This window comes from Achromobacter insuavis (genome assembly GCF_902859645.1).
GTDB lineage: Bacteria > Pseudomonadota > Gammaproteobacteria > Burkholderiales > Burkholderiaceae_B > Achromobacter > Achromobacter insuavis.
This window is the reverse complement of record NZ_CADIJR010000004.1, coordinates 1-54,539: the sequence shown is the minus strand read 5'-3', so window position 1 is coordinate 54,539 and position 54,539 is coordinate 1. Positions and strand designations below refer to the sequence as shown.

Sequence of the window (54,539 nt, the reverse complement as noted above, 5' to 3'; positions counted from 1 at the left end):
ATGAAGCCCTGCCAGAACGCGTCGCGCGCCTCGCCGGGCCGCGCGGTCAGGGACACGTCGGCGTCGCGGGCGCAGCGCAGGATGGCCTTGATGCCCAGGTAGCCCAGATACAGGCCGCCGGCCGCCTTGATCGCCAGGAACAGCGTCGGAAACGCCTGCAGCACCGAGGCCAGCCCCAGCACCACGGCCGGCACCTGGATGAAACCCGCCGCCACATTGCCCAGCACGCTGTGGAACGCCGGCCGGAAGCCCTGCGTCATGCCTCGCGACAGCGTCAGCGCCATGTCCGGGCCGGGGGTGAGTTTCAACGCCGCGTCGGCGGCCAGGAAGAGCAGGAAAAGCTGGAGTGACGGCATGGGAATCGGGCTGCGCCTGGCCGCGAGGGCGACCAGAGGGTTCCCAGTGTAAGCAAGGCGCCTGATTAATTCCTGCAGCCAGCGGTGCGCAAATGAAGTTTCCCGTCGAATTTGGGGGCAGGTCGTTTTGCGCGCCCGTTTAGAATCCGTCTACAGGCCCGCACGGCCTGGACCGCCGCGGCGCCGAGACCCCATGGAACTAGACGATTTCGACCTTCAGATCCTGCAGAGCCTGCAGGAAGACAACCAGCGCACCAGCCAGGAGGTGGCCGAGCGCGTGAACCTGTCGCCGGTATCGTGCCTGCGCCGCATGAAGCGGTTGCGCGAATCCGGAGTGGTGCTGGGTGATGTGTCGGTGGTGGAGCCGGCGGCGGTGGGGCGCGACATCATGATGGTGGTGCTGGTGTCGCTCGAAAGCGAGCGCGCCGACAAGCTGGACACCTTCAAGCGCGCGATGCGCGGCGCGCCGGAGATCATGCAGTGCCTGGCGGTGACGGGGGAGGTGGACTTCGTCGTCACCATGACCGTGCGCGACATGGCGGAGTACGACGCCTTCGCGCAGCGCCACTTCTGGGGCGATCCCAACGTGAAGCGCTTTTCGACGCTGGTGGTGATGAACCGCGTCAAATACGGACTGGCGGTGCCGACGACGCAGCCCGGCGAGGCGTAGCGGGCTCGCCGCCGATTGCGTGGGCCGAGCCGGCGGCGCTAGACTGGCCGCCTCCTCCTCTTTCCGTGTCTCACCGCCATGGCATTGCACAGCTGGCTCATCTACCTGGTTGCCGTGATCGGCCTGTCGATCACGCCCGGCCCCAACACCTTGCTGGCGCTGACCCACGGCGCGCTGCACGGGCATCGCAAGGCGCTGTGCACCATCGCTGGCGGCGCGGTCGGCTTCATTGCGCTGATCGCCCTGTCGATGCTGGGTATCAGCGCGCTGCTCAAGGCCTGGGGGCCGGCGCTGACGGTGCTGAAGTGGGCCGGCGGCGCCTATCTGATCTGGCTCGGCATCCAGCTGTGGCGCTCGCCCGGCGTGCAGCTGCGCCCGGCGCCCGACATGCCGCGGCTGCGCGGCACCCGCATGTTCAGCCAGGGTTTCCTGTCGGCGATCGCCAATCCCAAGGCGCTGCTGTTCTACGGCGCCTTCCTGCCGCAGTTCATCGATCCGGCCCGCAGCCTGTTTACGCAATTCCTGATCATGGCCGCGACCTTCGTGGCGATCGAGTTCGTGGTGGAGTACGTGCTGGCGCGCCTGGCGCACCGCGTGCGGCCGTGGCTCGAACGCGCCGGCCGGCGCTTCAACAAGGTGTGCGGGGGATTGTTCGCGGCGATGGGGGTGGCGCTGCCGGGGTCTTGAGCCCCGGGTTTTGATCCGCGCGTTTTGATCCGCGGCCTTTGATCTCCGGGCTTTGATCCCGGCGCCACAATGCAAAAGCCCGACTCCAAGGAGCCGGGCTTTTTAATTCTGGTGGCCTGGGGCGGAATCGAACCACCGACACAAGGATTTTCAATCCTCTGCTCTACCGACTGAGCTACCAGGCCAACGAAGTCCGCAACTATACACAATTTTTTGGACTTGTGCCAGCCGCCTCGAAAAAAGTTTGAAGAATTTTCGCGGCGCCTTCCCGCATGGCGAGGGGCAAGGGGCGCATACTACCGCAAGCGGCCATTGCATGGGGTGCGACCAAGCGTCGCGTGGGGGTGCGACCCAGCGTCGCGGCCTGGGCCCCGAATGGCATGGGGATAACCCGCGGGAGTATAATCATGGCCGGTCCGCTGTTACATGCACGCTGCACCGCATGGGCTTTGCGGGGACCACAGCTCTAATACTCACGGCCTTGTCCTTTACATGTCGGTAGCTGTCCTAGCCTTCGGTCTGAATCACACGTCCGCGCCGGTGTCGGTTCGCGAACGCGTGTCCATGCCCGTCGATCTGGTCAAGCCGGCGCTGGAAGGCCTGCGTTCCGCGTTCGGCGGGTCGGTGCGCGAAGCCGCCATCCTGTCGACCTGCAACCGCACCGAAATCTATTGCGCCGCCGACGGCCACGTGGCCGACCAGCTGCCCGCGTGGCTGGCCGAGCACAACCGCCTGGACGCCGGCACGCTGCGCCCGCATCTGTACCGCCACCAGCAGGACGACGCCGTGCGCCACGCCTTCCGCGTGGCCAGCGGACTCGATTCCATGGTGCTGGGCGAAACCCAGATCGTCGGCCAGATGAAGGACGCGGTGCGCGCCGCCGGCGAGGCCGGTTCGCTCGGCACCTTGCTGCACCAGATGTTCCAGCGCACCTTTTCGGTCGCCAAGGAAGTCCGCTCGCAGACCGCCATCGGCGCGCAGTCGGTGTCCATGGCCGCCGCCGCGGTGCGCCTGGCCGAACGCGTGTTCGGCAACCTGGACCAGGCCCGCACGCTGTTCATCGGCGCGGGCGAAATGATCGAGCTGTGCGCCACCCACTTCGCCGCGCAGCGTCCGCGCAGCATGGTGGTGGCCAATCGCACGGCCGAACGCGCCGAGCTGCTGGCCAACCGGTTCTCGGCCAGCACCATGAAGCTGTCGGACCTGACCGACCGCCTTTCCGAATTCGACGTGGTCGTCTCCTGTACGGCCAGCTCCCTGCCCATCCTCGGGCTGGGGATGGTGGAACGGGCCACGCGCCTGCGCCGCCACCGCCCCATGGTCATGATCGACTTGGCCGTGCCGCGCGACATCGAACCCGAGGTCGGCCGCCTGGACGACGTCTACCTGTATTCCGTCGATGACCTGGGCCGTCTGGTCCAGACCGGCACCGACGCGCGCCGCGCCGCCGTGGTGCAGGCCGAGGCCATCATCGAAACCCGCGTCCAGGGCTTCATGCACTGGATGCAATCGCGCGAAGTGGTGCCCGTCATCCGCGACCTGCACCAGGCCGCCGAAGACGTCAGCGCCGCCGAACTCGAGCGCGCCCGCCGCCTGCTGGCGCGTGGCGAATCGCCGGAAGCCGTGCTCGAGCAGCTGGCCCACGGCCTGACCCAGAAATACCTGCATGGCCCGCTGGCGGCGTTGAACCGCAGCGAAGGCGAGGACCGCAAGCAGCTGCTTGCCTGGATGCCGCGCCTGTTCCCCGGCCGCGACTCGCGCCGTTAGCGGCGCTGTTCCCGCCCCGCCTTGCGGCGGGCGCTCGTCACGGGCGCCCGCCATTCCCGTTTTCCTTTGCTGAATCCCCATCATGAAATCTTCCATGCGCAGCCGGCTGGAGCATCTGTGTCACCGCCTGATCGAGGTGGACGCGCTGCTCGCCGAACCGGAAACCGCGGCCGACATGGACCGCTTCCGCAAGCTCTCGCGCGAGCGTTCCGAGCTGGAGCCGGTGGTCGAGGCGTTCACCGCTTTCGTGCGCGGCGAGGAAGACCTGGCGACCGCGCAGGAGATGCTGTCCGATCCCGAGCTGAAGGCGATGGCCGAGGACGAGATCAAGAGCGGCCGCGTCAAGCTGGAATCGCTGGAAGCGGCGCTGCAATTGCTGCTGCTGCCGCGCGACCCCAATGACGGCCGCAGCGTGTTCCTGGAAATCCGCGCCGGCACCGGCGGCGACGAAAGCGCGCTGTTCTCGGGCGACCTGCTGCGCATGTACACGCGCTACGCCGAACAGCGCGGCTGGCGCGTCGAGCTGATGTCGGAAAGCGCGTCGGAGCTGGGCGGCTACAAGGAAGTGATCGCGCGCATCGAGGGCGACGGCGCCTATGGCCGCCTGAAATTCGAATCCGGCGCGCACCGCGTGCAGCGCGTGCCCGCCACCGAGGCGCAGGGCCGCATCCATACCTCGGCCTGCACGGTGGCCATCATGGCCGAAGCCGATGCCATGTCGGAGATCGTCATCAACCCGAGCGACCTGCGCATCGACACGTTCCGCGCCAGCGGCGCCGGCGGCCAGCACATCAACAAGACCGACTCGGCCGTGCGCATCACGCACTTGCCGACCGGGCTGGTGGTGGAGTGCCAGGACGACCGTTCGCAGCACCGCAACAAGGACAAGGCCATGCAGGTGCTGGCCGCGCGCCTGAAGGACCGGGAAGTCCGCGAGCGCCAGAGCAAGGAAGCGGCCGAACGCAAGAGCCTGATCGGCTCCGGCGACCGCTCCGAGCGCATCCGCACCTATAACTTCCCGCAGGGCCGCGTCACCGACCATCGCATCAACCTGACGCTGTACAAGCTGCAGCAGATCATGGAAGGCGATCTGGAAGAGCTGACCGGCGCCCTGATCGCCGAGCACCAGGCCGAGCAGTTGGCGGCGCTGGGCGACGATATCTGAGGCCGCCGCCCCGCCCACGCCGTTGAGATTGCCACGCCGATGACCGCCCAGATCAAGAGCCTGCTGCTGGACACGCGCCTGCCCCGGCTCGAAGTGCGCATGCTGCTCGAGCACGTGCTGGCCAAGCCGCGCGCCTGGCTGCTGGCGCATGACACCGACCCGCTGGCGCCGGACGTGGCCGCGGCCTACGAGGCGCTGGCGCAGCGCCGCCTGGCCGGCGAGCCGATGGCCTATCTGCTGGGGCAGCGAGAATTCATGGGGCACGCGTTCCGCGTGACGCCCGACGTGCTGATCCCGCGCCCGGACACCGAGGTGCTGGTGGAAACCGCGCTGGAATGCGTGGCCGGGCAGTCCGCGCCCGCCGTGCTGGACCTGGGCACGGGCAGCGGCGCCATCGCCATCTCGATCGCCCTGGCGCGCCGCGATGCCCGCGTGATGGCGAGCGACGTGAGCGCCGCCGCGCTGGCCGTGGCCGCGGGCAATGCCTGGGAGCTGACCGCCTCGGTGCGCTTCGTCGAAGGCAGCTGGTACGACGCGGTGCCCGCCGGCGAGGGCTTCGACCTGATCGTGTCCAATCCGCCGTATGTCGCCAGCGACGATCCGCACCTGGGACAGGGCGACGTGCGCTTCGAGCCGCGCGGCGCGCTGACCGATGGCGCCGACGGCCTGGAAGACCTGCGCCGCATCGTGGCCGGCGCCCATCGCCACCTGAAGCCGGGCGCGGCATTGTGGATGGAGCACGGCTGGGACCAGGCCGAGGCGGTGCGCGGCCTGCTGGCCGCCGCGGGCTTCGCCGACGTCCACAGCCGGCGCGACCTGGCCGGCATCGAACGCATTTCCGGCGGACGCTGGCCCGGGCGGGGCTGACGCCGGGCCGGCGATTTGTAACCGGCTGCCGCGCCGCAACCGGCCGATTCCCGGGGGCCGCCCCGGGGAATCCGGGACGAAATCCCGCCTGTACCTATAATTGGCGTATTCCGTTATGCCTCCTGTCCAAGAGACCACCATGAGCGACGTTCAAGAATTCATCCGCGAAACCGTGACCCAGCACCCCGTCGTGCTGTTCATGAAGGGCACCGCCCAGTTCCCGCAATGCGGCTTTTCCGGCAAGGCCATCCAGATCCTCAAGGGCTGTGGCGTCAAGAAGCTGGTCACCGTGAATGTGCTGGAGGACGACGAAGTCCGCCAGGGCATCAAGGAGTTCTCGAACTGGCCGACGATTCCGCAGCTGTACGTGGCCGGCGAGTTCATCGGCGGTTCGGACATCATGAACGAGATGAACGAATCGGGCGAACTGAAGACCCTGCTGGAGCAATCCGGCGCCACGGCCTGATTCCGTGCGGCGACTGGTCATCGGCATCACGGGCGCCACTGGCGCCCTCTACGCGGTGCGCATGCTGCAGGCGCTGCGCGGCGTGGACGATGTCGAGACGCACCTGGTGGTGTCGGCCTCGGGCGTGCTGAACATCAAGCACGAACTCGATGTCAGCCGCCATGATGTCTACGCGCTGGCCGACCACGTGCACAGCGTGCGCGATGTCGGCGCCACGCTGGCCAGCGGCGCGTTCCAGACCGCCGGCATGGTCATCGTGCCGTGCTCGATGCGCACGCTGGCGGCCGTGGCCCACGGCCTGTCCGACAACCTCATCACGCGCGCGGCCGACGTCACGCTCAAGGAGCGTCGCCGCCTGGTGATGATGGTGCGCGAAACGCCGTTCAACCTGGCGCACTTGCGCAACATGACCGCCGTCACCGAGATGGGCGGCATCGTGTTCCCGCCGTTGCCGGCGTTCTACCATCGCCCGGCCAGCATTGAGGAAATGGTGGATCACACCGTGGCCCGCGTGCTGGAGCTGTTCGACATCCATGTGCCCGGTCCGCACTGGGAAGGCATGAAATAAGCGCCGTCGCGGCCCACGGGCCGTGAAGGTCAAACGCCCCGGGGATTCCTCGGGGCGTTTTCGTTTTGTCTTGCGCGTGGTTGCCGTGGTTCAGCGCGCCGCGATCACTCCACCAGCCCCAGGCCGTTCAGGGCCGCCAGGTTTTCCGGCCAGCGGCGCGCGCGGGCGTTCTGCAGTTCGATGCGGGCCCAGGCCATCCAGCCGGCCCACTCGATGCGCTTGTCCCACGCGGTGCCCCAGGCCTGCAGCGCGGCCAGGCCGGCGGCGGCATGGCCTTCGGCGGCCTCGAAGTCGCCCGCCGTCAGCGCCAGTTGCGCCAGCAGCAGGCGCGGCTCGGCGACCCACGGGTTGTGCGCCACCGCGGCTTCCAGCATGTGGCGCGCCGTGTCCATTTCGGTCTGCGGATGCATGCGGGTGACGACCTGCCAGTACAGCGCGCTGGCGGCGGCCTCGTCGCGCGGGCTGAGCGTGGCGCGGCAATGGTCGAAGGCGGGCGGCAGCGGGATGCCGGTATCGGCCGGCAGCGCCGACAGCGGCGCCAGCAGGTGCGACAGCATCGACAGGATGTTCGACGGCGGCTTCAGCGGGCCGGGCCACAGCGAGGCGGCCCAGTGCGATTTGAGGTCGCGGCGCTGCTGCTGCGGATAGCCGGCGAAGATCTCGTCCTGCCAGCTGTGCCATTGTTCGCCGATGTCGGCGGCCGATACCACGATGAAGGCGGCGACCTGGCGCGGCGTGAAGGTGAAGACCTGGCCGTCGGCGCCTTCCAGCGTCAGGCCCTCGGGGCCCTGGCCCTGGCCTTGCAGGATGGCCTGCACGAAGCGGGTGCGCGGCATGGCGCAGAACAGGCTGACCCATTCCTCGGCCTCGGCGCCCAGCACCTCGCGCAGCGTGTTGCGTTCGCGCTCGCGGTCGAACAGCGTCAGGTCGACGTACTCATTGCCATACACGCTGTGGAACAGGCCCAGCAGCCGCACCTCGCGCGGCTGGTTCCACAGCGTCAGAGTGCGGTAGACGCCCAGCAGGTGGTGCTTGAAGGTGCCGGCCTTGTGCCAGTCTTCGCCGGCGCTGCGGGCAAACAGCAGGTCGAGCAGGACGGGCAGGTCGGCATCGACGGCGGCATAGTGGTCGGCCAGCAGGGCGCGCGCGTGCGGATGCAGTTCGTTGGGGGTGGACATGGCAATGACGGCAAGGGGTTGGGAATCCAGCCGCTATTGTGTCGCGCGCGGCCGCGCTTGTCATGGCGGCGGGCCTTATACGGAAATGCGCATATCAATATGAAAATTCATCGCTTCCGGTTTTGAAGGGCGCTCACTAGAATCCGGGGCTTCCCTTCCCTGTTCGATTGCCGAGATTCCCATGCGTCTACGCCACACCCTGGCCGCCGTTGCCACCCTCATCGGATTTGCCGCCGCCGCGCCGGCGATGGCGCAGGACGCCGAACTGAAAGTCGGCGTGACCGTCGGCCCGCACGCCCAGATCGGCGAAGTGGTGCAGCAGGTCGCGGCCAGGCAGGGCTTGAAGGTCAAGCTGGTCGAGTTCAGCGACTTCATCCAGCCCAACGCCGCGCTGGACGCCAAGGAGCTGGACCTGAACATCTACCAGCACAAGCCCTTCCTGGAATCGCAGAACAAGGCGCGCGGCTACAAGCTGGTGCCGGTGGCCACGGCCGTGGTGCAGCAGATGGGCATCTATTCCAAGCGCGTGAAGTCGCTGGACGATCTGCAGCCGGGCGCCAAGGTGGCGATCCCCAACGACCCGACCAACGGCGCCCGCGCGCTGCTGGTGCTGCAGGCCGCCAAGCTCATCAAGCTCAAGGACGGCGTGACCGTGACGGCCTCGCTGTTCGACGTGGTCGACAACCCGAAGAAGCTCAAGTTCGTCGAGATCGAGGCCGCGCAGCTGCCGCACTCGCTGGCCGACGTCGATGCCGCCGCCGTGAACTCGGCCTACGCCATCCCGGCCGGCCTGTCGCCCGCCAAGGACGCGCTGGCGCTGGAAAGCAAGGATGCGCCGTTCGCCGCCGTGGTCATCGCCGCGCGCGAGGACAACAAGAACGATCCGCGCATCGCGCGCTTCATCAAGGCCTACCAGTCCGACGAGGTGAAGGCCTTCGTGGCGCAGAAATTCCCCGGCGCGTACACCACCTCCTGGTAAGCCATGTCGACGCTGACGATCTATCCGCAGGACGACCCGGCCGCCGGCCGGCGGCTGGATGACGCCGGCGAGATCCGGCGCGAGCTGGCCGCCATCGGCGTGACCTTCGAGCGCTGGCGGGCGCAGGCGCCGGTGGCGCCCGGCGCGCCGCAGGCCGAGGTGCTGGCGGCGTATCGTTCCGAGATCGAGCGGCTGGTGGCCGAGCGCGGCTATCGCAGCGTCGATGTGGTCAGCCTGGATCCGGCGTATCCGGACCGCGAGGCGCTGCGCCGCAAGTTCCTGGCCGAGCACACGCACGCCGATGACGAGGTGCGTTTCTTCGTCGCCGGCAGCGGCCTGTTCACGCTGCATGCGGCCGGCCGCGTCTACGCGGTGCTGTGCGAGCAGGACGACCTGATTTCGGTGCCGGCCGGCGTGCCGCACTGGTTCGACATGGGCTCGGCGCCCGCCTTCACCTGTATCCGGCTGTTCAATGACCCGGCCGGCTGGGTGGCGCAGTTCACGGGCGATGACATCGCCGCGCGCTTTCCGGTATTGCCCTGAAGGCGAGGGCAGGCGCGGCATGAGGACGCGGCCTGATCGCGGCCGCCGCGTCACGCGATCCGGACATGCTGCTGGACCGCGCCGCCGCTTTCTTCCCCGCGTTTCGCCTCACGCGTATTTGCCCGTCAGGCCCCCGTCCACCAGCAATTCCGTGCCGGTGATGTACGACGCTTCATCCGACGCCAGGAACGCCACCGCGTTCGCCACTTCCCACGGCGTGCCCATGCGGCCCATCGGCACCTGCCGGTCGCGCGCCGCGCGCGCGGCTGCCAGATCGTCCTTGGCGAACATGCCGGCTACGTTCTTCGCGACGCGCGGCGTATCGATCAGGCCCGGAATCACCGTGTTGACGCGGATGCCGTCGGCCGCATACTGCTGCGCCGCCATGCGCGCGAAATGGATCACCGCGGCCTTGCTGACGCTGTAGGCCAGGTGGGGATAACCGGTGTAGCGGATGCCGGCGATCGACGACACGGTGACGATGGCGCCGCCGCCCTGCGCGCGCATCACGGGCGCCAGCAGGCGCGTGGCGATCAGCAGGCTGGTGACGTTGACGCGCTGGATGCGGTCCCAGTCGGCCAGGTCGATGTCTTCCGGGCCGCCGATCTTGCCGATGCCGGCGTTGGCCTGCAGCACGTCGATGCGGCCGTAGTGGCCGAGCGCCGCGTCCACGGCGGCCCGCATGGCGTCCGCGTCGGCCACGTCGGCTTGCAGGGGCAGCGCCTGGCCGCCGGCGCGTTCGACTTCATGCGCCGCGTCCTCGGCCGCCGCCCGGTCGGCGTCCAGCGCGATGATGGCCGCGCCCTGGCGCGCCAGGGTCACGCAGCTGGCCTTGCCGATGCTCCAGCCGGCGGCCGACGAACCCGCCCCGGCCACCAGCGCGACCTTGCCCGCCAGCCGCGCGCCGGGCGCGGGCGGGATCACGACGGTTCTCCGTCGCGCTGGTGCGACTTGCCCTTGCCGACGTAGGGAATGGCGTGGTCGATGGTTTCCCAGATGTAGCGGCCGGACGGGCTCTGCTGCTCCTCGGCCACGTGCGACACCAGGCCGGCGGCGCGCGAGATGACCGCAAAGCCGCGCATCAGCGCGGTGGGCACGCCGATCTCGCTGAGCAGTGCGGCGACCGCGCCGGTGGCGTTGATGGTGATGTGCTTGCCGTAGGTCTCGTCGATCGCCGCCGCCAGCAGCCGCAGCGCCTTGAGCGAATCGCCGGACAGGTCCGGCTCGGCTTCGGCCAGCGCCAGCAACTTGATCGAACGCGGGTCGTCGGGCTTGTGCAGGTGATGGCCGAAGCCCGGCAGCGGCTGGCGGCTGGCGCGGAATTCGCGCGCGATCGCCAGCGCCTCGGCGCGGCCGTCGGCGGCCTGGCGGATGCGGTCCAGCAGGCGCGAGCAGTTCTCCATGGTGCCGACGAACTGGCTGCCGACCGCCATCAGGCCGGATGCCACCGCGCCCTGCAGGTTCTCGGGCGCGCTCATGTAGATCAGGCGGGTGGCGATGGCGCTGGGCGTGAGGCCGTGCTCCATCAGGGTCACCAGCACCGCGTCGACGATGCGCATGTCCACCGGCCGCGCCTCGCGGCCCAGGATCTGCATGATCATGACTTCGGTGAAGGTCTTCTTGCCGATCAGGTCTTCCACCAGGTCGACGTCGCGGTACGACATGCCGGTGAGGTGATGGGCGCAGAGGCGGGTTTCGGGCGTGTTCATGAAGACTCCTTGAGGGCCGCGTCGCGTACGGCGTTCTTGAGCACCTTGCCGACGGGCGAGCGCGGCAGGCTGTCATGGATGTGGATCTGCTTGGGCGTGGCGACCGGGCCGAGCAGGCCGCGCACGTGCGCCTTGAGCGCATCGGCATCGGCGGGCGCGCCGGGATGCAGCTGCACCGCGGCGTGGACGGCTTCGCCCCACTTGTCGTCGGGCAGGCCGAACACCGAGCATTCGTATACGGCGGGGTGGGCCGACAGCGCGTTCTCGACGTCGACGGGATAGATGTTGAAGCCGCCGGTGATGATGACGTCGCGCAGCCGGTCCTTCAGGAACAGGTAGCCGCGCGCGTCGATCAGGCCGGTGTCGCCGGTGTGCAGCCAGCCATCGACGATGGTCTCGGCGGTCTTCTCGGGCAGGCGCCAGTAGCCCGACATCACCAGGTCGCCGCGCACCACCACTTCGCCGATCTCGCCGCGCGGCAGCAGCGCGCCGGCCGGGTCCATGATGGCGACGTCCGACAGCCAGGTGACGCGGCCGACCGAGGCGCGGTTGTCGGGCGATTCGAGGTCGGCGGGGCGCAGCACCGTGACGATCTGCGGCGCCTCGGTCTGGCCGTAGGTGGTGCCCAGCACCGGGCCGAAGAAGGCGCGGGCGCGTTCGATCTTCTCGGGCGGCATCGGCGCGCCGCCGTAGATCAGGTTGCGCAGCGCCGGAAAGTCGGCGCGCGACACGCCCGGCTGCGCCATGATCATGTAGATCAGCGTCGGCGGCATGAAGCTGAGGGTGCCGCCGCGTTCGCGGAAGGCGGTGGTGATCGAGGCCGGCGTGGCGCTGTCGAGCAGCACGTGGGCGCCGCCGCGCGCCAGCACCGGCAAGAGGTAGGTGCCGGTGCCGTGCGTGACGGGCGCGGCGACCACGTAGCGGTCCTCGTGCGTCAGGCCCCAGCTGTGGATCTGGTTGATGATGGCGGCGTTCCAGGCGTGATAGGGCTGCATCACGCCCTTGGGCAGGCCGGTGGTGCCGCCGGTGAATTTGATTGCCTGGGTGGCGTCGCGCGGCAGCGCGTGGCGCAGCGGTTCGCGCCCGACGCCGCGTTGCAGCAGGGTGTCGACATCCAGGCCGGCGGCGTCCGCCGACAGGCTGACGCGGTGCGGCGCGCCCGCCGCGACCAGGGCGTCGCCGGCGCCGTCCACCATGACGATGGACGGTTCGGTGGCATCCAGGATGCGCCCGATCTCGCGCGCCGTGCTGCGGGTGTTGAGCGGCACCCAGACCTTGCCGCTGGCCAGCACCGCCAGCAGCGCCAGGATGTGGCGACCGGTGTTGCCGGCGCAGAGGGCGACGCGGGTCTGCGGCGCCGGGTCCAGGTCCTGCAGCGCGGCCGCCAGCGCGCGCACCTGCGCGGCCAGCTGCTCGTACGTCACCTGGCCCTCGGGCGCGTCCAGCGCCACGCGCTCCGGGTATTGCTCGGCGGCGCGGAAAAAGAAATCGATCGGGTACACCCTGGTGCTCCTCAGTTGGCTTTGATGTCGGCGCGCTTGACCACGGCGCTCCATTTGTCGATTTCGCTGGCGATCTTCTTGCCGAAGGTCTCGGGCGTGTTGGGCGGCTGCGGCGCGTAGAAGCCCGATTGCTGGAACGAGGCCAGCAGCGCCGGATTGGCCAGCGCCTTGTTCATGGCCTGGTTCAGGCGCTCGATGACCGCTGGCGGGGTGCCGGCGGGCGCCATCAGGCCGAACCACGATTCGACGTCGAAGCCGGGCAGGCCGGACTCGGCCAGCGTCGGCACGTCGGGCACGGCCGGCAGGCGCTGCGGCGAGGTGACGCCGATGGCGCGCAGCTTGCCGGCCTGCACGTGCGGCAGCGACGAGGGCAGGTTGTCGAACATCGAGTCGACCTGGCCGCCCAGCAGGTCGGCCACCGCCGGGCCGCTGCCGCGATAGGGCACGTGCAGGATGTCGGTGCCGGTCTGCATCTTGAACAGCTCGCACGACAGGTGGATCGACGAGCCGCTGCCCGACGAGGCGCAGGTCAGCTTGCCGGGATGGGCCTTGGCGTAGGCCAGGTATTCGGGCACGGTCTTGACCGGCAGCTTGGGGTTGACCACCAGGATGTTGGGGATGGTCGCCAGCAGGCCGATCGGCTTGAAGTCCTTGATGAAGTCGTAGTTGAGCTTGCTGTAGAGCGTGCGGTTGATGGTGTTGGCGATCGAGCCGACGTACAGCGTGTAGCCGTCGGGCGCGGCGCGCGAGACGATTTCGGCGCCGATGTTGCTGTTGGCGCCGGTCTTGTTCTCCACCACGATGGTCTGGCCCAGTTCCTCGTTCAGGGCCTTGGCCACCAGGCGCGCGACGATGTCGGTGGCGCCGCCGGCGGCATAGCCGACCACCAGGGTCACCGGGCGTTCGGGATAGGGCTTGGCGGCCTGGCTGGCGGTCGCGAATGCCAGGGCGCCCGCCAGGGCCGCGGCGCTGGCGGCCAGCCGCCTGCTGAATGTCTGCATGGTTGTCTCCGTCTCGTTTGTCTAATATCTGGACAGATCTTTGCCTGCCCGATTTCATATTGGGCTTTGATAAGCGCCTCAGCAACGCAAGGTGTCCAGAAAATGAACAAGACGGAAAGCGATGACGGCGGGCCGCGGGTGCTGCGGCGCGGGCTGCGGGTGCTGGGCGTGTTGCGCCAGGCGGGGGCCGCCGGCATGCACGTGACCGACATCGCGCGCGCCGCCGGCATGCAGCGCTCCACCGTGTACCGCTATCTGGACGTGCTGGCGCAGGAGGGTTACGCGCTGCGCGAGCCGGATGCGCCGCACTGGCGCGTGGCGGAGCTGGGCGTGATGATGGCCGGCGATCCGCACGCCGAAGCGGTGCGCGGCCTGCGGCCGGTGCTGCGGCAGATCAGCGATGTCAGCGGCGATTCGGCGTTCCTGATCTGCCGTGCCGGCGGCGATTCGCTATGCCTGCATCGCGAGGTCGGCAACTACCCGGTGCAGGTGCTGGCGGTGACGATCGGCCATCGCCAGCCGCTGGGCGTGGGCGCGGCTGGCCTGGCGCTGCTGGGCGCCCTGCCGCCGGCCGAGGCCGACGAGGTGATCGCGCAGAATGAACAGGCCCTGCGCGCCTATGGCGGCATGACGGTGGCGCAGATGCGGCGGCTGGCCGAGAACGCCCGCGACCGCGGTTGGGCGGTGGTGGGCAATGCCGCCGTGCCGGGCGTGCTGGGCGTGGGGGTGGCGCTGTGCGACGCCAGCGGCTATCCGCGGCTGGCGGTCAGCGTGTCGAGCCTGATCGACCGGATGCAGGCGCCGCGCCAGCGCGCGATTGCGGAATTGATCCGCGCCCAGCTGGGGCGTCAGGCCTGGGCGGGCGCCGGCGCGCGGTAGGTCTTCTGGTAATGCACCGTGAAGGTCTTGAACGCATCCAGCGCCTTGCGCGGGTCATGGCCCGGCTTGACCAGGAAGCTGTCGAAGCCGACGCGCGCCTGGTAGTGGATGGTGTCGATCATCACGTCGCCCACCGCCCGCAGCTCGCCGGTCCACTGATAGCGGGTGCGCAGCAGTTGTGCCAGCGAGTAGCCGCGGCCATCGGTGTAGACGGGGAAGTCCACCGCGATGAAGGCGATGCCCGCCGGGTCGAGCGTGCCGTCGGCTTCCAGCAGGTCGCGCAGGTCGGCGTCCGGCCCCAGCAGGACCGCGACCGGATGGCGATGGCGGCGCAGCGTGGCGTGCGAGGCTTTCCAGGTGGCCAGCGGCACGATCCAGCCGGGCTCGTCGGTCGGCACCTGGCCGTCGGCCGCCACCTCGGGGTCGGGCACGAAGGGGCGGGCGCTGTCGGCTTCCAGCCGGCCGTTGCGGATCAGGTGCGGGCCGGGCGCGTCGTGGGCATAGAGCTCAGACATGGGCGGCCTCCTGCGCGGGCTTGGCAAAGGCGGGGTCCGAATAGACGTCCTGCTTGAAGGGATCAATGCCGACCCGGTCCACCACGTCGATGAAGCGTTCTTCTTCGCTGTCGCGCAGCCCCAGGTAGGTCTGGATCAGGCGGTCGACCACGCCCGGCACCTGGTCGCGGGCGAACGACGGGCCGATGATGCGGCCGATGGCGGCGCCGCCGCCCTTCGTCGATTCGATGTCGGGCAGCGGCTTGGCGGCGCCGTTCTGGCGGCCGCCGATGGTGACCTGGTACCACTCTTCGCCGGCCTTATCGACGCCCAGGATGCCGATGTGGCCGACGTGGTGGTGGCCGCAGGAGTTGATGCAGCCGGAGATGTTCAGGTCAAGTTCGCCGATCTCGAACAGGTAGTCGAGGTTGTCGAACTGGCGCTGGATGGCCTCGGCCACGGGGATCGACACGGCGTTGGCGAGCGCGCAGAAATCCCCGCCCGGACAGGCGATGATGTTGGTCAGCAGGCCGACGTTGGGCGTGGCCAGGTTCAGCGCCTCCAGCTTGCCCCACAGTTCGTGCAGGCGGGCGCGGCGCACATCGGCCAGGATCAGGTTCTGCTCGTGCGACACGCGCAGTTCGCCGAAGCCGTATTCATCGGCCAGCGCGGCCACCGCGTCCATCTGGTCGGCGGTGATGTCGCCCGGCGGCACGCCGGTGGCCTTGAGCGAGACGGTGACGGCGGCGTAGCCCGGCGTCTTGTGGGCGTGCACGTTGGTGCGGACCCAGCGCGCGAAGCGCGGATCGGCGGCGGCCAGCGCCGCGGTGTTGTCGGTGTCGTTGGCCGCGGCCGCGTCGTATTGCGGCCAGATGAAGCGCGCGGCGATGGTGTCGACGAATTCCTGCGTGATGGTGTCGGGGCCGCCCTTGATCAGCTGCCACTGTTCGTCCACCTGCTGCGCATAGACTTCCGGCGTCAGGTCCTTCACCAGGATCTTGATGCGCGCCTTGTACTTGTTGTCGCGGCGGCCATGCAGGTTGTAGACCCGCAGCGCGGCCTGCATGTAGGTCAGCAGGTCCTGCCATTCGACGAAGGGGTTGATCAGCTTGCCGACGATCGGCGTGCGGCCCATGCCGCCGCCGACCCAGACGCGGAAACCGAGCTTGCCATCGCGCTCGACCGCCTGCAGGCCGATGTCGTGCACGCCGACCGCCGCGCGGTCCTGCACGGCGCCGCTGACGGCGATCTTGAACTTGCGCGGCAGGAACGCGAATTCGGGATGCAGCGTGGACCACTGGCGGATGATCTCGCACCACACCAGCGGGTCGATCAGCTCGTCCGGCGCGACGCCGGCGAAGTGGTCGGTGGTGGTGTTGCGGATACAGTTGCCGCTGGTCTGGATGGCGTGCATCTGCACCGTGGCCAGTTCGGCCAGGATGTCCGGCACGTCTTCCAGCTTGGGCCAGTTGAACTGGATGTTCTGGCGCGTGCTGAAGTGGCCGTAGCCGCGGTCCCACTTGCGCGCGATGTGCGCCAGGGTGCGCAGCTGGCGCGAGGCCAGGATGCCGTAGGGGATGGCCACCCGCAGCATCGGCGCGTGGCGCTGGATATACAGGCCGTTCTGCAGGCGCAGGACGCGGAAATCATCTTCGGTGAGCTGGCCGTCGAGGAAGCGGCGCGTCTGGTCGGCGAACTGCGCCACACGCTCTTCGACAAGCTGCTGGTCGACGGGGTCATACACGTACATGTCTACTGCCCTTGAGGTCTTCTCGGTCTGGTCCCCGCAAGCGTGGCCCGCCGTGGGCGGGGACTGGGGGATTCATAACCGTAACAGGCAGCCGCTTCGAGCGTCTAAGTCATTCTGGTAATAAGCGTATGCCCTCCACGCCCGGGGGGATTCCCCAACGGTGGGGCCTACAGCGCGGCGTTGACCGCCCAGCGCGCCACCAGCACCAGGATCACGACCAGGCAGGCCGCCATCAACAGGCCGGTGAGGATCAGCGGGGCGGGTTTGTTGTGGGCGATGTCGGCGTCGTAACCGCGGCCGCGGCGCACGCCGAAAAAGCCCCACAGGACGGATTTGACCGTGCGCAGGAAGCTGAGCATCGGGATGGTCTCCTGAAAGGGGATGCGCCCACTGTAGCCGCCCCGGCGCGGGCGGGGCAGATGCAGATTCGCCCCAGGCGACCGTATCAGATGGCGCCGGCGGCGGGCGTGCCGATGCCGCGCACGATGTGGTCCAGCAGTTCGCGCGCGGCTGGCGAGATGTGGCGGCCGGCGCGGCTGAGCACGTGCAGGCTGCCCTGGTTGAGGATGGGGTTGGCCAGCGGCAGGCTGGCCAGGCGCATCGCGGCCATGTCGGCGGTGACCGCGATGGGCGGCGTCAGGGCGTAGCCGATGCCGGTGGCGGCGAACTGCCACAGCGCCTTGAACGACGAGGTGGTCAGCACGTTGCGCAGCCGCACCTGTTCGCTGATCTCGGCGGCCTGGATGTGCTGGCGCACGCCGAAGCCTTCCTGCATCGAGGCGCCGGGGTACTCGACCAGGTCGGTCAGCAGCAGCGGCCGTTGCAGGCGCGTCAGCGGATGTTCCTGGCGCACGATGGCGCGGATCGGCTCGGGCCGCGAGTAGTGCGTGCGCAGCCGGGCGTCGTTGGGCGGCTGGAACACCAGCCCGATATAGGCCAGGTCGTCGACGATGCGCTGCACGATCTCGGAGGTGCGGGCCACGTCGATGTCCAGCGTCACCTCGGGATGGCTGCGCCAGTAGCCGGGCAGCACCCGGTCGAACATCAGCTCGACGAAGCCTTCGCCCAGCACCAGGTCGATGTGGCCGCGCTCCGCCTTGCGCAGGCTGTCGATTTCCGAGAAGAAGCTTTCCTGGATGTTCTGCTGGCGCTTCACGTAGCGCGCCAGGATGTGGCCGGCGTCGGTCGGCACCACGCCGCGGCCGCGCCGCTCGAACAGGGCCATGCCGCAGTCGCGCTCCAGCGCCGCGATGGCGCGGCTGACGGCGGACGGGTCCATGTTCAGCACTTCGGCGGCGCCGCGCACCGAACCCCGGCTCATGACCTGCATGAAGTAATGGGTGCGGCGGGCGTCGAGTTTTTCGTCCATGGCGGTGCTCCGTGGCGCAAAGACATCGGTTCGGTCTGCAATATATTGAGGGTTTACCCTTATGTATTGCTGGTTCTTGCAAAAAATTCCCTGTCTAGGGGCATCCGTTGCATTTTACGCAACACATTAGCCCTGGCGGTGTCATGGTTGGCGCGCCGGCCCCCGGGCGAAAATCGCCGCTGCCGCCCGCTCGCCCCGCGAGCCGCCCCGTACCGGCCCTCCAGCCCGGGGGCGACCGCCGTGGAGGCGCCGATCGGGCCGCTCCAATACCTACTCACGTACTCAGGGGAATCCGATGTCTCATGCCGGCGCCAGCCTGGCCATGCCCGCCATGCCGCTATCCAGCCGCATCCGCATGCTTGTCGCCATCTTGCTGGTGGTGCTCGTGTCCGAAGCGATCGGCAGCGCCACCTTCGCGGTGGGTCCGGGCAAGATCGTTCTGCAGCCCATGCTCTGGGCCATCTTCATCGGCGCGGTGGTGGCCGCCGTCGGCCAGCGCCTGCCGTCCGGCGTCGGCATCGACACCGCCATGCAGACCCGCATCAGCGGCTACCTGCAGTACGCGCTGCTGCCGTTCCTGGCCAAGCTGGGCCTGATGGTCGGCGGCTCGCTGCCGCAAGTGCGCGAGGCCGGCTGGGCCCTGGTGTTCCAGGAGTTCGGCCACTTCTTCGGCACCATGGCCATCGGCCTGCCGCTGGCGCTGCTGCTGGGCATCAAGCGCGAAGCCATCGGCGCGACGTTCTCGGTGGGCCGCGAGCCCAGCCTGGCGATCATCGGCGAGCGCTACGGCATGAATTCGCCCGAAGGCCGCGGCGTGATGGCCGAGTACATCACCGGCACCGTGATCGGCGCGCTGTTCGTGGCGCTGATGGCCGGCTTCATCACCAGCCTGAACATCTTCGATCCGCGTTCGCTCGCCATGGGCGCCGGCGTGGGCTCGGGCAGCATGATGGCCGCGGGCGTGGGCGCCATCGCCTCGCAGCAGACGCCGGAAGTGGCGCACCAGGTGGCCGCGCTGGCCGCCGCCGCCAACCTGCTGACCACGGTGGTGGGCGTCTACTTCACGCTGTTCATTTCGCTGCCGACGACCATCTTCCTGTACGGCAAGCTGGAGCCGGTGCTGGGCCGCTTCTCGCGCGCCAAGGCCGAAACCGCCGCCGACACCCCGGCCGCCACCGAGGCGCCGTCGCATGCCGTGAAGATGGGCTTCGGCGACCGCCTCACGGCCTACGCCGTGTGCGGCCTGTTCGCGCTGGTCGGCAACCAGTTCGGCTACAAGGTGCCGATCCTGGACGCGCTGCCCGGCATGCTGATCATCATCCTGCTGGTCGTGATCGCCGACCTGCTGCTGCGCGTGGTGCCCAAGCTGCCCGCCGTGGCGGTGCTGTCGCTGATCGCGATGACCGTGGGCTGCCCCGGCGCGGTGCCGTATTCGGACCAGATCATCGCCGCGGTCAACAAGGTCAACTTTCTGCCGTTCACGACGGTGATCCTGGCCATGGCCGGCCTGTCGATCCTGAAGGACCTGCCGGCCTTCCGCAAGCTGGGCTGGAAGATCGTGGTGGTGTCGCTGGCGGCCAACGCCGGCACCTTCCTGGGCGCGACGATGATCGCCGAGTTCTTCCACTGATCGGGCGTCGCCGTCCGGCAAGTGAAAAGCCGCCCTGTGGGCGGCTTTTTTTTACGCTCAGGTGCGGGCGTTGGGCCGGTAGCGCGCGTTGTCGGTGACGTTCTCGGTCGGGCCGATGTTCTCGACCTTGGGGATGCCGAGACCGGCGGCCTTCATGGCCACGGCGGTCTGCAGTTCCTGCACCTGCGGATTGCCCATGGCCACGCGGTAGGGCTGCAGCGGCGTCAGGCCCTCGATGGTGCCGAGGTCGTTGGCGGTGTCGGCGCGCAGCGCCACCGGGTCGGGGCGCGCCGAGAATTCGTCGATGGCGCGGCGCAGGCGCGCGTCGGCGTACAGGTCGCGCAACTGGTCGACGTTGACGGCGGCGGGCGCGGCGGCCGCGGCGGCAACCGCCGTGGATGGCGTGTTTGTGACGGCGCGGCTGGCATCGGCGTCGTCGGCGCGCGGCGCGGGGGCAGTGCGGGCGATGCGCTGGGCCTGCCAGGCGGCCTGCGCCTGCGCGCTGCGTTGCGCCTGGCGCGTGGCGGCGTTGCGGGCGGCCCATTCGGCTTCCCAGACGGGGCGGGTGTCGTCCAGCAGCGGGATGCGCGCGGCATACGGCGGGGCGACGCGGGCGATGGGGGAGACGGCGGTCACGTTCATGCGTGGGCTCCCTGTTCTGTGGGGTCTACCAATTGGTCCGGCGGGGACCTTGGAAGTTCAATATAGACGGCCGTCGGCGCAGCGGTATGTCGATCTGTAAGAAAAAAAAGCCCCTGGCAAGCGCCAGGGGCGAGCGGCGGGCCCAAGAGGGCGCGCCGTACCGGGCGGCCGTTGCGCCTGGAGCCCGGCGGGTTCTCCAGGCCTGGCGGCCACCCAAACCGGAGCGGGTCAGGCGTGCGGCAGCGTCGCCTGCATCGACGGGCGCTGGTTGAACGCCTTGAACCACGCGGCGACGGCGGGGTGGCCGGCGCGCCAGTCGAAATCGGGATAGCGGAAGTCCAGGTAGCCCAGGGCGCAGCCGACGGTGATGGTGCCGATGTCCAGGCGGCCTTCCAGGCGGGCGGCGGTCTTTTCGAGCAGCGCCAGGCCGTCGCGCACCTTGCCCATCTGGCCTTCGTACCAGCCGTCCCAGCGCAGCGGCTCGGGACGCAGCACGGTCTCGTAGCGCGCCAGCAGCGCCGCGCCCAGCATGCCGTCGCCCAGCGATTGCTCGGCCAGCGCGGCCCAGCGCGCGGCGCCGGCCGGGAACAGCGCGCCCCGGCCCAGGTCGTTGAGGTATTCGCAGATGACGCGGCTGTCGAACAGGCGCTGGCCGTCGTCGGTGATCAGGGTCGGCACCTGGCCCAGCGGGTTGTCGGGGATGATGTTCTGGTCGCGGGCTACGGGGCCGGCGGCGCTGGGCAGCTTTTCGATGCGGTCGGCCAGGCCCAGTTCGTGGGCGATGACCATGCATTTGCGCACGAAGGGCGAGGCGGGCGAGAAGTAGATCTTCATGGGTGTCCTTGTCGGTGGGGGAGCGTCAGTGTTGGCCACGGGCCAGGTGTTGTCCAGCGACCCAGCCGAAAGTCAGCGCGGGCCCCAGCGTGATGCCGGGCGCGGGATAGGCGCCGCCCATGACCGAGTGCATGTCGTTGCCGGCCACGTAGAGGCCGGGGATGGCCCGGCCGCTGGCATCCACGGCCTGGGCATTGCCGTTGGCCGCGATGCCGCAGGCGGTGCCGATGTCGCCGGCATAGACCTTGACCGCGTAGTAGGGGCCGGCGCCGAGCGGGGCCAGGCAGGGATTGGGTTGGTGTTCGGGGTCGCCCAGGTAGCGGTTGTAGGCGGTGCCGCCCTTGCCGAAGTCGGGGTCCAGGCCCTGCGCCGCGTGTTCGTTGTAGCGCGCCACGGTGGCGTGCAGCGCGTCCGGCGGCACGCCCAGCTTTTGCGCCAGCGCTTCCAGCGTCGGCGCCTGCAGCAGGTAGCCGGCGTCGATCAGGTGCTGGCGCGGGCGGCCGCCGGGCAGCGCCAGGCCCAGGCCCCAGGTGTCGATGAAGCGCTGATCGCACAGCAGGAAGGCGGGCATGGTCGGCGCCTGTTCGTGGCTGCGGTACATGGCCTGCACGAAGGCGTGGTACGAGGTCGATTCGTTGACGAAGCGGCGGCCGGCGCCGTTGACGGCGATCAGGCCCGGCTTGGCGCGGTCCCACACCAGGTGCGGATAGTGCAGCCGTTTGCCGCCGGGTTGTTCCAGGATCGAGACCGGGGCCCAGAAGGCGGGGCTGGAATGGCCCTGGCCCAGCGCCGCGCCGGCGTCCTCGGCCAGGCGGATGCCGTCGCCGGTATTGTCGCGCGGCGACATCGACCAGTCGTCGGTGGGGTGGGGATAGGTCTGGCGGCGGCGCGTCGAATCCCACGGAAAGCCGCCCGTGGCCATGACCACGCCACGGCGGGCGCGGATGTTGATGCGCCGGCCCTCGTGTTCGACGGTGGCGCCCAGCACCGCGCCGTCGGCGTCGCGCAGCAGCGCCAGCGCCGGCGTGTTGAGCCAGTACGGCACCTTGCGCGCCAGCATGGCGTGGAACAGTTGCGCGGCCAGCGCGTTGCCCAGCAGCAGGCGGGTGCCGCGGTGGTAGCCGCGCAGGCGGTCCGCGCCATAGCGCAGCACCAGCTTCATGGCGTGGCGCCACGAGGCGAACGCGCGGGTGGCGCGCAGCAGGTGGCGCACGTCGGTGATGGTGACCATCATGCCGCCCAGCACCGTGAATTCCTTGAGCGGATCGCGCAGCGTCTTGAAGTGGCGGCCCAGCTTGCGGCCGTCGAATTCCACCGGATCGAGCGAGCGGCCGCCCATGGCGGCGCCGGGCAGGTCGGGGTAGTAGTCGGGCGAGGCGGTGCGCGCGGCCACCTGCAGGAAGCCGCGCGCGACCAGGTCATCCATCATGCGCGGGCCGGCGTCGAGATAGGCGCGCTTCATCTCGTCGGAGGCCGCGGCGCCGACGGTTTCCTGCAGATAGGTCCAGACCTTGTCGAAGCTGTCCGGATGGCCGGCGGCCTCGGTCTGCGCGTTCAGCGGTATCCATAGCGCGCCGCCGGAAATGGCGGTCGAGCCGCCGATGCGGTCGGTCTTCTCGATGAGCAATACGTCCAGGCCCGCCACGCTGGCGGTCAGCGCGGCGCTCATGCCGCCCGCGCCCGAGCCGACCACGAGCGCGTCGACTTCCTTGTCCCACTTGATGCTGTCCATGCTGCCTATGCTCCCGACCCGCCCAGCGACTTGCCGCCGTCCACGAAAATCACCTGGCCGGTGATGAAGTCCATTTGCGGCGAGGCCAGGAACGACACCGCGTTGGCCACGTCTTGCGGCTGGCCGGCGCGGCCCGTGGGCTGCAATGCCAGCTGGGCCGCCAGGCGCTCGGCGCTCAGGTTGCGCAGCAGCGGCGTGTCGATCAGCCCGGGGGCGATGGCGTTGACCAGGATGCCGCGCGGCGCCAGCTCCATGGCCGAGGCGCGGGTGTAGCCCACCAGCGCGGCCTTCGAGGCCACGTAGTGCGGATGGTTGCGCGCGCCCAGGTAGGCGCGCGAGGCGATGTTGACGATCTTGCCGCCGGCGGCCATGTCGCGCGCGGCTTCCTGCGTCAGGGTGGCGACGGCCAGCAGGTTGACGTCGAACATGCGGCGGTAGTCGTCGCTGGAGACGTCGAAGAACTTGCGCTCGTCGAACAGGCCGGCGTTGTTGACCAGCGCCGCCAGCGGCGCCAGTTCGCGCACCAGGGCGCGGGTGGCGTGTTCGTCGGCCAGGTCGACCACGCGGTAGTCCACGTCCAGGCCCCGCGCGCGCAGCGCCTGGGTTTCCTGGCCGGCCAGGGCCGCGTTGCGGTCGGCCATGACGACCCGAAAGCCGTCGCGCGCCAGCCGTTCGACGATCGCCAGGCCCATGCCGCTGGCGCCGCCGGTCACCAGCGCGGTGCCACGAGAATTGAGGGGTTCCATATCGATTCCTATACGGCCAGGTAGCCGCCGTCCACCGGCAGCACCACGCCATTGACGTAGCTGGCCATGGCCGAGGCCAGGAACAGCACGGGGCCGACGATCTCGTCGGCGCGTCCGGCCCGCGCCATGGGCGCGCGCCGCATGTACCAGTCGGTGCCGTGGGCCTGGGCGCGCTGGCCGGCGGTCATCTCGGTTTCCATCAGGCCGGGGGCGACGGCGTTGACTCGCACGCCGTGCGGCGCCAGGTCGCGCGCCAGCACTTCGGTGAAGGAGCGCACGCCGCCCTTGGAGACCACGTAGCCGGCGGTCGAGATGCCGCAGCCGTAGGCCACGATCGAGCACAGGTTGACGATGGCGCCGCGGCTGGCCTTGAGCTGTTCGACGAAGGCGTGGGTGACGTTGAAGGTGCCTTGCAGGTTCACGTTCATCACGCGCTCCCAGATCTGCGGCGTCTGCGGATCGTCGAACGGCGCCCGCGCCGAGATGCCGGCGTTGTTGACCAGCACGTCGATGGCGCCATGGCGCGCCTCGCACTCGTCGGCGAAGGCGCGCACCGCGGCGGCGTCGGTCACGTCCAGCGCGGCATCGATGGCGCGGCCGCCGGCGGCCGCGATGGCCTGGGCGCTGGCGCGGGCCAGGGCGGGATCGAGGTCGGCCACGATCACGGTGGCGCCTTCGCGGGCGAAGCCCTGCGCGATGGTGGCGCCCAGGCCGCGTCCGGCGCCGGTGACGAGGACTCGCTTGTCTTGCATCATCAGGGTCATGGTGTGTTGGCTCCTAGCCACCCAGGTAGGCGCGCTGCACGCCTTCGTCGCTGGCCAGCGCGGCCGATTCGCCTTCCAGCGCGATCTCGCCGTTTTCCAGGATGTAGGCATAGCTGGACACCGACAGCGCCAGCTTCACGTTCTGTTCCACCAGCAGGATGGTGATGCCCTGCTCGCGGTTCAGGCGCAGCACGATGTCGAAGATCTGTTCCACCACCAGCGGCGACAGGCCCATGGACGGCTCGTCCAGCAGGATCATGCGCGGGCGGGCCATCATGGCGCGGCCGGTGGCCAGCATCTGCTGTTCGCCGCCCGACAGCGTGGCGGCCTTCTGCTCGAAGCGCTCGCGCAGCCGCGGGAAGGTGTCGCAGACCATGTCCAGGTCGGCCTTGACCGCCAGGCGGTCCTGGCGCAGGTAGGCGCCCATTTCCAGGTTTTCGCGCACGCTCATCTCGCGGAAGATCTCGCGGCCTTCCGGCACCTGCACGATGCCGCGGCCGACGATGGCGTCGGCCGGCTGGCGGTGTATCGGTTCGCCGGCAAAGCGCACGCTGCCCGCGGTGGGCGTCACCAGCCGCGAGATCACGTTGAGCGTGGTGGACTTGCCGGCGCCGTTGGCGCCCAGCAGCGCGACGATGGCGCCTTGCGGCACCTTCAGCGACACGTCCTGCAGGGCGCGGATATTGCCGTAGGCGGCGCTGACCGATTCGACTTCAAGCAGGTTCTCAGCCACCGGCGGCTCCCTTGCCCAGATAGGCTTCGATGACGCGGGGGTTGCTGCGCACCTCCGCGGGCGTGCCTTCGGCGATCTTCTCGCCGAACGACATGACGGTGATGCGATCGGAGATCGACATCACCAGCTGCATCACGTGCTCGACCAGCAGCACCGTGATACCGTCGCGTTCGCACAGTTCGGTGAGGATGTGGTCGAGTGTCTCGATCTCGCGGTTGCGCAGGCCGGCGGCGGGCTCGTCCAGCAACAGCAGCTTGGGCGAGATGGCCAGCGCGCGCGCCAGTTCCAGCATCTTCTGGCGGCCGAAGTCCAGGCTGCACGCGGGCGTGTCGAGGAAATCGGCCAGGCCGACGCGTTCCAGCAGGTGCTCGACGCGTTCGCGCGCCTCGGCATTGGCCGGGCGCAGCAGGCGCGAGGCCGTGTTGGCGCCGTGCGCATAGGTGCCCAGCAGCGCGTTCTCGCGCACCGTCAGCGCGCTGAACAGTTCCAGGTTCTGGAAGGTGCGGGCCACGCCCAGCGCGGCCATCTCGTGCGGCTTCTTCTTCGTGATGTCGACGCCGTCGAAGACGATGCGCCCCTGCGTCGGCCGGTAGTAGCGCGAGACGCAGTTGAAGGTGGTGGACTTGCCGGCGCCGTTGGGGCCGATCAGCGCGTGAATGCGGCCGCGCTCGACCTGCATCGACAGGCCGTTGATGGCGGTGAGGCCGCCGAACTTCACCGTCAGGCCCTGGACGTCGAGGTAGGGTTGGGCGCTCATGCCGCGCTCCTTTGCGAGGGTTTGGCGGCGCCGCCATGGGCGTCCCGGCGCGCGGGCAGCGGGGCGGCCGGCGGCGGCGCGCGGCGGCGCGCCTCGCGGCTGGCGAACAGGCCCTTGGGCGCGAACATCATGAAGCCCATCAGGATCACGCCGTAGATGATTTCCTGGAACGACAGCGCCTGGCGCAGCAGCTCCGAGATCAGGCCGAAGCCGATCGCGCCGGCGATGGCGCCGCGCACCGAGCCGATGCCGCCCACCACTACCATGGTCAGGATCAGGATGGTGGTCTGGAAGCCCAGGCTTTCCGGGTGGATGAACGAGGCGAAGGTGGTGTACATGCCGCCGGCGATGCCGGCGTAGGCGGCCGACAGCGTGAAGGCGGTGCGCTTGATGGCGTTGACGTTCACGCCCATGGCCTGCGCCGCCACGTCGCTCTCGCGCACGGCGCGAAAGGCCGAGCCCAGCTGCGAGCGCGACAGCGCCACGGTGATCCACAGCAGCAGCGCGGCGATCGCGACCACGAACGGATAGGCCTTGATGTCGGACACCAGTTCATAGCCGAACAGCGTGGCCGGCGAAATGCGGAAGCCGTTCGAACCATTGGTCACCGACTGCCAGTTCAGGAACACCCACTGCATGGCCTCGCCGAAGGCGAAGGTCGACAGCGCCAGGTAGATGTCGCGCATGCGCAGCGCCAGGGCGCCGATGACGTAGCCCAGCAGCGCGGCCAGCAGCCCACCGGCCACGATCGACACGAAGAAGGGCGGATGCCACAGGTTGTTGATCAGCCCCGCCGTATAGATGCCGACGCCGTAGAACGCGGCGTGCGACAGCGCGAACTGCCCGGTCTCGCCGATGACGATGTGCAGGCCCAGGGCCAGCACCACGAACACCATCAGCAGGTTGACGACATAGATCACATAGCCGCTGGCGACGAACGGCAGGGCCGCCAGCGCCACGGCCATCAGCGCCAGCAGGGCGCGGTCGGTCTTGGATTTCATACTTTTTTCACCTGCAGTTTGCCGCCCAGCAGGCCTTGCGGACGCAGCAGCAGCACCACCATGATGGCCACGAAGGGCGCCACCACGATCGCGTTGGTCGAAATGAACAGGCCCACCAGGTTCTCGGCCACGCCGATCACGAAGCCGCCGACCACCGCGCCGGGCAGGCTGGTGATGCCGCCGACGATGGCGGCCGCGTAGGCCAGGATGGCGATGTGGCCGATGTCCGGCGTGATCAGGATCTTGGGCGTGATGAGCAGCGCGGCCACGGCCGAGATCAGCCCGGACAGCGCCCACACCATCATGCGGATGCGCGTCAGGTTCACGCCCACCAGGCGCGCGGCCTTGGGGTTCATGCCGATGGCGCGCATGGCCTTGCCCACGCGGGTGTAGGTGAACATCCCGTACAGCAGCAGCATCACGCCCACGGCCACCGCGAAGATCACCAGGTCCAGCTGCGTCAGCACGGCGTCGCCGATGATGATGGCGTCGGTCGGCGCCAGCGGCGGCAGCGAGCGCGGCGTGTCGCCCAGGCCGGTCTGGCGCACCAGCCCCTTCAGGGCATACGCCAGGCCCAGCGTGGCGATCACCATCTGCACCCCCACGCCCCTGGAGGCGATGACGCGCTCCATGACGACGCGCTGGAACAGGCCGGAGACCGCCGCCACCACCAGCAGCGTGACCGGAATGACGACCAGGTAGGGCCAGCCCATCACCAGGGTCAGGAACAGGGCGATGTAGCCCCCGACCATGAAGATCTCGCCCTGGGCGAAGTTGGGCACGTCGGTGGTCTTGAAGATAATGACGACGGCGACCGCCAGCAGCGCGTAGACGCTGCCCGTCACCAGTCCCGACAGCACCCCCTGCTGCAGGAACAACCAGATATCGGCAAAGCTCATGATGGTCTCCGGCGGTCCGCGCGGCGCTGCGCCGCGGCGCGGACCTGGCCTGTGGCGGCGGTTACGGCTGGTACTGCCAGACGCTCTTGAAGGCGCCCGGCACGAGCGACATGTTGGTGCCGTCGAACTTGATGTAGATGGCCGATTCCTGCGCGGCGCGGTCGTTCGGGCCGAACTCGATCGGGCCGGCCATGACGCCGGAATCGAACTTCATGGTCTCCAGCGCGGCCAGCACCTTCTCGCGGGTGGGCTGCGGGCCGGCGGCCTTGAGGGCGTTGACCACCGCCATCGCCGGCGGCAGGCCGTAGGGCATGTAGGTCTGCGGGTGGCCAGGCTTGGCGGCCAGGTCCGGATAGGCCTGCTTGTACATGTCGTAGACCCAGGTCAGCTTCGAGCCGCCGGGCACGTCGGCCAGCACTTCCTGGATGTAGACGTTCTTGAAGGCGTCCTTGTTGCCGACGTTCTCGACCAGCTGCTTCAGGTCGGCGGTGCCGTTGACGGCCAGCACGATGGGCTTGTTCCAGCCCAGTTCCTGCGCTTTCTTGATGATCAGCGCGGCGGGGCGGGCATAGGTCGTCAGCAACAGCACGTCCGGGTTGCCGGCACGGATCTTGAGCATCGGCGCGGTGACGTCGGTGATATTGGGATTGACCGATTGCACCTGCAGGTTCACGTTGCCCAGCTGCTTGGCCTGGGCCTGCGCGGCTTCCAGGTTCCAGCCGCCGTAGGCGTCGTCGTGGTTGATGTAGCCGATCTTGGCGGCCTTCAGGTGCTCATTGGCGAACTGCACCATCGAGCCGCCCACGGCGTGCTGCGAGATCGAGAACGCGCCGTAGATGTACTTGGACGGCGGATACAGCGCGCCGTCGCCGGAGGCGTTGAGCATGACCAGCGGCACCTTCTCGCGCTCGACGTATTCGCGCGCGGCCACCACGGCGGCCGAGCACGAACCGCCATTGAGCAGGAACACCTTGTCCTGCTCGGTCAGCTTCTTGACGGCCGCCACCAGGTCATTGGCGTTGCAGCGGTCGTCCTCGATCACCAGTTCGATCTGGCGGCCGTTGATGCCGCCTTCCCTGTTGACCTTGGCGTACCACATCTTGGCGGCGTTCAGCACGTCGAAACCGTAGGCCATGCCGCTGCCCGAGAGGGGCGCGAACAGGCCGATGCGGATGGTCTTGTCGGTGATGCCGGGTTCCTGCTGGGCCTGGGCGGAGGCGCCCAGGGCAAGGGCGCATAGCGCGGCGGCCGCGTGGCGGCGAAGGTGCTTCATGGTTTGTCTCCCGTTTTTTGAGTGCGCGCCTTTATCCATGGCGCGTTGCTGCGTGGCGGCGATGCCGCCGGATTGGGTTCACTGCATGCGGTAGCCACCGTTCACGTCGATGACGCTGCCGGTGATGTAGCCCGCTTCTTCCGAGGCCAGGAAACGCACGGCCGCGGCGACGTCGTCCACCGTGCCGATGCGGCCCAGCGGAATCGCCTGCGCCGCGGCCGCCAGCGCGCCGCTGCTGGTGACGGTGCTGCGCAGCATGTCGGTGTCGATCAGCCCCGGCGCGATGCCGTTGACGGTGACGCCCAGGTGCGCCGATTCGCGCGCCATGGCCTTGGTCAGGCCCAGCACGGCGGACTTGGCGGCGATGTACGAGGCGCTGGAGCGATAGCCGCCCAGCTGCGCGGCGACCGAGGTGAAGGTGACGATGCGGCCGTGCTGGAGCGGCGCGGCTTCGCGCCGCCGCAGGTAGGCGCGGCCGCACAGGAACACGCCGCGCGCGTTGACGGCGAAGCTGCGTTCCCAGATGTCGAGCGTGGTGTCCTTGATCAGCGGGCGTTCGCCGTTGGCCTGGAACAGCAGCAGGCCGGCGGCGCTGACCAGCACGGCGATGGGGCCGTGGGCCTGTTCGATCTGGTCGAACGCCGTCTCGACGGCGTTTTCGTCGCTGACGTCGAAGGCATGGGCGCTGTGCGGCGCGCCGAGTTCATCGGCCACGCGGCCGGCGCGCTGGGCATCCACGTCCGACACCACCACGCGGTAGCCGGCGCGGGCCAGCTCCTGGCAGATGGTGGCGCCGATGCCGCCGCCGCCGCCGGTGACAAGCGCGAGCCGCGGGGCCGGGCCCGCGGCCGGCGTGGATACATTGGACATGCTGTCTCCTGTTGCGCGGATTCGCCTGCCTTGGAAGGGGCGTCCGCTGATCTGAATTTTTGGCGATTATGTATACATGGAGGGATGGCAGGTATAGGGGATTTCCCGTAGTTGAGCGGTGGCCTTGATCGTTCTCATTGGGGAAAGCCCTAGCGCAGTGGTAAGGGGCGGTGTCGCATGTATTCTTCATGTATACAATGCGGGCATGGATACGCTATCTCAACACGTGACCGATACGCTGCGGGACTGGGTGCTGCATGGCAAGTTCAGCCCCGGGGCCCGTCTGGAGGAAATCCCGCTGGCCGAGAAGCTGGGGGTGTCGCGCACGCCGGTGCGTGCGGCCCTGGCGACGCTGGGCAACGAGGGGTTGCTGGAGCATCTGCCCAAGCGCGGCTATACGGTGCGGGCCTATGACATCGCCGAGATCGTGGCGGCCTACGAGGTGCGCGCGGCGCTCGAGGGCCTGGCCTGTCGGCAGGCGGCGCTGCGCGGCCTGTCGAATGACGCGGTGGCGGTGCTGAAGAACTGCCTGGACGAAGGCGACCGCATTCTCGGCAAGGGCGTGCTGCTGGCGGAGGACCATCTGCCGTATCAGCAGGTCAACATCACCTTGCACAACGGGATCCTGGAGGCGGCGGGCAATCCGTGGGTGAAGCGGTTCGCGACGCAGGCGCAGGCGATTCCGTATGCGTCGGATCGGATCATCCTGTGGGAGGACCACGGGATCATTCTGCGGTCGCATGATGATCATCATCGGATCGTCAATGCCATTATTGCGCGGGATGGAGCGCGGGCTGAGGATCTGATGCGGGAGCATGTCTATTATGCGGGGATCATTCTTAAGAATAATTATGAGAGGTTGGCGCAGGCCTATCGGGTTTGAGGGGATTGTTGGCGGTTGGGTTCTTTAGGCGCGGGTGACGGGGCAGGCGGGGGATGGCGGGGCTACGATTGCGGTCCGGAGCGTTCGCTCCGGACTTCCCCGTCGTCAACCTCGTCCGCCTTCGGCTCCCTACGGTTTCCCTCGGGCGCATCTACACGCCCCGCCATCCCCCGCCTGCCCCGTCACCCGCTCGCGATGAGACTTAACGGCCGTCGTTGGGGCGGGCTGGTTGCTTGGCGTTCTTGCCAACAATCGGGGGTGGGGGAGGGGCTTGCGGGGTCGCCAAAAGGCGGCCGCGCGGGCGGCCTTTTTTGGCGTTTGGGTGTCTGGCGTCGGAGGGATGACGCTGCGCGTTGGGGGTGAGGGGCGCGGGTGATGGTTCTGCGCTGGCGGCGGCGTTGCGGTGGCAATGACGTTGCGCCGGCGATCATGCGGTGCGCTTGGCGTGTGGCAGTGCACGCGGCGGCGGGGCCGCCGCGTTCGCGGAGCGATCAGTTGGGGAGGCCGGTTTCCAGGCAGGGGCTGAATTCGCCGGTGGCGGCGTCGCGCAGGAACAGGACGCCGGTGGCGACGCCGAAGTAGGTGCCGTGCAGTTCCAGTTCGCCGCTTTCGACGCGGCGGCGGATGGACGGGAAGGTCATCAGGTTCTTGAGGCTGTGGCCGATGACGGCGAGTTCGAGGCGCTTGAGGTTGGCGGCGCGGTCGTCGCCGCCGGGGCCGAGTTCGTCGGCGACGGGCGCGATCTGGGACATCCACTTGCCGATGAAGTCGCCCTTGGTCAGGGGCTTGGCGTCGTCGAAGAAGGCGCGGATGCCGCCGCAGGAGGCGTGGCCGAGGACGACGATGTGCTTGACGTTCAGGCCGTTGACCGCGAATTCGATGGCGGCGCTGGTGCCGTGGTACGAGGATTCGGAGTCGGGGTCACAGGGCGGGACCAGGTTGGCGACGTTGCGCACTACGAACATCTCGCCGGGGCCGGCGTCGAAGATGGCTTCGGGCGAGACGCGCGAGTCGCAGCAGCCGATGATCAGGATTTCCGGGCTTTGCCCAGTTTCGGCCAGTTTTTCGTAGCGGCTGCGTTCGGAGTGGAAGCGGCCGGCGAGAAAGGACTGATAGCCTTCGGTGAGTCTTTTGGGAAACATGATCTATTCACTTCCTTGGTAACGAGGCCGGGCATGCCGGCGTGCCGGCAGACGCAACAAGGGGCTTCGTGTGGAAGCCCCTTTTGTCGAGTCGGCTGTGGAATTTTCCCACAATTGGGCTGACGCCGGCTTGACTAAACCCTATCCAGATAAGGGTTTTTCGCCTACCGAGCGCGTATGTCCAGGGCGGTGACCTTGGCGAATTGCAGCGGCGTGATGGCGCGGATCATCTTGATCTGGCCCGGCGCCAGCGGGCCGATGTCGTCGTCGCGCACGCGGCCGATCTCGCGGCCCTGGTCGTCGTAGAGAACGAAAGTCAGCATGACGTAGTTGACGGCGCGCGCCGACTGGTTGGCGAGCGAACCGGTGATGGTGGAGACGTTTTCGTTGGTGTCGCGGATGGCCTGGATGTTGCCCAGCGTGACGCCGTACAGGCTTTGCGCCTGCGCGCCACCGGTCAGGCCGGCCAGCAATGCGAGGAAGGCAAGGGCGGTTTTCATGACGGTCTCCTGTGGGGCCCGGCTACCGGGTTGCCTTCGCCGCGGTCTCTGGCGTCGCGTGTCGGGGGCATGCGTCTATCTCACACCTTTCCCGACCCGGGCACAACGGCCCAAAGGGATGAATGGGTAACAGGTTGCAGGGGATAGCCGCAGATTCCTCTGCGGATGCCACAAGTGCATCGGAATGTCTCCAACTTGCGGGCGTTTCAGGCGGTTTAGGCGGGATTTAGGCGCGGTGGCGCGGGGGGACGGCGTGCGGTTTTCGCGGGAAAAATGGCGGCCGCCGGAGCACCTTTCTATAAGCTGAATGATCGCGGCGGCGTTAGCATTTGTTGTCCTTTCGGCGCTTGCGAAGCGTGCGGCTTTGTCCGATGATGACCACGCCGGCAACTTGGCCGGCGGATCTTGCGGCCCGGGCGTGCGCCAGATTGGCGCCGACGGGCGATCAAGGGAGGAACTCATGCTTTCCCGTACTAGCCAATTGGCTTCGGCCATCGTGTTGTCCGCCAGCTGCTTCGGCGCCGTCTACGCCCAGACGCCCGCCGCCACGCCCGCACCCGCCAAGACCCCCGCGCCCGCCGCCACGCCTGCCGCCAAGACGCCAACCCCGCAGCAGCAGCGCATGGCCGACTGCAACAAGTCGGCCGAGGGCAAGAAGGGCGATGATCGCAAGACGTACATGAGCGCCTGCCTGAAGGGCGAGGCGCCGCCGCCCGCCAAGCAGTTGACGCCGCAGCAGCAGAAGATGAAGGACTGCAACGCCAAGGCCGGCGAGCAGAAGCTGACCGGCGACAAGCGCAAGACCTTCATGAGCACCTGCCTGAAGGGCTGAACACAGCGTTGAATCCGCGCAATGGAAAAGCGCCGGCCGTTGAACGGACCGGCGCTTTTTTCTGCGCGTTCCCCGCGGGGCGCGCCTACACCGTGGCGATCGGCGTGACCGGCGAACCGATCGCGTGCGGCAGTCGCAGCGGCGGCGCCGTCAGCATGAAGCGGTGGCGGCCGTTGGCCCGCAGCCACTCGGCCAGGTCCTTCAGGTACCACAGCTCGGCCAGAGGCAGGCCCAGCTTGAACAGGCAGTGGTGGTGCAGCGGCAGCATGGCGCGCGGGCCGGTCTTCTCGCGCGCGGGATAGGCTTCGACGGCGTAGTTGTCGGCGCAGATGGCGGCGATGCCGCTGTCGGTGATCCACTGCAGCAGCGCGGCGTCGGTGCCGTCGAGCGCGGCGCCGTAGGTGTGCAGCACCTCGGCGTCGGGCTTGCCGGCCATGGCGACCACGGCTTCGGCGTAGCCGGTGCGCAGCACCAGCATGTCGCCGGGCTCGATCTCGATGCCGTCCGTCTTCAGCACATGCTGGATCTCGGCGTGGCCGATCAGGGTGCGGCCGGGGCCGTAGTCGCGCGCCAGGTCCAGCAGCACGCCGCGGCCCTGCATGCCTTTCTGCGCCAGGTTCTCGACGCCGAGCTTCAGCGCGGCCGAGGGGCCGCCGCTGTTGCAGCCGCAGCCGGTGTGGTCGCCGTCGGCTGGGCCGATGACGTCGACGCCGGCCTGGTAGCCGTTGTAGTAGCGCAGCTCGGGCTTGCCGTCGCCGTCGGCGTCGAACAGCGCGCCGACGTGCGCCAGCGCGTCCCATTGCGTCGAGTACTGCATCGACAGCAGCACCTGGTCGTCGCTCAGCACGTCGACCGCGTCCGGGTTGACGTTGCGCAGCGGAAAGTTCAGGTAGGGCGTGTCGGCCAGCCGGGTCGGGCTCAACTGCGGCGGATGGCGCCGCGGGTTGAGCACGTTGCCGCCGGGCAGGTCCAGCGGCAGCGACAGGCAGAAGGTCTTGCCGGCGCGGATTTCACGCGCGCCTTTCAGGACCTGCTCTTCGGTGATGAGATTGAGGCGGCCGAGTTGGTCGTCGGGTCCGAAGTCGCCCCAGTTGGAGCCTTCGGGCCGATGGGTCCAGCGCTGCATGGCTTACTCCGCGAGGAAGTCGACCACCGCGCGGGTGAAGGCTTCCGGTTGTTCCCAGTTGGAGATGTGGGAGGTGTTCAGTTCGAGGTAGCGCGCGCCGTTGATGGCGCCGGCCAGTTCCTGGCCCTGCGCGGGCGTGGCGGCCAGGTCGTGGGTGCTGCTGATGACCAGCGTCGGCGCCTTGATGGCCGACACCTGTTCGCGGAAATCGGCGTCGCGCAGCGCGGCGCAGTTGCCCGAGTAGCCGGCGTCGGAGGTGCGGCGCAGCATGTCGACCAGCACCTGCGACAGGCCCGGCTCGGCGGCGCGGTAGCCGTCGGTGAGCCAGCGCTCGACCAGGGTCGGGGCCATCTTTTCCAGCGTCTGTTCGGCCACGGCGGCGATGCGGGCGCTCCAGCCTTCGGCCGAGCCGATGCGCGCGGCGGTGTTGCACAGGATCAGCTTGCCGATCAGCTCGGGCCGGTTCAGCGCCAGCCACAGGCCGGTGGGGCCGCCCATCGACAGGCCGCAGAAGTGGGCGCGTTCGATGCCCAGGTGCGCCAGCAGTTCGGCGACGTCGTTGCCCAGCTGCGCGAAGCTGTATTCGCCGTCGGGGATCGAGGATTTGCCGTGGCCGCGGGTGTCGTAGCGCAGCACGCGGAAGTGCTTGCTCAGCGCGGGAACCTGGCGCGCCCACATGTCGGCGTTGGTGCCCAGCGAATTGGAGAGCACCAGCACCGGCGCGTCGGCGGGGCCATCGATGACGTAGAACAGCCGTGCCTGGCTGAGATCGGCGTAAGACATGCGGAAAATCCTCGGGGAATGAAAGCGCGGCCACCCGGAGGCGGCCGCGTGGCGATTACAGGTGGCAGGTGCCGTCGATGTAGGCCTTGCGCCAGCGCGTGATGGTCACGCGCTGGAACAGCTGCGCCTGGGCGAAGGGATCGGCGTCGATGAACTGCTGCGCGGCCTCGCGCGTGTCCAGGTCGACGATGTACAGGCCGCCGCCCAGGTCCTTGCCGTCATCCTGCAGCTTGGCGCCGCAGGCCAGCAGCAGGTGCTTGTTGGCGTCCAGGTATTCCAGATGCGCGGCGCGATGCTGCTGGCGCATGGCCTGGTGGTCGGGCTTGTCGAAGGTTTCGATGATGTAGGGCATGGGCGGCTCCGTTCAGATCGCCGAGGGATGGCGCGCCAGCGCCGTCACCTGGATGTCCATGTAGGGGAACAGCGGCAGCGACGACAGCAGCGTGTGCAGCTCGTCGTTGTCCTGCACGTCGAAGATGCTGACGTTGGCGTAGCGGCCGACGACGCGCCACAGGCTCTTCCACTTGCCGTCGCGTTGCAGCTGCTGCGCCAGGGCCTTTTCGTCGGCCTTGAGCTTGTCGGCTTGAGCCGCCGGCATGTCGACGGGCAGATTGACCTGCATTTGAACCATGAACAACATGATGGGTGTCTCCAGGAAATCGGCCCCGGCGTTGCCGGGGCGCGGGGGAAGGATCAGTTGGAAAACTTCAGCGGCAGGCCGGTCAGGCGCAGCAGCTCGTCGGCGGTGGTTTCGCCGAACATGTCGATCACCGTGACGCCGTCGGCGCGGATGTCGAACACGGCCACGTCGGTGTACACGCGCGACACGCAGCGCACGCCGGTCAGCGGATAGGTGCAGACGTCGACCAGCTTGCTCTGGCCTTCACGGGTCTGCAGCTCCATCATGACGAAGACGTCCTTGGCGCCGATGGCCAGGTCCATCGCGCCGCCCACGGCGGGGATGGCGTCGGGCGCGCCGGTGTGCCAGTTGGCCAGGTCGCCGTGCCGCGACACCTGGAAGGCGCCCAGCACGCAGATGTCCAGGTGGCCGCCGCGCATCATCGCGAACGAGTCGGCGTGATGGAAGAACGAGCAGCCGGGCAGTTCGGTGACGGGCTGCTTGCCGGCGTTGATGAGGTCGTAGTCTTCCTCGCCCTTGGCCGGCGCCGGGCCCATGCCCAGCATGCCGTTCTCGGTGTGCAGGATGACTTCGCGGTCGGCCGGCAGGTGGTTGGCCACCAGCGTCGGCAGGCCGATGCCGAGGTTGACGTAGGCGCCTTCAGGAATGTCCTGGGCGACGCGGGCGGCGATCTGGTCGCGGGTCAGTTTGGTGCTCATTGCTGCTCCTTGGCGGCCTGGGCGGCGTCGATCTGCACGACGCGCTGCACGAAGATGCCGGGGGTGACGACGGTTTCCGGATCGAGGGCGCCCAGTTCGACGACTTCACGCACCTGCGCCACGGCCACGCGCGCGGCGCTGGCCATGATGGGGCCGAAGTTGCGCGCGGTCTTGCGGTACACCAGGTTGCCCCAGCGGTCGCCGCGCTCGGCCTTGATGAGCGCGTAGTCGGCGTGCAACGGATATTCCAGCACGTACTGGCGGCCGTTGATCTCGCGGGTTTCCTTGCCGTCGGCCAGCGGGGTGCCGTAGCCGGTGGGCGAGAAGAACGCGCCGATGCCGGCGCCGGCGGCGCGGATGCGCTCGGCCAGGTTGCCCTGGGGCACCAGTTCGAGCTCGATCTTGCCGCTGCGGTACAGGCCGTCGAAGATCTGCGAGTCCACCTGGCGCGGGAACGAGCAGATGATCTTGCGCACGCGGTTGGCGCCCAGCAGGGCGGCCAGGCCGGTGGTGCCGTTGCCGGCGTTGTTGTTGATGATGACTAGATCCTTGGCGCCTTGCTCGAGCAGGGCGTCGATCAGTTCCATGGGCTGGCCGGCGGTGCCGAAGCCGCCGATCATGACGGTGGCGCCGTCCGGGACGTCGGCGAGGGCGGCCGCCGCGCTTGCAACAAGCTTAGAAATCATGGTGTTCGCTCATAGGTGGCGTGTCATAATTTGTTCTTAATTAGAACTTTCGTTCTTCTGAAGAACATCGTTTCATGGGGATAGTCGACCGTCAAGGCAAGCCGGCGCGGTGCGATCCTCCCCGTTTCAGGGTTGCCGGCAGCGGCAACGTTTTTTCTCGCGGTAGACGGATGGCCGAGCAAGCAACCCAGCAACCCAGCGACAGCTACGTTCAATCTTTTGCGCGCGGCCTGTCCGTGATCCGGGCGTTCGGCCCGGATCGTTCCCAGATGACGCTGTCCGAGGTCGCGGCCGTGACCGGCCTGACCCGCGCCGGCGCGCGCCGCATCCTGCTGACGCTGGAGCACCTGGGCTACGTCACGGTCGAGGACCGCAAGTTCGCGCTGACCCCGCGCATCCTCGAACTGGGCTACGCCTACCTGTCGGGCACGCCGCTGTGGAACCTGGCGCTGCCCTACATGGAAGAAGTGGCCGAGCTGACGCGCGAGTCGTGCTCGGTGTCGGTGCTGGAAGGCGCCGACATCGTCTACATCCTGCGGCTGTCGACGCACAAGGTCATGACCATCAACCTGGCTGTGGGCAGCCGCCTGCCGGCCTGGGTGACGTCGATGGGCCGCGTGCTGCTGGCGGGCCTGCCCGCGGCCGAACTGGACCGGGTGCTGGCGATGAGCCAGATCCAGGCCTACACCAAGGACACCGTGACCGACATCGGCGCGCTCAAGGCCATCCTGGCCGGCGTGCGCGCCGACGGCTACGCCTGCGTGGCGCAGGAACTGGAGCCGGGCCTGCAGTCCGTGGCGGTGCCGATCGTCGACCGCAGCGGCCGGGTGATCGCCGCGATGAACGTCAGCGGCCATGCCAACCGCTTCTCGCGCGAGGAGATGCTGGCGACCTTCCTGCCGCCGCTGCGCCGCGCCGCCGACCAGATCAACCACGCGCTGCTGCGCCGCTAGGCGGCGCCGAAGGGCGTGGGCTGAAAAATGGTCGGCCATCGCGGCGGGCCTCAGATGGGGGCGACGCCCAGCGTCGTGCCGCCGCACACATACAGCATCTGGCCGGTGACGAAGCCGTTGTCGGGCGACAGGAAGAACATGGCGGCGCGCGCCACGTCCTCGGGCGTGCCCAGGCGCTTGACCACGATGCTGTTGATGATGCGCTCGGTCTGCGGCGCGCCGGCCGGATTGCTCTTGGTGAACAGGTCGGTGGCGATGGGGCCCGGGCCGATGGCGTTGACGGTGATGCCGTCGCCGCCCAGTTCCATGGCCAGCGTGCGCGTCAGCCCGACCAGGCCGGCCTTGGTGGCCGAATAGACCACGCGGTCCGGCTTGCCCAGCGCGGCGCGCGACGACATGTTGACGATGCGGCCGAAGCCGGCCGCGCGCATCGCCGGCAACGCGGCCTGCACCAGGATCAGCGCGGTGCGCAGATGCAGGTTGACCACGTAGTCCAGGTCGGCCAGCGTGGCCGTGTCGGCGGTGCCGGGACGCGTGGCGCCGGCGTTGTTGACCAGGCCGACGATGTCGTAGGCCGCGGTCACTTCCGCGGCCACTGCCTTGGTGCGCGCCTCGTCGGTCAGGTCGGCCTGGTACGACACCAGCCCCGCCGGCGGATGCTCGGGCAGGCGGTAGTCGATGTTGACGACTTTGTGCCCGGCATCCAGCAGCATGCGGATGATGGCGGCGCCGATCCCGGCGCTGCCGCCGGTCACCAGGTACGCGGTAGGTTTGCTCATCTCAGCTCCCAATTCAGTTCTCAATCGCGACGTCCTCAAGAACACCGCCTCTCAACATTCCATCTGCCTCCCCATCGAGGACACCGCCAGATCCGGCTCTGCCGGTCTGCAGGTGTCGCCCCCTGGGGGGCGCGCGCAAGCGCGTACGGGGGGGCTTAATGCGTCAGATAGCCCCACGCCAGGACGGCGGTGATGTGGATCACGCCGACCCACAGCATCATGATGACCGTGTAGCCCATCACGTCGCGCAGCTTGAGCTTGGACAGCGCCAGCGCCGGCAGGATCCAGAAGGGCTGCACCAGGTCGTTCCAGGCGTTGCCCAGCATCACGGCCATGGTGGTCTGGTTGAGCGCGCTGCCGATTTCGCGGGCGGCGTCGATCATGAACGGGCCCTGGATGACCCAGTGGCCGCCGGCCGAGGGCGCGAAGAAGTTGATGACGAACGAGCTGATCAGGCCCCAGAACGGCAGCGTGGCCGGCGTGGCGACGTCGACGAAGACCTTGGAGATGGTGGTCACCAGGCCCGAGGCGGCCATGATGGCCATGATGCCGGCGTAGAACGGATATTGCAGGATGATCCCGGAGATCGTCTTGATGCCTTCGGTCAGCTTGGCCACGTAGGAGGCCGGCGTGCCCAGCAGGATGATGCCCAGGAACAGGATGATGAAGTTGATCAGGTTCAGGTCGAGCGAGCCGCCGTCCATGAAGTGGAAGACGACGTAGGCCACGCCCAGCGCGCCGATCAGCAGGCTCAGCAGGCGGCTGTTGTTCAGCTTGGAGGCCAGCGTGCCCTTTTCGAGCAGGTCCTCGGCGGCGCCGGCGGCGGTGGTGTCGCGGTCGATGGCCGGGTCCACTTCGACGATCTTTTCGCCTTTCTTCGGATGCAGCCAGGCGTTCAGCAGCGGCAGCGTCACGATGATCACCAGGCTGGTGATCAGCATCGGCACCGAGAAGATGGTTTCCGTCAGCGGAATGGTGCCCATCTGCTTGGCGGTGGGGTGGCCAGGCGTGGCCACCAGCACCGGGATGCTGGCCGACAGGCCCAGGCCGTACATGGTGAAGCCGCTGTAGGCCGCGGCGATGATCAGCGGGTAGTGCACGCCCTTGACCTTGAGCGCCAGCTTCTTGGCGACGATGCCGCCGATGACCAGGCCGAAGCCCCAGTTCAGGTAGCTGCCGATGCCGCCGACCAGCGTGGCGACGATGATGGCGGTGTGCGGCTTGTGCACGTGGCTGACGATGCGGTTGAGCAGGCGGTCGGTCAGCGGCGCGGTGGCCAGCACGTAGCCCATGGCCAGGATCACGGCCATCTGGGTGGTGAAGGCCAGCAGGCTCCAGAAGCCCTTGCCCCAGGCGCGGGTCACGTCGCCGATGCCCTGGCCTTCGATGCCCATGGCCAGCAGTACGGTGAGCAAGGTCAGCGCGATCGCGAAGACAAAGGGATCGGGCAGATACTTGCGCATCAGCTCAGTGAAAAAAGATGCCAATTTATTCATGGTGCCTCCTACGAACTCCGGTAAGGCGTATTGCTCTTGTGTCTTGCGCCGCCGTGCGCCGGATAAGGGCGCGAAGCGGATGGGACGGTCGGTTTCTTTGCGTGGTTGGGCTCGTGGCCCGCTGGCGCGTCGGACGGATCGCCGCGCGCCTTATGGTGTAGGGTTTCGGTGTTGCGGCGGCGTCAGGAATCGCCGGCCTTGGCGTTGAGCCACGCGGCCAGCTCGCCCAGCGCCGCGCTCTTCTCGCGCAGCACCTGTTCGCGGCGCTCGGGGCTCCAGGTATAGAACCCCTGGCCGCTCTTGGCGCCGAGCTGGCCGTTCTCGACCTTGCTCTTGAGCAGGTCGGACGGCTCGGTGCGGTTTTCCAGGTCTTTGTAGAGATAGCTGGCGATGGCGTAGTGGACGTCAATGCCGTTCATGTCGCGCTGTTCCAGCGGACCGGACAGCGCCAGGCGGATGCCCAGGCTCCACTTGACCACTTCGTCGATGTCTTCGGCGCTGGCCACGCCCTTTTCCAGCAGCGAGATGGCCTCGCGCGCCAGGGCGTGCTGGATGCGGTTGGCGATGAAGCCGGGGATGTCCTGGCGCACCAGCACCGGGCGCTTGCCGCCCAGGCGCAGCGTCGCCATGACGCGCGCCACGGTGTCTTCCGAGGTGGCGTCGTTGCGCACCACTTCGACCAGCGGGATGACGTCGGCGGGGGTGAAGAAGTGCGTGCCGACGAAGCGGTCGCGGCGCGCGACAGCACTGGCGATGGCGTTGATCGACAGGCCCGAGGTGTTGGTGGCGAAGATCGCTTCGGGCTTGCACAGCGCGTCGAGCTGGGCGAACAGGCCGCGCTTGAGTTCCAGGTTCTCGGGCACCGCCTCGATGACGAGGTCACAGGCCGCCGCCGCGTCCAGGCCGGGCGCCATGCGGATGCGTTGCATCACGGCGTCGACCTGGCCGGGGGCGTAGACGTTCAATTGGCGTTCGATGACGGCGCGGGCGCGATCCAGGGCGCCGTCCATCGGATCAACCAGGACCACGTCCAATCCCTTCGAGGCGAAGAGCGCGGCGATGCCGCTGCCCATGGCGCCGGCGCCGATGACGGCCAGATTCTGCAGGGGAGTATCCATGAGGGTTCGCTTGCCTTACGGGGCGCGCGCGGCGGGCGGCACAGGCGGAACCAGGGAACTGCGATCTGTCTCTTCCGTCGGTGTCTTCCTGTGCGCGGGCCAGAAAAATCGTTGTGTTCTATATACGAACATTTGTGCGTATATAGAATTTCTGACGAAGATAGTACTAAAAGTTGCCGGGGGTGGACAAATGGCCGTTTTGGGGCGTTCGTCAGGTGGACAGTGTGGAACGCGCGCAAGGCCGCCTGCCGAGGCCGCGTCGCGTTCTGCATGGAGGGTCGAATCGATGGAATGGGGCAAAGCGCGCGCCGGAGCGCGAGGCCCCGGCGCGGCGTTACCCTTTTGCCTTACCCCGAATTGCGCAACCCGGCGGCGATGCCGTTGATGGTCAGGTGGATCGCGCGTTGCACGCGTTCATCGGCCTCGGCGGCGGGCGACTTCTGCGCCGCGCGGTGGCGGCGGATCAGGTCGACCTGCAGGTAGTTGAGCGGGTCGATGTAGGCGAAGCGCTCGCGCAGCGAAGCCTGCAGCGACGGGTTGTCGGCCAGCAGCTCGCGCCGCGTCAGCAGCTTGAGCATGGCCAGGGTGCGGCCATGCTCGGCGCTGATCATGCCGAAGATCTTCTCGCGCAGCGCGCGTTGCGGCACCAGTTGCGCGTAGCGCGCGGCGATGGCCAGGTCGGACTTGGCCAGCACCATCTCCATGTTGGACAGCAGCGTGCGGAAGGCCGGCCAGTCCTGGGCCATCTCGCGCAGCTGGGCCAGGCGGCCGCGCTGCGAGCGCGGCGCCCCCGGCGCGCCAGTCTCCAGGTAGGCCTCGATGGCCGACCCCATGCCGTACCAGCCGGTCAGCATCAGGCGGCACTGGGCCCAGGAGAAACCCCACGGAATGGCGCGCAGGTCTTCGATGCGCTGGCCCTTCTTGCGCGAGGCCGGGCGCGAGCCGATGTTCAGGCCGGCGATCTCGGCGATCGGGGTGGCGGCGAAGAAGTATTCGGCGAAGCGCGGCGTGTCGTAGACCAGGCCGCGGTAGCTGCGCTGCGCGGTCTCGGACATGAACGACATGGCCGGGCCATGATGCGCCATGTGCGCGTCTTCCGCGCTGGTGGCCTCGGCGCGCGGCGCCAGGCTGGATTCGAGCGTGGCGGCGACCAGCAGCTCCAGGTGCCAGCGGCCGACCTCGGCATCCTTGTACTTGCTCTGGATGACCTCGCCCTGTTCGGTCAGGCGGATCTGGCCGGCCACGGTGCCGGGCGGCTGTGCCAGGATGGCGTCGAAGCTGGAACCGCCGCCGCGGCCGACCGAGCCGCCGCGGCCATGGAACAGGCGCAGCCGCACGTGGCGGCTGGAGAACACGTCGACCAGCGCGCGTTCGGCCTGGTAGAGCGACCAGTTGGAGGTCAGGAAGCCGCCATCCTTGTTGCTGTCGGAATAGCCCAGCATGACTTCCTGGGCGCCGTTCTGCGCCCGCTTCACGCGTTCGCGGATCTCGGGCAGATCGAGCCAGGCGGCCATGATGTCGGCGCCGCGCTGCAGGTCGGGGATGGTCTCGAACAGCGGCACCACCATCAGGCCGTCTTCCGGCGCGATCTCCTGGCCGGCGGGCGCGATCAGGCCCGCTTCCTTCTGCAGCACCATCACTTCCAGCAGGTCGCTCAGGGTCTCGGTGTGCGAGACGATGGTCTGGCGCACGGCCTGCTTGCCGTAGCGCATGCGGCCGGCGGCGGCGGCGCGCAGCACCGCCAGTTCGCGCGTGGTGTCCTCGCTGTAGGCGATCCAGGGCGAGGCCAGCGGCCGCGCCTGCGCCAGTTCGGCGCGCAACAGGGCCACGCGCGCGTCCTCGTCCAGCGCCAGGTAGTCCAGCGGCTGGCCCTCGTGGGTGGCGCCGGCGCGGCTGAACAGTTCGGCCAGCGCGCGCTCGTGCACGTCGGAACTCTGGCGCAGGTCGACCGTGGCGAGGTGAAAGCCGAACACTTCGACCGCCTGCTGCAGGCCGGCCAGGCGCAGCTTGCCGATCGGCGCGCCATGGTGCGCGGCCAGCGACGCGGCGATGACGGCCAGGTCGGCCGACAATTCCTGCGGCGTGTCGTAGGGCTGGGCCGCGACGGTGCTGCGGCGGGCCAGGTTCTGGCCGGTCAGGCGCAGCGCGGTGGCGGCCAGGCGCGCATAGACGCCGACCAGCGCGCGCCGGTAGGGCTCGTCGCTGCGATGCGGCGAGTCGTCGCCGCTGTGTTCGGCCAGCGCCAGCAGCGCCGGGTCGACCGCGATCAGCAGCGTGGTGATGGACAGCTCGGCGCCGAGCGCATGCACTTCCTGCAGGTAGTGCTCGAACAGCACGGTGGCCTGGCGCAGCAGGGCGCGCTCCAGCGTGCCTGCGTCGACGTTCGGGTTGCCGTCGCGGTCGCCGCCGATCCAGCTGCCCATGCGCAGGAACGGCTCGAGCGGCGGGGGCGGGGCAACGAAGGGCTTGGCGTCGCGATTGAGCAGCTTGGACAGGTCGCCGTAGACGCGCGGGATGACCTGCAGGAAGGTGCTGCGGTAGTACGACAGCGCGTTCTCGATCTCGTCGGCCACCGTCAGGCGGGTGTAGCGCAGCATGCGCGTCTGCCACAGCGTGGCCACGCGGCCGAGCAGCGCGGCATCGAGTTCGGTCAGTTCCTCCGGCGTCAGCGGCTGGTCGCGCTGGGCCAGCGCGGCGGCGATCTCGCGATGCACGTCCAGCGTGCTCTTGCGCTGCACTTCGGTGGGGTGGGCGGTCAGCACCGGCATGACGCAGGCGTCGGCCAGCAGGCGGCGGATGCGCGCCGGCGTCACGCCATGGCGGCCCAGGGCCTGCACCGCGTCGCGCAGGCTGCCGCGCGCGGGCGCATCGCCGGCCAGGGCGCGGGCGCGCTGGCTGCGGTTCTGGTCGCGGTCCTCGGCGATGTTCGACAGGTGCAGGAAGTAGCTGAAGGCGCGCGCCACCGAGTTGGGGTCGCTGCCCTGCAGGTGCTTGACGCGCTGCTCCAGCAGCTTGCCGTCGGCGGCGTTGCCTTCGCGGCGGAACTTGACGGCGGTGCGGCGCAGGGTCTCGATGGTGTCGAAGACGCGTTTGCCTTCGCATTCGGCGATGACTTCGCCCAGCATTCGGCCTAACAGCCGGATATCGTGACGCAAGGGTTCTGCGGAGTCGGACTGCGGGCGGCTGGCATTCATCGGGCGGGGGATCCGTCGGGCTGCTGGGAAAGGGAGGGTGGGGTGATGCGCGCTGCTGGTAAACCGTGAACGAGAACGTCACCGATTTTACGCAGGCTTCCTTACGGCGCAGCCGGCCGGCTGCGGTAAAGTCTGGCTCTATCCCTTAGTCTTTGCAGAAACCCCCTTTTATGCTGAATCACCAACGTCGCGCGCTCGTGCTGTTTTCGGGCGGCCAGGATTCCACCACCTGCCTGGCCTGGGCGCTGGACCGCTATGCCCATGTGGAAACCGTGGCGTTCGACTATGGTCAGCGCCACCGCATCGAGCTGGATGCGCGCCTGAACGTGCTGCGCGACATCCGCGCGCGTTTCCCGCAGTGGGCGCCGCGCCTGGGCGAAGACCATCTGCTGGACCTGAAGGTGCTGGGCCAGGTGGGCGACACCGCCATGACCAGCGACCGCGCCATCGAGATGCAGGCCAACGGCCTGCCCAACACCTTCGTTCCGGGCCGCAACCTGCTGTTCCTGACGCTGGCGGCGGCGCTGGGCTACCGGCGCCAGCTGGACGTGCTGGTGGGCGGCATGTGCGAAACCGATTTCTCGGGCTACCCCGACTGCCGCGACGACACCATCAAGGCGCAGCAGGTGGCGCTGGGCCTGGGCCTGGGCAGCCGCGTCACCATCGAGACGCCGCTGATGTGGATCGACAAGTCCGAGACCTGGGCGCTGGCCCAGCAACTGGGCGGCGACGCGCTGGTCGAGACCATCGTCGAGGAAAGCCACACCTGTTACCTGGGCGAACGCGGCGCGCGCCACGGCTGGGGCTACGGCTGCGGCGAATGCCCGGCCTGCAAGCTGCGCCGGGCCGGCTGGGAGAAGTGGACGGCCGCCACCGGCGGCTGACGTTTCCGGCCGCCGGGACTTGCGGCGGCCGAGCGCCGATCAGGGACGCTGCGGCGGCGTGGCGTCACCCTCGCCCAGCGCGCGCTGCATCAGCACGGTGTCGCGCCATTCCCCATGCTTGTGGCCCACCGAGCGCAGCGTGCCCACCGGGTGAAAGCCCTGGCGCGCATGCACCGCCAGCGAGGCGGCGTTGCGGCTGTCGCCGACCACCGCCAGCATCTGGCGCCAGCCGGCCGCGGTGCAGCGTTCGATCAGGGCGGCCAGCAGCTTGCCGCCGATGCCCTGGCCGGCGCGGCCCGCCTTGACGTAGACCGAGTCCTCGACCGTGTGGCGATAGGCCGGGCGGGGGCGGTAGGGCGTGACGTAGGCATAGCCCACCACTTCGCCGTCGATCTCCGCCACCAGATAGGGCATGTCCTTTTCCAGCACGCCGGCGCGCCGCTGGCGCATCTCCTGGATGGAGGGCGGCTCCAGCTCGAACGACGCGGTGCCGTGCTGGACGTGGTGCGCGTAGAGGGCCTTGATGGCGGGCAGGTCGGCATCCGCGCTATCGCGGATCAGGAGGGGGGCGGCAGGTTGCGGCATGGGGAAGCGGAGAAAGGCGCGCCGGCGCGGCGCGAAAACGAGTCGCCAGTGTCGCGCAAGGCCATGCATAAATAAAGCTTTGGTCTATTATCGTTTTCATAAGTAAAACTTTGACCAAGGCGGCGGCCGCACGGCGCCGGATGGACCCATGCGCGGACTCAATCTGGACGCCCTGCGCACCTTCGCGCAGGTGATCGAACTGGGCAGTTTCTCGGCCGCGGCCGAACGGGGCGGCATCACCCAGCCCGCCGTCAGCCTGCAGGTGCGCCAGCTCGAACGCCGCTTCGGCCTGAAGCTGGTCGAGCGGGTGGGCCGGCGAGCGGGGCCGACCGCCGCCGGGCTGGAACTGCTGACCCACATCCGCGCGATCGACACGGCGCTGGCGCAGGCCGAGCAGGCCATGACGGCGCACGCCGCGCAGGTGACGGGGCGGGTGCGGCTGGGCACCGGCGCCACCGCCTGCACCTATCTGCTGCCGCCACTGCTGGCGAGCCTGCGGCGGCGCTTTCCGGCGCTGGACGTGGTGGCCAGCACCGGCAATACCGCCGACATGCTGCGCGGGCTGGAGAACAACACGCTGGACATCGGCCTGGTGACGCTGCCGGCGCCGGGCCGCATGTTCGAGGTCACCCCGGTGCTGGAAGACGAGTTCGTGGCCATCTTTCCGGCGCGCGGCCCCATCGCCATGCCGGATGCCGTCACGCCGCAGGCGTTGGCGGCGTTGCCGCTGGTGCTGTTCGAGCCGGGCGCGCGCACCCGGCGGCTGGTGGATGACTGGTTCGAGGAAGCCGGGATGGCGCCCAAGCCGGTCATGGAACTGGGCAGCACCGAGGCCATGAAGGAAATCGTGGCCGCCGGCCTGGCCTGCGCCGTGCTGCCCAGGCTGGCGGTGAGCGGCGCCGGCCACCGCGACAGCCTGGCCGTGCGCTCGCTGGCGCCGCGCCTGGCGCGCACCCTGGCCATCGTGGTGCGCCGGGACAAGCCGCTCAGCCGTGGACTGCGGCACCTGCAGGAAGCGTTGCTGGCGCTGCGGGCATGAACGCATAGGGGTGGAACACGTCCACCGGCAGCTGGTTGCACGCCTCGACGCAGTCGCGCACGGCGGCCATGCCGGTGAAGTCCAGGCCGCTGGCGATGCCCTGGCGATCCAGGTTCAGCGCCAGCGTCACCAGGTCGACGTTGCCGGTGCGTTCGCCATTGCCGAACAGGCAGCCCTCGACCCGGTCGGCGCCGGCCAGCAGCGCCAGTTCGGCCGAGGCCACGGCGGTGCCGCGGTCGTTGTGCGGATGCACGCTCAGCACGATGCTGTCGCGCCGCGCCAGGCGGCGGTGCATCCATTCGATCTGGTCGGCATAGACGTTGGCGGTCGTGCATTCCACCGTCGACGGCAGGTTGATGATCATCTTGCGCGCCGGCGTCGGACGCCAGATGGCGCTGACCGCATCGCAGACCTCCAGCGCGAAATCCAGTTCGGCCAGGCTGAAGGTCTCGGGCGAATACTGGTAGATCCATTCGGTGTCCGGATGCGCGTCGGCCAGGGCGCGGATCTGGCGCGTGCCGGCCAGCGCGATCTCCTTGATCTCGGCGCGGCTCATGCCGAACACGATGCGGCGCCATTGCGGCGCGATCGGGTTGTACAGGTGCACGATGGCGCGCGGCGCGCCGCGCAGCGATTCGAAGGTGCGCGCGATCAGGTCGGGCCGCGACTGGGTCAGGACCTCGATGGTGACGTCGGCGGGAATGCGGTTCTCCTCGATCAGCTTGCGCACGAAATTGAAGTCGGTGTCGGAAGCCGACGGGAACGCGACTTCGATCTCCTTCAGTCCCACCGCCACCAGCTGTTCGAAAAAGCGCAGCTTGCGGGCTGCGTCCATGGGGTCGATCAGCGCCTGGTTGCCGTCGCGCAGATCGGTGCTCATCCAGATGGGCGGCGCGCTCGGGCGGCGGGCCGGCCATTGGCGCTCGGCGTAGTCGCGGGCAAAGGGCTGGACGGGGCGGTACTTGTGTTGGGGATGGTCGAGCATGGAAACCTCCGGCCGCGCGGCGCGCGGCGTCTGGGGCCGCCGGTCTGCGGCGGCGGTCGGGCAAGGGAGGTGGCGGACGGACCCGTCAGAGGGCCCGGGGCTGCCGGGCGGCCACGGGGCGCAAGGCCCGGCAACCGCGCGCTAGTCGTAGCGTCGGCGGGACGGCGCGCGCAAGTGCGAAGGCGTCTGATTTCCCGGCCAGGCGCGCGCGCCGGCCGCGCAAGGCGGCGCGGGTGGCGGGGGAGCGGGGACGAAGACGCATGATCGGAACGCGGACGGCAGGGAAATCAACGGCAATGCGGGCAGGATAGGTACACTGGAAAAGACCGTCTACCGCCAGCTGGGCATGAATCGTCGAGAAATGGACAAATCCAAAGCACCGCCGCGCCCCTCCGGATCGCGCAAGCCCGCCGACCTGGACCTGTTTCCGTACGAATCGTCGCAGCGGCCGGTGGCCGCGCTGGCGGTGGATTACGAGGACGGGCACCGCGTGCGGCGCCATCGCCACCGCCGTTCGCAGCTGCTGTACGCGATCTCGGGCGTGATGGTGGTCGATACCGATGCGGGCATCTGGGTGGTGCCGCCCACGCGCGGCGTGTGGGTGCCGGCCTGGGTCTCGCACGCCATCCGCATGAGCGGCGAACCGCGCATGCGCACGGTGTTCGTCGAGCCGGGCGCGGCCTCGCACCTGCCCACCGAATGCTGCGTGCTGTCGATCTCGCCGCTCTTGCGCGAGCTGATGGTGGCGGCAGCCGAAGTGCCGCTGGATTGGCAGCCGGGCACCCGCGACGGCCGCCTGATGATGCTGCTGCTGGACGAACTGAAACAGGAGCCGGTGCTGCCGCTGCACCTGCCGCAGCCGTCCGAGCCGCGCCTGGCGCGCATCTGCCGCGCCATCGTGCGTCACCCCGAGCGCCAGGCGGGCGCGGCCGACTGGGCGCGGGAATTGGGGGTGGATCCCAAGACGGTGCATCGCCTGTTCCTGCGGCACACCGGCATGACCTTCGGCCGCTGGCGCCAGCAGGCGCGGCTGCTGGCGGCGATGGAGCGGCTGGCGCGCGGCGAGCGGGTGCTGGATGTGGCCCTGGATCTGGGCTACGAGAGCCCCAGCGCCTTCGCGGCCATGTTCCGCAAGGCGCTGGGCGAGCCGCCCAGCGCGTTTGCGGCGCGCGGCGCGGCGTCCGCCTGATGGCCACGGCGCGGCCTCGGGGCGGCCTGCGGCCGCTGCCGGCCGGAACCAGCGTATTATTTACCGTTTTGCCGCCCACGCTAATAGCCTGAGACAAGATCATGCCGCACTACCGTTCCCGCACCTCGACCCACGGCCGCAACATGGCCGGCGCCCGCGCCCTGTGGCGCGCCACCGGCATGAAGGACGGAGACTTCGGCAAGCCGATCATCGCGGTGGTCAACTCGTTCACGCAGTTCGTGCCGGGCCACGTGCACCTGCGCGACCTGGGCGCGCTGGTCGCCAAGGAGATCGAGGCCGCCGGCGGCGTCGCCAAGGAATTCAACACGATCGCCGTCGATGACGGCATCGCCATGGGCCACGGCGGCATGCTGTATTCGCTGCCGTCGCGCGAACTGATCGCCGACTCGGTCGAATACATGGTCAACGCGCACTGTGCCGACGCCATGGTCTGCATCTCGAACTGTGACAAGATCACCCCGGGGATGCTGATGGCCGCGATGCGCCTGAACATTCCCGTGGTGTTCGTGTCCGGCGGCCCGATGGAAGCCGGCAAGGTCAAGTCGCCGACCGACGGCAAGGTGATCGCCAAGATCGACCTGATCGACGCCATGATCAAGGCCGCCGACCCGAAAGTGTCGGACGCCGAAGTGGCCGAAGTCGAACGCAGCGCGTGTCCGACCTGCGGCTCCTGTTCCGGCATGTTCACCGCCAACTCGATGAACTGCCTGACCGAGGCCATCGGCCTGGCGCTGCCGGGCAACGGCACCATCGTCGCCACGCACGCCTGGCGCAAGGGCCTGTTCGAGCAGGCCGGCCGCCTGGTGGTGGACCTGTGCCGCCGCTACTACGTCGAGGAAGACGAATCGGTCCTGCCGCGCAGCATCGCCACCAAGAGCGCGTTCCAGAACGCCATGGCGCTGGACGTGGCCATGGGCGGCTCGACCAACACCGTGCTGCACCTGCTGGCCGCGGCGCAGGAAGCCGGCGTCGACTTCACCATGGCCGACATCGACCGCATCTCGCGCAAGGTGCCGTGCCTGTGCAAGGCCGCGCCCGCCACCGACAAGTACCACATCGAAGACGTGCACCGCGCCGGCGGCATCCTCGGCATCCTGGGCGAACTGGCGCGCGCCGACCTGCTCGACCTGTCCTGCGGCAACGTGCACAGCGGCACGCTGGGCAACGCCATCGCGCAATGGGACGTGGCCGGCGGCGCCGGCGAAGCGGCGCAGAAGTTCTACCGCGCGGCGCCCGGCGGCATCCCCACCACCGTGGCCTTCAGCCAGGACGCCACCTTCCTGACGCTGGACACCGACCGCCAGACCGGCTGCATCCGCAGCAAGGAAAACGCCTACTCCAAGGACGGCGGCCTGGCCGTGCTGTACGGCAACCTGGCCGAGAAGGGCTGCATCGTCAAGACCGCGGGCGTGGATGAATCGCAGTGGGTCTTCACCGGCCGCGCGCGCGTGTTCGAAAGCCAGGACGATGCCGTCGAAGGCATCCTGGGCGACAAGGTCGTGGCGGGCGACGTGGTGGTGATCCGCTACGAAGGCCCCAAGGGCGGCCCCGGCATGCAGGAAATGCTGTATCCCACGTCCTACCTGAAGTCCAAGGGCCTGGGCAAGACCTGCGCGCTGTTCACCGATGGCCGCTTCTCGGGCGGCTCGTCGGGTCTGGTGATCGGCCACGCCTCGCCCGAAGCGGCCGAGGGCGGCACCATCGGCCTGGTGCAAGAGGGCGACACCATCGAGATCGACATCCCCAACCGCAAGATGCACCTGGCGGTGTCCGACGAGGAACTGGCCCGCCGCCGCGCCGCGATGAACGCGCGCGAGGATGGCGGCTGGCTGCCGGTGGGCCGCGAGCGCGTGGTGTCGCAGGCCCTGCAGGCCTACGCGGCGCTGGCCACCTCGGCCGACCGCGGCGCGGTGCGCGACCTGTCGCAGCTCAAGCAGAAGCGTTGATCGGCCGCGGGTCGATGCAGTGAAAAAAGCGGCGCCGCGTGCGCCGCTTTTCTTTTGCGGCCGCGCTGCCGGATAACCCCGCCGTCGGCCAGGACACCGCGCAATTGCGGCGGCGGCGCGCTATAAAATCCGGATACTTGTGATCCGGAGTCAAAAATGGCGCTCAATTCAGAGGCCCTGCGGCTGTTCCTGGGCGTGGTCGACGCCGGTTCGATGAGCGCGGCCGCCGAAATGCTGGGCCAGACCGCGTCCGGCGTCAGCCGCGGCCTGTCGCGCCTGGAGGAAGACCTGGGCGTGACGCTGCTGACCCGCACCACGCGGCGCATGGAGCTGACCGCCGAGGGCGCGCACTTCCTGCAGAAGGCGCGCCAGATCGTGCAGTCGCTGGAAGAGGCCGAGGAGTGCATGCGCATCGTCAACCAGCAGCCGGCCGGCCGCCTGCGCGTCGACGCCTCGGTGCCGGTGATGCTGCATTGCGTGGTGCCGCACGTGGCCGACTTCCGTCGCGAGTATCCGGCGATCTCGCTGGAGCTGACCAGCAACGACCGCATCGTCGACCTGATCGAGCATCGCACCGACGTGGCCCTGCGCATGGGGCCGCTGAACGATTCCACGCTGCACGCGCGGCCGATGCGTCCGCGTCCGCGCTGGCTGATGGCCAGCCCGGAGTACCTGGCGCGGCGCGGGGTGCCGCGCACGGTCGAGGACCTTGCCCGGCACGAACTGCTGGGTTTCACCCAACCCGAAAGCCTGAACGTCTGGCCGCTGCGCCACGCGGGCGGCTCGACCTATCTGGCCACGCCCACGCTGGCCACCTCCAGCGGCGAGACGCAGCGCCACCTGGCGCTGCGCGGCGTGGGCATCGCCTGCCTGTCGGATTTCGTGTCGCGCGACGATCTGATCGAAGGGCGCCTGGTGCGCATCATGGAAGACCTGCACACCGACTACCTGCAGCCGATGCACGCGGTGTACTACCGCAACACGCAGCTGTCGCGGCGCATCGCCTGCTTCCTGGATTTCTTCGCCAGCCGGTTGTGAGGGCAGGGGCCTGGCGCGACCGATGACGGTCCGCGCCAGGCCCCTGCGCGCTGCTACGTGCCTTAGCCGTGCAGCGCCCGGCCGAAAGCCGCCAGCACCGATTCGTGCAGCGTTTCCGACAGCGTCGGATGCGCGAACACGGTGTGCATCAGGTCTTCCTCGGTGGCTTCCAGCGCCGCCGCCACGCCGTAGCCGGCGATCAGCTCGGACGCCTCGGGGTGGATGATGTGCGCGCCCAGCAGCTCGCCGGTCCTGGCGTCGAACACCGTCTTCACCAACCCCTGGTCCTCGCCCATGGCGATGGCCTTGCCGTTGCCGGCGAAGGTGAATTTGCCGACGCGGATCTCGCCGCCCGTCGCCTTGGCGTGTTCGCGCGCGCGGGCCTCGGTCATGCCGATGCTGGCGACCTGCGGGTGCGAATACGTGCAGGCGGGGATGCGCAGCGGGTCGAGCGCATGCGCCGGCAGGCCGGCGATGGCTTCGACGCACAGCACGGCTTCGTGGCTGGCCTTGTGCGCCAGCCACGGCGCGCCGGCCACGTCGCCGATAGCGTAGACGCCCGGCTCGGCGGTGCGGCACAGGCCGTCGGTGACGATGTGGGTCTTCTCCACCTTCACGCGGGTCTGCTCCAGGCCCAGGTCCTCGACGTTGCCGACGATGCCGGCGGCCACGATGACGCGCTCGACCTCCAGCTCGATCTGCTTGCCCTGTTGCTCCAGCACGGCCTTGACGCCCGTGGCCGTCAGGCTGGATGACTTGACCGCGCACTGCGTCAGCACGCGGATGCCCTGCTTCTCGAAGGCCTTGCGCGCCAGCGCGGAGATCTCGGCGTCTTCCTGCGGCAGGATCTCGGCGGTCATGTCGATCAGCGTCACCTCCGCTCCGACCGCGCGGTAGAAGCTGGCGAACTCGGCGCCGATCGCGCCCGCGCCCACCACCAGGAGCGACTTGGGCAGCGCCGGCGGCGTCAGCGCCTGGCGGTAGGCCCAGATGCGTTCGCCCACCGGCAGCGCCGGCAGCTCGCGGGCGCGCGCGCCGGTGGCCAGGATGATGTGGCGGGCCGACAGCGTGGCGCCGTTGTCGAGCGCGACGCGGCCGCCGCCGGCCAGCCTGGCGCTGGCGGCGAACACCGTGACGCCGTTCTTTTTCATCAGGTGCGCCACGCCCTGGCCCAGGCGGCCGGCGACCTTGCGCGAGCGCGCCACCATCGCGGGCAGGTCGGGTTGCGCCGCGCCCGCGCCGGTCACGCCGTAGTGGTCGGCTTCGCGGCAGGCGCGCAGCACGGTGGCGCTGTGCAGCAGCGCCTTGGTCGGAATGCAGCCCCAGTTCAGGCAGATGCCGCCCAGCTCGGCGCGCTCCACCAGCGCGGTGGACAGGCCCAGCTGGGCCGCGCGGATGGCGGCCACGTAGCCGCCGGGTCCGCCGCCCACCACCACCAGGTCAAACGAAGTCTTGGTCATGGCGGGGCTCACAGCAGGATGCGCACGGGGTTCTCGATCAGCGCGCGGAACGCGGCCAGCCAGCGCGCGCCGACGGCGCCGTCCACCACGCGGTGGTCGGCCGACAGCGTCACGGTCATGACGGTGGCGGCCTGCAGGCCGCCGTTGTCGTCCACCACCGGGCGGCGCTCGGCCGCGCCCACCGCCAGGATCGCGGCCTGCGGCGGGTTGATGATGGCGGCGAACTGCTTGATGCCGTACATGCCGAGGTTGCTGACCGTCAGCGAGCCGCCAGTGAATTCCTCGGGCTTGAGGCGGTTGACCTTGGCGCGGCCGGCCAGCTCGACGATCTCGCCGGCGATGGCGGACAGCGGCTTGACGTCGGCGTCGCGCACGATGGGCGTGACCAGGCCGCCGTCGGTGGCCACGGCGACGCTGATGTCGGCGCCGGCGTGGAATTCGATGGCGTCATCGTGCCAGCTGGCGTTGACCTCGGGCACCTCGCGCAGCGCCAGGGCGGCGGCGCGCACGATGAAATCATTGACCGACAGCTTGACCGCGCCGCCCTGGTTGGCCTGCGCGCGCAGGGCCAGCAAGGCGTCCATGCGGCAATCCACGGTCAGGTAGAAGTGCGGCACCTGCTGCTTGCTTTCGGTCAGGCGGCGGGCGATGGCGCGGCGCATGCCGGAATGCGGCACGCGGCGGCCGGCGGCGCGGCTGGCCTGGGGCGCGGCGGCAACGGGGGCGCGGTC

56 protein-coding genes and 1 tRNA gene (1 of these 57 running past the window's edge) are annotated in these 54,539 nt (G+C 68.9%); 19 read left to right on the top strand and 38 right to left on the bottom strand.

Features of this window, described 5'->3' with window-relative positions:
* Window positions 1-356, bottom strand: the 5' portion of a protein-coding gene (locus tag H0523_RS04100) for a LysE family translocator (protein WP_082404354.1). The gene continues 289 nt to the left of window position 1, outside the view; 356 of the gene's 645 nt are visible here — the first part of the coding sequence; the start codon lies at window positions 354-356; the stop codon falls past the left edge of the window.
* A 193-nt stretch (window positions 357-549) separates the two neighbouring features.
* Between H0523_RS04100 and H0523_RS04095 the strand changes: the two genes are divergently transcribed.
* Window positions 550-1,026, top strand: coding sequence for an Lrp/AsnC family transcriptional regulator (locus H0523_RS04095; RefSeq protein WP_054429367.1), 477 nt, complete (start codon window positions 550-552; stop codon window positions 1,024-1,026).
* A gap of 78 nt (window positions 1,027-1,104) precedes the next feature.
* Window positions 1,105-1,713: a LysE family translocator gene (locus H0523_RS04090; protein ID WP_006391700.1), complete on the top strand. Its 609-nt coding sequence runs from the start codon at window positions 1,105-1,107 to the stop codon at window positions 1,711-1,713.
* Between the two features lie 109 nt (window positions 1,714-1,822).
* Here H0523_RS04090 and H0523_RS04085 read toward each other — a convergent pair.
* Window positions 1,823-1,898, bottom strand: a tRNA-Phe gene (locus tag H0523_RS04085).
* Window positions 1,899-2,205: 307 nt separating this feature from the next.
* Between H0523_RS04085 and hemA the strand changes: the two genes are divergently transcribed.
* From hemA to H0523_RS04060, 5 genes are all read left to right on the top strand, one after another.
* Window positions 2,206-3,480 (top strand): glutamyl-tRNA reductase, encoded by a 1,275-nt coding sequence (hemA, locus tag H0523_RS04080; protein ID WP_006391699.1) that lies wholly within the window; start codon window positions 2,206-2,208, stop codon window positions 3,478-3,480.
* A gap of 82 nt (window positions 3,481-3,562) precedes the next feature.
* Window positions 3,563-4,645, top strand: a complete 1,083-nt coding sequence (gene prfA / locus H0523_RS04075) for a peptide chain release factor 1 (RefSeq protein ID WP_054474855.1) — start codon at window positions 3,563-3,565, stop codon at window positions 4,643-4,645.
* Between the two features lie 39 nt (window positions 4,646-4,684).
* Window positions 4,685-5,512 carry a peptide chain release factor N(5)-glutamine methyltransferase gene (gene prmC / locus H0523_RS04070; RefSeq protein WP_054429370.1) on the top strand — a complete coding sequence of 276 codons (828 nt, stop codon included), beginning with the start codon at window positions 4,685-4,687 and terminating at the stop codon, window positions 5,510-5,512.
* Window positions 5,513-5,651: 139 nt separating this feature from the next.
* Window positions 5,652-5,978, top strand: coding sequence for a Grx4 family monothiol glutaredoxin (grxD, locus tag H0523_RS04065; RefSeq protein ID WP_006391696.1), 327 nt, complete (start codon window positions 5,652-5,654; stop codon window positions 5,976-5,978).
* A 4-nt stretch (window positions 5,979-5,982) separates the two neighbouring features.
* A complete protein-coding gene (locus tag H0523_RS04060; protein ID WP_054429371.1) occupies window positions 5,983-6,546 on the top strand; it encodes a UbiX family flavin prenyltransferase in 564 nt (187 codons plus the stop codon).
* A gap of 104 nt (window positions 6,547-6,650) precedes the next feature.
* On the opposite strand, the gene H0523_RS04055 is transcribed toward H0523_RS04060, so the two are convergent.
* Window positions 6,651-7,724, bottom strand: coding sequence for a DUF6817 domain-containing protein (locus H0523_RS04055; RefSeq protein ID WP_054429372.1), 1,074 nt, complete (start codon window positions 7,722-7,724; stop codon window positions 6,651-6,653).
* A gap of 181 nt (window positions 7,725-7,905) precedes the next feature.
* Here H0523_RS04055 and H0523_RS04050 point away from each other — a divergent pair, with 181 nt between their 5' ends.
* On the top strand, window positions 7,906-8,703 hold the full coding sequence (locus tag H0523_RS04050; RefSeq protein ID WP_054429373.1) for a MetQ/NlpA family ABC transporter substrate-binding protein: 798 nt from the start codon (window positions 7,906-7,908) through the stop codon (window positions 8,701-8,703).
* A 3-nt stretch (window positions 8,704-8,706) separates the two neighbouring features.
* Window positions 8,707-9,246 carry a 1,2-dihydroxy-3-keto-5-methylthiopentene dioxygenase gene (locus H0523_RS04045; RefSeq protein WP_054429374.1) on the top strand — a complete coding sequence of 180 codons (540 nt, stop codon included), beginning with the start codon at window positions 8,707-8,709 and terminating at the stop codon, window positions 9,244-9,246.
* A 108-nt stretch (window positions 9,247-9,354) separates the two neighbouring features.
* On the opposite strand, the gene H0523_RS04040 is transcribed toward H0523_RS04045, so the two are convergent.
* From H0523_RS04040 to H0523_RS04025, 4 genes are read right to left on the bottom strand one after another with little or no spacing between them, the layout of a single operon-like run.
* On the bottom strand, window positions 9,355-10,170 hold the full coding sequence (locus H0523_RS04040) for an SDR family NAD(P)-dependent oxidoreductase (protein ID WP_054429375.1): 816 nt from the start codon (window positions 10,168-10,170) through the stop codon (window positions 9,355-9,357).
* Window positions 10,167-10,955: a citryl-CoA lyase gene (locus tag H0523_RS04035; RefSeq protein WP_054429376.1), complete on the bottom strand. Its 789-nt coding sequence runs from the start codon at window positions 10,953-10,955 to the stop codon at window positions 10,167-10,169. Before H0523_RS04035 ends, H0523_RS04040 begins: the two co-directional genes overlap by 4 nt.
* The gene (locus tag H0523_RS04030; protein ID WP_054429377.1) at window positions 10,952-12,457 is read right to left on the bottom strand and encodes a class I adenylate-forming enzyme family protein; all 1,506 of its coding nucleotides are present in this window, start codon (window positions 12,455-12,457) and stop codon (window positions 10,952-10,954) included. The genes H0523_RS04035 and H0523_RS04030 overlap by 4 nt, the downstream gene beginning before the upstream one ends.
* Before the next feature lie 11 nt (window positions 12,458-12,468).
* Window positions 12,469-13,458, bottom strand: coding sequence for a Bug family tripartite tricarboxylate transporter substrate binding protein (locus H0523_RS04025; RefSeq protein WP_054429378.1), 990 nt, complete (start codon window positions 13,456-13,458; stop codon window positions 12,469-12,471).
* Between the two features lie 102 nt (window positions 13,459-13,560).
* On the opposite strand from H0523_RS04025, the gene H0523_RS04020 reads away from it, so the two are divergent.
* The gene (locus H0523_RS04020) at window positions 13,561-14,337 is read left to right on the top strand and encodes an IclR family transcriptional regulator (protein ID WP_054429379.1); all 777 of its coding nucleotides are present in this window, start codon (window positions 13,561-13,563) and stop codon (window positions 14,335-14,337) included.
* On the opposite strand, the gene H0523_RS04015 is transcribed toward H0523_RS04020, so the two are convergent.
* The 4 genes from H0523_RS04015 to H0523_RS04000 form a co-directional block, all read right to left on the bottom strand.
* Window positions 14,307-14,852, bottom strand: coding sequence for a DUF934 domain-containing protein (locus H0523_RS04015; RefSeq protein ID WP_054429380.1), 546 nt, complete (start codon window positions 14,850-14,852; stop codon window positions 14,307-14,309). The two genes, H0523_RS04020 and H0523_RS04015, sit on opposite strands and share 31 nt — an antisense overlap.
* Window positions 14,845-16,581 (bottom strand): nitrite/sulfite reductase, encoded by a 1,737-nt coding sequence (locus H0523_RS04010; protein ID WP_054429381.1) that lies wholly within the window; start codon window positions 16,579-16,581, stop codon window positions 14,845-14,847. Before H0523_RS04010 ends, H0523_RS04015 begins: the two co-directional genes overlap by 8 nt.
* Window positions 16,582-16,748: 167 nt before the next feature.
* Entirely contained in the window at window positions 16,749-16,940 is a 192-nt protein-coding gene (locus H0523_RS04005; protein ID WP_006390012.1) for a DUF2970 domain-containing protein, read from the bottom strand.
* Window positions 16,941-17,026: 86 nt separating this feature from the next.
* Window positions 17,027-17,950, bottom strand: a complete 924-nt coding sequence (locus H0523_RS04000; protein WP_054429382.1) for a LysR family transcriptional regulator — start codon at window positions 17,948-17,950, stop codon at window positions 17,027-17,029.
* 295 nt (window positions 17,951-18,245) lie between these two features.
* Here H0523_RS04000 and H0523_RS03995 point away from each other — a divergent pair, with 295 nt between their 5' ends.
* A complete protein-coding gene (locus H0523_RS03995; RefSeq protein WP_054429383.1) occupies window positions 18,246-19,580 on the top strand; it encodes a DUF3100 domain-containing protein in 1,335 nt (444 codons plus the stop codon).
* A gap of 57 nt (window positions 19,581-19,637) precedes the next feature.
* Here the strand turns inward: H0523_RS03995 and H0523_RS03990 are convergent, their stop codons facing one another.
* The 11 genes from H0523_RS03990 to H0523_RS03940 form a co-directional block, all read right to left on the bottom strand.
* A complete protein-coding gene (locus H0523_RS03990; RefSeq protein ID WP_054429384.1) occupies window positions 19,638-20,222 on the bottom strand; it encodes a hypothetical protein in 585 nt (194 codons plus the stop codon).
* A 228-nt stretch (window positions 20,223-20,450) separates the two neighbouring features.
* Complete coding sequence (locus tag H0523_RS03985) at window positions 20,451-21,056, bottom strand: glutathione S-transferase (RefSeq protein WP_054429385.1); 606 nt, start codon at window positions 21,054-21,056, stop codon at window positions 20,451-20,453.
* A 25-nt stretch (window positions 21,057-21,081) separates the two neighbouring features.
* Window positions 21,082-22,788 (bottom strand): FAD-dependent oxidoreductase, encoded by a 1,707-nt coding sequence (locus H0523_RS03980; RefSeq protein ID WP_054429386.1) that lies wholly within the window; start codon window positions 22,786-22,788, stop codon window positions 21,082-21,084.
* A gap of 5 nt (window positions 22,789-22,793) precedes the next feature.
* On the bottom strand, window positions 22,794-23,534 hold the full coding sequence (locus H0523_RS03975; protein ID WP_054429387.1) for an SDR family NAD(P)-dependent oxidoreductase: 741 nt from the start codon (window positions 23,532-23,534) through the stop codon (window positions 22,794-22,796).
* Window positions 23,535-23,542: 8 nt separating this feature from the next.
* Window positions 23,543-24,298, bottom strand: coding sequence for an SDR family NAD(P)-dependent oxidoreductase (locus tag H0523_RS03970; RefSeq protein WP_054429388.1), 756 nt, complete (start codon window positions 24,296-24,298; stop codon window positions 23,543-23,545).
* Window positions 24,299-24,311: 13 nt separating this feature from the next.
* Complete coding sequence (locus tag H0523_RS03965; RefSeq protein WP_082385858.1) at window positions 24,312-25,031, bottom strand: ABC transporter ATP-binding protein; 720 nt, start codon at window positions 25,029-25,031, stop codon at window positions 24,312-24,314.
* Complete coding sequence (locus H0523_RS03960) at window positions 25,024-25,788, bottom strand: ABC transporter ATP-binding protein (protein ID WP_054429389.1); 765 nt, start codon at window positions 25,786-25,788, stop codon at window positions 25,024-25,026. The genes H0523_RS03965 and H0523_RS03960 overlap by 8 nt, the downstream gene beginning before the upstream one ends.
* The gene (locus tag H0523_RS03955; RefSeq protein WP_054429390.1) at window positions 25,785-26,789 is read right to left on the bottom strand and encodes a branched-chain amino acid ABC transporter permease; all 1,005 of its coding nucleotides are present in this window, start codon (window positions 26,787-26,789) and stop codon (window positions 25,785-25,787) included. Before H0523_RS03955 ends, H0523_RS03960 begins: the two co-directional genes overlap by 4 nt.
* Entirely contained in the window at window positions 26,786-27,688 is a 903-nt protein-coding gene (locus tag H0523_RS03950; protein WP_054429391.1) for a branched-chain amino acid ABC transporter permease, read from the bottom strand. Before H0523_RS03950 ends, H0523_RS03955 begins: the two co-directional genes overlap by 4 nt.
* A 61-nt stretch (window positions 27,689-27,749) precedes the next feature.
* The gene (locus H0523_RS03945) at window positions 27,750-28,961 is read right to left on the bottom strand and encodes an ABC transporter substrate-binding protein (RefSeq protein ID WP_054429392.1); all 1,212 of its coding nucleotides are present in this window, start codon (window positions 28,959-28,961) and stop codon (window positions 27,750-27,752) included.
* 78 nt (window positions 28,962-29,039) lie between these two features.
* Complete coding sequence (locus tag H0523_RS03940; protein ID WP_054429393.1) at window positions 29,040-29,831, bottom strand: SDR family NAD(P)-dependent oxidoreductase; 792 nt, start codon at window positions 29,829-29,831, stop codon at window positions 29,040-29,042.
* Window positions 29,832-30,057: 226 nt separating this feature from the next.
* Here H0523_RS03940 and H0523_RS03935 point away from each other — a divergent pair, with 226 nt between their 5' ends.
* Window positions 30,058-30,714: a GntR family transcriptional regulator gene (locus H0523_RS03935; protein ID WP_231689816.1), complete on the top strand. Its 657-nt coding sequence runs from the start codon at window positions 30,058-30,060 to the stop codon at window positions 30,712-30,714.
* Window positions 30,715-31,205: 491 nt separating this feature from the next.
* On the opposite strand, the gene H0523_RS03930 is transcribed toward H0523_RS03935, so the two are convergent.
* Both H0523_RS03930 and H0523_RS03925 read right to left on the bottom strand, forming a co-directional pair.
* Window positions 31,206-31,856 carry a carbonic anhydrase gene (locus tag H0523_RS03930; protein ID WP_054429394.1) on the bottom strand — a complete coding sequence of 217 codons (651 nt, stop codon included), beginning with the start codon at window positions 31,854-31,856 and terminating at the stop codon, window positions 31,206-31,208.
* Between the two features lie 164 nt (window positions 31,857-32,020).
* Window positions 32,021-32,356, bottom strand: a complete 336-nt coding sequence (locus tag H0523_RS03925) for an FxLYD domain-containing protein (protein WP_054429395.1) — start codon at window positions 32,354-32,356, stop codon at window positions 32,021-32,023.
* Between the two features lie 460 nt (window positions 32,357-32,816).
* Here H0523_RS03925 and H0523_RS03920 point away from each other — a divergent pair, with 460 nt between their 5' ends.
* Window positions 32,817-33,188, top strand: coding sequence for a PsiF family protein (locus H0523_RS03920; protein WP_054429396.1), 372 nt, complete (start codon window positions 32,817-32,819; stop codon window positions 33,186-33,188).
* A gap of 85 nt (window positions 33,189-33,273) precedes the next feature.
* On the opposite strand, the gene H0523_RS03915 is transcribed toward H0523_RS03920, so the two are convergent.
* Genes H0523_RS03915 through H0523_RS03890 form a run of 6 tightly spaced genes read right to left on the bottom strand, consistent with a single transcriptional unit; the run spans window position 33,274 to window position 37,121 of the window.
* On the bottom strand, window positions 33,274-34,314 hold the full coding sequence (locus H0523_RS03915) for a cyclase family protein (RefSeq protein WP_054429397.1): 1,041 nt from the start codon (window positions 34,312-34,314) through the stop codon (window positions 33,274-33,276).
* A gap of 3 nt (window positions 34,315-34,317) precedes the next feature.
* Window positions 34,318-35,097, bottom strand: a complete 780-nt coding sequence (gene pcaD / locus H0523_RS03910; protein WP_054429398.1) for a 3-oxoadipate enol-lactonase — start codon at window positions 35,095-35,097, stop codon at window positions 34,318-34,320.
* Between the two features lie 55 nt (window positions 35,098-35,152).
* A complete protein-coding gene (locus H0523_RS03905) occupies window positions 35,153-35,449 on the bottom strand; it encodes a YciI family protein (RefSeq protein WP_054429399.1) in 297 nt (98 codons plus the stop codon).
* Between the two features lie 12 nt (window positions 35,450-35,461).
* Entirely contained in the window at window positions 35,462-35,737 is a 276-nt protein-coding gene (gene catC, locus H0523_RS03900) for a muconolactone Delta-isomerase (RefSeq protein WP_054429400.1), read from the bottom strand.
* Between the two features lie 53 nt (window positions 35,738-35,790).
* Window positions 35,791-36,435, bottom strand: coding sequence for a 3-oxoacid CoA-transferase subunit B (locus H0523_RS03895; protein ID WP_054429401.1), 645 nt, complete (start codon window positions 36,433-36,435; stop codon window positions 35,791-35,793).
* Window positions 36,432-37,121, bottom strand: coding sequence for a 3-oxoacid CoA-transferase subunit A (locus H0523_RS03890; RefSeq protein WP_024070578.1), 690 nt, complete (start codon window positions 37,119-37,121; stop codon window positions 36,432-36,434). The genes H0523_RS03895 and H0523_RS03890 overlap by 4 nt, the downstream gene beginning before the upstream one ends.
* Window positions 37,122-37,291: 170 nt before the next feature.
* On the opposite strand from H0523_RS03890, the gene H0523_RS03885 reads away from it, so the two are divergent.
* A complete protein-coding gene (locus H0523_RS03885; RefSeq protein WP_054429402.1) occupies window positions 37,292-38,074 on the top strand; it encodes an IclR family transcriptional regulator in 783 nt (260 codons plus the stop codon).
* A gap of 50 nt (window positions 38,075-38,124) precedes the next feature.
* Here the strand turns inward: H0523_RS03885 and H0523_RS03880 are convergent, their stop codons facing one another.
* The 4 genes from H0523_RS03880 to ppc all read right to left on the bottom strand — a co-directional run bounded on the left by H0523_RS03880 (window position 38,125) and on the right by ppc (window position 44,661).
* The gene (locus H0523_RS03880; protein WP_020926102.1) at window positions 38,125-38,853 is read right to left on the bottom strand and encodes an SDR family NAD(P)-dependent oxidoreductase; all 729 of its coding nucleotides are present in this window, start codon (window positions 38,851-38,853) and stop codon (window positions 38,125-38,127) included.
* Window positions 38,854-39,008: 155 nt separating this feature from the next.
* Window positions 39,009-40,349: a short-chain fatty acid transporter gene (locus H0523_RS03875; RefSeq protein WP_054429403.1), complete on the bottom strand. Its 1,341-nt coding sequence runs from the start codon at window positions 40,347-40,349 to the stop codon at window positions 39,009-39,011.
* Between the two features lie 182 nt (window positions 40,350-40,531).
* On the bottom strand, window positions 40,532-41,467 hold the full coding sequence (locus H0523_RS03870; protein WP_054429404.1) for a 3-hydroxyacyl-CoA dehydrogenase family protein: 936 nt from the start codon (window positions 41,465-41,467) through the stop codon (window positions 40,532-40,534).
* A 347-nt stretch (window positions 41,468-41,814) separates the two neighbouring features.
* Window positions 41,815-44,661 (bottom strand): phosphoenolpyruvate carboxylase, encoded by a 2,847-nt coding sequence (ppc, locus tag H0523_RS03865; protein WP_054429405.1) that lies wholly within the window; start codon window positions 44,659-44,661, stop codon window positions 41,815-41,817.
* Between the two features lie 170 nt (window positions 44,662-44,831).
* Here ppc and queC point away from each other — a divergent pair, with 170 nt between their 5' ends.
* Complete coding sequence (gene queC / locus H0523_RS03860; protein WP_054429406.1) at window positions 44,832-45,545, top strand: 7-cyano-7-deazaguanine synthase QueC; 714 nt, start codon at window positions 44,832-44,834, stop codon at window positions 45,543-45,545.
* A gap of 39 nt (window positions 45,546-45,584) precedes the next feature.
* On the opposite strand, the gene H0523_RS03855 is transcribed toward queC, so the two are convergent.
* Complete coding sequence (locus H0523_RS03855) at window positions 45,585-46,130, bottom strand: GNAT family N-acetyltransferase (RefSeq protein ID WP_054429407.1); 546 nt, start codon at window positions 46,128-46,130, stop codon at window positions 45,585-45,587.
* A 148-nt stretch (window positions 46,131-46,278) separates the two neighbouring features.
* Here H0523_RS03855 and H0523_RS03850 point away from each other — a divergent pair, with 148 nt between their 5' ends.
* Complete coding sequence (locus H0523_RS03850) at window positions 46,279-47,169, top strand: LysR family transcriptional regulator (RefSeq protein ID WP_054429408.1); 891 nt, start codon at window positions 46,279-46,281, stop codon at window positions 47,167-47,169.
* Here H0523_RS03850 and H0523_RS03845 read toward each other — a convergent pair.
* Entirely contained in the window at window positions 47,117-48,154 is a 1,038-nt protein-coding gene (locus H0523_RS03845; RefSeq protein WP_054429409.1) for a 2-isopropylmalate synthase, read from the bottom strand. The genes H0523_RS03850 and H0523_RS03845 overlap by 53 nt on opposite strands.
* A gap of 346 nt (window positions 48,155-48,500) precedes the next feature.
* On the opposite strand from H0523_RS03845, the gene H0523_RS03840 reads away from it, so the two are divergent.
* From H0523_RS03840 to H0523_RS03830, 3 genes are all read left to right on the top strand, one after another.
* Window positions 48,501-49,343, top strand: coding sequence for an AraC family transcriptional regulator (locus H0523_RS03840; RefSeq protein ID WP_054429410.1), 843 nt, complete (start codon window positions 48,501-48,503; stop codon window positions 49,341-49,343).
* A gap of 101 nt (window positions 49,344-49,444) precedes the next feature.
* On the top strand, window positions 49,445-51,310 hold the full coding sequence (ilvD, locus tag H0523_RS03835; RefSeq protein WP_054429411.1) for a dihydroxy-acid dehydratase: 1,866 nt from the start codon (window positions 49,445-49,447) through the stop codon (window positions 51,308-51,310).
* A 156-nt stretch (window positions 51,311-51,466) separates the two neighbouring features.
* Window positions 51,467-52,348, top strand: a complete 882-nt coding sequence (locus H0523_RS03830; protein WP_054429412.1) for a LysR family transcriptional regulator — start codon at window positions 51,467-51,469, stop codon at window positions 52,346-52,348.
* Window positions 52,349-52,410: 62 nt separating this feature from the next.
* On the opposite strand, the gene lpdA is transcribed toward H0523_RS03830, so the two are convergent.
* On the bottom strand, window positions 52,411-53,808 hold the full coding sequence (lpdA, locus tag H0523_RS03825) for a dihydrolipoyl dehydrogenase (protein WP_054429413.1): 1,398 nt from the start codon (window positions 53,806-53,808) through the stop codon (window positions 52,411-52,413).
* 8 nt (window positions 53,809-53,816) lie between these two features.
* Window positions 53,817-54,539 (bottom strand): 2-oxo acid dehydrogenase subunit E2 (locus H0523_RS03820; protein ID WP_180180029.1); only part of this gene is annotated, 723 nt, incomplete at its 5' end.

Bases quoted from the DNA above. Each gene is read 5' to 3' on its own strand.
- H0523_RS04010 (WP_054429381.1), bottom strand. From the start codon at position 16,581: ATGTACGTGTATGACCCCGTCGACCAGCAGCTTGTCGAAGAGCGTGTG.
- lpdA (WP_054429413.1), bottom strand. From the start codon at position 53,808: ATGACCAAGACTTCGTTTGACCTGGTGGTGGTGGGCGGCGGACCCGGC.
- H0523_RS04005 (WP_006390012.1), bottom strand. From the start codon at position 16,940: ATGCTCAGCTTCCTGCGCACGGTCAAATCCGTCCTGTGGGGCTTTTTC.
- H0523_RS03955 (WP_054429390.1), bottom strand. From the start codon at position 26,789: ATGAAATCCAAGACCGACCGCGCCCTGCTGGCGCTGATGGCCGTGGCG.
- H0523_RS03845 (WP_054429409.1), bottom strand. From the start codon at position 48,154: ATGCTCGACCATCCCCAACACAAGTACCGCCCCGTCCAGCCCTTTGCC.
- H0523_RS03950 (WP_054429391.1), bottom strand. From the start codon at position 27,688: ATGAGCTTTGCCGATATCTGGTTGTTCCTGCAGCAGGGGGTGCTGTCG.
- H0523_RS03960 (WP_054429389.1), bottom strand. From the start codon at position 25,788: ATGAGCGCCCAACCCTACCTCGACGTCCAGGGCCTGACGGTGAAGTTC.
- hemA (WP_006391699.1), top strand. From the start codon at position 2,206: ATGTCGGTAGCTGTCCTAGCCTTCGGTCTGAATCACACGTCCGCGCCG.
- ppc (WP_054429405.1), bottom strand. From the start codon at position 44,661: ATGAATGCCAGCCGCCCGCAGTCCGACTCCGCAGAACCCTTGCGTCAC.
- H0523_RS03995 (WP_054429383.1), top strand. From the start codon at position 18,246: ATGTCTCATGCCGGCGCCAGCCTGGCCATGCCCGCCATGCCGCTATCC.
- pcaD (WP_054429398.1), bottom strand. From the start codon at position 35,097: ATGTCTTACGCCGATCTCAGCCAGGCACGGCTGTTCTACGTCATCGAT.
- H0523_RS03895 (WP_054429401.1), bottom strand. From the start codon at position 36,435: ATGAGCACCAAACTGACCCGCGACCAGATCGCCGCCCGCGTCGCCCAG.
- H0523_RS04035 (WP_054429376.1), bottom strand. From the start codon at position 10,955: ATGAACACGCCCGAAACCCGCCTCTGCGCCCATCACCTCACCGGCATG.
- H0523_RS03885 (WP_054429402.1), top strand. From the start codon at position 37,292: ATGGCCGAGCAAGCAACCCAGCAACCCAGCGACAGCTACGTTCAATCT.
- ilvD (WP_054429411.1), top strand. From the start codon at position 49,445: ATGCCGCACTACCGTTCCCGCACCTCGACCCACGGCCGCAACATGGCC.
- H0523_RS03905 (WP_054429399.1), bottom strand. From the start codon at position 35,449: ATGCCCTACATCATCGAAACCTTCGACAAGCCCGACCACCAGGCCATG.
- H0523_RS03855 (WP_054429407.1), bottom strand. From the start codon at position 46,130: ATGCCGCAACCTGCCGCCCCCCTCCTGATCCGCGATAGCGCGGATGCC.
- H0523_RS03975 (WP_054429387.1), bottom strand. From the start codon at position 23,534: ATGGAACCCCTCAATTCTCGTGGCACCGCGCTGGTGACCGGCGGCGCC.
- H0523_RS04000 (WP_054429382.1), bottom strand. From the start codon at position 17,950: ATGGACGAAAAACTCGACGCCCGCCGCACCCATTACTTCATGCAGGTC.
- prfA (WP_054474855.1), top strand. From the start codon at position 3,563: ATGAAATCTTCCATGCGCAGCCGGCTGGAGCATCTGTGTCACCGCCTG.
- H0523_RS04020 (WP_054429379.1), top strand. From the start codon at position 13,561: ATGAACAAGACGGAAAGCGATGACGGCGGGCCGCGGGTGCTGCGGCGC.
- H0523_RS03920 (WP_054429396.1), top strand. From the start codon at position 32,817: ATGCTTTCCCGTACTAGCCAATTGGCTTCGGCCATCGTGTTGTCCGCC.
- H0523_RS04025 (WP_054429378.1), bottom strand. From the start codon at position 13,458: ATGCAGACATTCAGCAGGCGGCTGGCCGCCAGCGCCGCGGCCCTGGCG.
- H0523_RS03985 (WP_054429385.1), bottom strand. From the start codon at position 21,056: ATGAAGATCTACTTCTCGCCCGCCTCGCCCTTCGTGCGCAAATGCATG.
- H0523_RS04015 (WP_054429380.1), bottom strand. From the start codon at position 14,852: ATGTCTGAGCTCTATGCCCACGACGCGCCCGGCCCGCACCTGATCCGC.
- H0523_RS03915 (WP_054429397.1), bottom strand. From the start codon at position 34,314: ATGCAGCGCTGGACCCATCGGCCCGAAGGCTCCAACTGGGGCGACTTC.
- H0523_RS03890 (WP_024070578.1), bottom strand. From the start codon at position 37,121: ATGATTTCTAAGCTTGTTGCAAGCGCGGCGGCCGCCCTCGCCGACGTC.
- H0523_RS03945 (WP_054429392.1), bottom strand. From the start codon at position 28,961: ATGAAGCACCTTCGCCGCCACGCGGCCGCCGCGCTATGCGCCCTTGCC.
- H0523_RS03940 (WP_054429393.1), bottom strand. From the start codon at position 29,831: ATGTCCAATGTATCCACGCCGGCCGCGGGCCCGGCCCCGCGGCTCGCG.
- H0523_RS04045 (WP_054429374.1), top strand. From the start codon at position 8,707: ATGTCGACGCTGACGATCTATCCGCAGGACGACCCGGCCGCCGGCCGG.
- H0523_RS03980 (WP_054429386.1), bottom strand. From the start codon at position 22,788: ATGGACAGCATCAAGTGGGACAAGGAAGTCGACGCGCTCGTGGTCGGC.
- H0523_RS03880 (WP_020926102.1), bottom strand. From the start codon at position 38,853: ATGAGCAAACCTACCGCGTACCTGGTGACCGGCGGCAGCGCCGGGATC.
- H0523_RS03990 (WP_054429384.1), bottom strand. From the start codon at position 20,222: ATGAACGTGACCGCCGTCTCCCCCATCGCCCGCGTCGCCCCGCCGTAT.
- H0523_RS03830 (WP_054429412.1), top strand. From the start codon at position 51,467: ATGGCGCTCAATTCAGAGGCCCTGCGGCTGTTCCTGGGCGTGGTCGAC.
- H0523_RS03870 (WP_054429404.1), bottom strand. From the start codon at position 41,467: ATGGATACTCCCCTGCAGAATCTGGCCGTCATCGGCGCCGGCGCCATG.
- H0523_RS04095 (WP_054429367.1), top strand. From the start codon at position 550: ATGGAACTAGACGATTTCGACCTTCAGATCCTGCAGAGCCTGCAGGAA.
- queC (WP_054429406.1), top strand. From the start codon at position 44,832: ATGCTGAATCACCAACGTCGCGCGCTCGTGCTGTTTTCGGGCGGCCAG.
- H0523_RS04090 (WP_006391700.1), top strand. From the start codon at position 1,105: ATGGCATTGCACAGCTGGCTCATCTACCTGGTTGCCGTGATCGGCCTG.
- grxD (WP_006391696.1), top strand. From the start codon at position 5,652: ATGAGCGACGTTCAAGAATTCATCCGCGAAACCGTGACCCAGCACCCC.
- H0523_RS03850 (WP_054429408.1), top strand. From the start codon at position 46,279: ATGCGCGGACTCAATCTGGACGCCCTGCGCACCTTCGCGCAGGTGATC.
- H0523_RS04050 (WP_054429373.1), top strand. From the start codon at position 7,906: ATGCGTCTACGCCACACCCTGGCCGCCGTTGCCACCCTCATCGGATTT.
- H0523_RS03925 (WP_054429395.1), bottom strand. From the start codon at position 32,356: ATGAAAACCGCCCTTGCCTTCCTCGCATTGCTGGCCGGCCTGACCGGT.
- H0523_RS03875 (WP_054429403.1), bottom strand. From the start codon at position 40,349: ATGAATAAATTGGCATCTTTTTTCACTGAGCTGATGCGCAAGTATCTG.
- H0523_RS03840 (WP_054429410.1), top strand. From the start codon at position 48,501: ATGAATCGTCGAGAAATGGACAAATCCAAAGCACCGCCGCGCCCCTCC.
- H0523_RS03970 (WP_054429388.1), bottom strand. From the start codon at position 24,298: ATGACCCTGATGATGCAAGACAAGCGAGTCCTCGTCACCGGCGCCGGA.
- H0523_RS04055 (WP_054429372.1), bottom strand. From the start codon at position 7,724: ATGTCCACCCCCAACGAACTGCATCCGCACGCGCGCGCCCTGCTGGCC.
- prmC (WP_054429370.1), top strand. From the start codon at position 4,685: ATGACCGCCCAGATCAAGAGCCTGCTGCTGGACACGCGCCTGCCCCGG.
- H0523_RS03930 (WP_054429394.1), bottom strand. From the start codon at position 31,856: ATGTTTCCCAAAAGACTCACCGAAGGCTATCAGTCCTTTCTCGCCGGC.
- catC (WP_054429400.1), bottom strand. From the start codon at position 35,737: ATGTTGTTCATGGTTCAAATGCAGGTCAATCTGCCCGTCGACATGCCG.